We start from the raw sequence: 57,353 nt of genomic DNA on the forward strand, positions 1-57,353 counted from the left end.
AGATCAGGAAGGCGTGTGATGAAGCCGAGCAGTGTTCCGCCGTTCAGTGAACTGATCCGCGACTGCCACCACTCCGCCGTGCACCTGGAGTTGCGCGACTCCTACGGCGTGGCCGCCGAGGCTGACGACTTCGCGGAGTGGAAGGCAGCCGGGCGGATCACGCCTGAGTCCGTGAAACGTCGCCGCCCCCGGCTCGACCTCGTACGGGAAGCCGTCGGCCGTGGCGTCGTCATGCGCCGCGCTCGTGTCGTCTCCGTGCCGGTCAGTGAGTACATCCGGTACGAGCACGCGGGTACGTATCTCAACGTGGAGGCTGGCGAGCTGGTGCGCTGGCTTCCCCGTCGAGAGGCCGCCACGCTGGCTCTGCCCGGCGCTGACTTCTGGCTCCTCGACGGTCGGCTGATCCGCTTCGGCCACTTCGCCGGGGACGGCGCGTCGGCAGGGCACGAACTCAACTCCGACCCGGACATGATCAAGCTCTGTGCCTCGGCGTTTGAGGCCGTATGGGAACGTGCCACACCTCACGAGGAGTTCACGGTCTGACCCGCGCCAACACGTAGCCAGCTCATGCCTCAGTACCAGTCATCCAGCGTCGAGAACGCCCGCAACGCCGTAGCCGCGCGGTTGCGCGAAACCCGCCTGGACGCCGTGCTGAAAGGGCATGAGCTGGCCGCGCGTTGTGGCTGGCACAAGTCCAAGGTCTCCCGCATCGAGAACGCGCGCACGCCGCCCACCGACGCGGACATCCGCGAGTGGTGCACCGCGTGCGACGCCAACGACCAGGCCGCCGACATCATCGCCGCGAGTCGTACGGCCGCCTCGACGTATATGGAGTGGAAGCGACTCCAGCGCACCGGCCTGCGTCGTCTCCAGGAGTCCCGTATACCGCTGTACGAGCGGACCAAACTGCACAGGGGCTACGCCTCGCACGTCGTGCCCGGCCTCTTCCAGACGCCCACCTACGCCGCCGCTCCGCTCTCCACGATCCGCCACTTTCACCGTGCGCCCGACGACATCACCGAGGCGGTAGACGCGCGCATGGCTCGTGCCCGCGTGCTGCACGAGACCGGCCACCGCTTCACGCTCCTGGTTGAGGAGTCGGTGTTGCGTTACCAGGTGGGCGACGCCGAAGCGATGGCAGGGCAGTCGGGACACTTGCTGTCGGTCATGTCGCTACCCGCCGTCTCGCTCGGCGTGATCCCCTTCTCCGCCCGCGAACGTGGCATGTGGACCCTGGAGGGCTTCAACATCTTCGATGACCAACGGGTCCATGTGGAACTCCTGACGGCCCGTCCCGTGTGCCGTAGGGCCCACCATCGAGACGTTCCACACCCGCCCTCTGCTGTGAGCGCTGACCGGCTCGTGGCGTGCACGCCGGCGTGCGCTTAGCCGCTGGTCAGCGCTGGGTCAGTAGCGGACGCCCAGGGCGTGCACCGCGTCTACTGCCCGGCGGCTGGCCATGTCCGCGCCGTAGGGTCGGAGCATCGCGGGAGACTTCCAGCCGCGCACGGCCATGATGTGCTCGCCCGAGACTCCCGCCGCTTTGAGGTCGTCGGCCCAGGTGTGACAGAAGGAGTGGGGCGAGACGTGCGCCGGGTCGTATCCCGCTGCCGTGGCGATCTTCTTCACGAGCCGGTGAAGACCCTGGTAGCCCAGCTCTCCACGGTTGCGTGTCCCGAGCCACAGCCGCTCGACATGATCCGGAGAGTTCGGGTTGGCCATGCGGTGCGTCGCTCGTACGCGGAGGTACCTGGAGAGAGCCTTGACCGTCTTGGGCTGGAGCGGGATCACGCGGCCGTCCAGAGAGTTCCTGTCCATCTTGATCGGGACGACGACCAGGGTGCCGTTCGGAAGATCCAGGTCGTTGGTTCGAAGGTTCAGAAGCTCGTCCGAGCGCAGGCCCTCCGTGAGCACGCGCAGGATCGCGTGGTTCCGTACGGTCTCGAAGTCTCGGACCTTGGGTGAGCCGTTGCCCGTGGCTGCCAGGCAGTCAGTGATGAAGTCCTCGGACAGGGTCTTTGGCTTGCCCATCGGAGGCGTGGCGTAGCGCTGGAGCTTGAGGTCTGTGAAGGGGTTCGGGTGGTCGTACTCCTCGGCCAGGTAGAGGAAGAGCGCGCGGAGGTTGCGTTGCGTCGTGGTCCCGCCTGTGTACCCGCCTTTCCCGTCCTGGGACTTCGGGATGTCATGGGTGGTGTAGTACCAGCGGAAGTAGCGGTTCAGCGTGGCGGTGTCCACGTCGGTGAACGAGGAGACTTCCACACCCACCGCGTTGATCTGCGGAGATCGGGTCAGCCAGCGGTGAAGCTGGGTTGCCGCGTACTTGTACGCGTTGATCGTGCGCCGCTGGAACGGTCGGCCGTGCTTGTTGGTCGTCGTGCTGAGGTGTAGCTCAAGCTCAGCGATCGTTGCGAGACGTACGTCCTCAGCGCTCCTGAGAGCACGTACGGGAGTGGAAGAGAGCGTGCGCGTGCTCTGTGTCGGCGTCGTGCTCTCACCGCTTCTGACGCGCTGCTGTGCGCGCAGTGGGTTACGTGCTGCCACGGTGTGGGACTCCCTCTCGTGAGGGAGCTAGACAAGCCCGAGTTACCGAAGCGTCTTGCCTAGCTCCGTCCGGATGCGGAGCCGCAGTGAGAAGCAAAGGACCCCTGAGCCGTGTTGTCACAGCTCAGGGGCACTATGGCGGAGGATACGAGATTCGAACTCGTGAGGGGTTGCCCCCAACACGCTTTCCAAATGTTCGTCTGGGGATTTGGAGAGGAACGGGGGCGTCCTGACCTGCGGCGGAGAGGGGCATCGGGAGGGCGGCGGACGGTGCTGGACGGGGATGAATGAGACCAGAACTGAGACCAGGGCCCGCCGGGTCATACCTTCTTGACGACGATGGTGTCCGGGAGGAGCTTCTCCAGGTCGTCTATGTCCGAGGTGAAGACTGTGACCTGCCCTTTCTGCTGGCGTGCGATGACAGCGAGCACGGCATCGATCGCGTACTTGTGACCGTGCAGCTTGGCGTCAGCCAGGAGACGCCGGGCCTGGCGGGCCTCGTCCTTTCCGATATCGGCGACCTTGAGCCGGGAGAGCACCCAGTCCCAGCGCTGCTCGGTGGTCCTGCCGTCGTATGCCTCGACCAGCGTCATGGGAGACGTCACCACTTCGGCCTCACCCCCGGCCGCGAGGTCGAGCCAGGCGATCATCCTGCGGTCGCCGCGCACGGCCAGGGACAGGGCCTCGCAGTCGAGTACGAAGACGCGCAGTGGCCGCTGCCTGTGCTCACCAGCGCGCTTCTTCACGCGGCCTCTCCGGCATCGTGTCCGCCGGCGGTGCGACGGCGCTCGTGCTCGGCGTCGAGATCGTCCAGTTCCGCGAGGGCTGCCGCGCGCTCGTCTTCGGTGACCGGCCCGTGTTCCTCCTGCAGCCAGTCGACCAGCTCCAGCAGCCGGTCCCGATCGCGCTTGAATCGCAGTGCTTCAGCTACATACGCCGAAAGTCCCCGCTCAGCCGCGTCGGCTCGGATCTCGTCGAGGAGATCTTCGGGGATCGTCACCGTGACTTTTTTCGTCGCCATACTAGAGACCATACTCCTGGTGTAAGCACCCATACCAGGGGTGCTGAACAGTCAGGCCCAGGATGCAGATGGATGACCCCGGAGTCTTCCCCGGTGTTGATCGCTGGGACACACCGGTTCACTCGGTCACTCCGTGTTGTTCACTCCCGCCAGCGCATGCATCGGCTGGTGCGGATAGTCGTCCTTCGACGCGGTGAGCCTCCTGCCGTTGGTGGAGCCACAAGAGGAGGGGCCGTGTCCCTGCTGCCTTCGGCAGACGTCTTCAGATCGATCGAGCTAAAGGTTTCGCAGTTGCTCGGTGGGCAGTTGGTGTGCCCACATGCGCCCGGGGAGAGGTGTTCGGTGGGTGAACACCTCACGCTCTCGGAGGCGAAGGATGCGGCGGCGCGAGATGCCATTGACGTTGCTCTTCGGGACGCGCTGTGGCGATGCGTAGGCCGCGACGCCCGTAGTGACCTGCCGAACTTGGCTCAGCGCAGCCAGTTGCTCGCGCTGTATTTCGTCATCCCCTACCTCCGGAAGTCGGCCGGGAGAGTGTCGCGGAGGCTCTGCGTCGACGTCGCCGAGGTGAGGTCGGCCATGGTGTTCGGTGCGTTGTACGGTCTGGCGCTGGCCACCGAAGGCGACGATGTCCGTGACGAGGTTGTCCGCTCCGCCAACGCGGCCGGCTGGGCGGTGGAACGGGCTGATCCGGCCGAGCGCACGACGGATCCGCACAGCCTTGTCGACCGCGCGAGCCGATGTGATGACGGCTACTCGCCCATCCGCAACGAGTCGGACATCCAGGTGGTCGACGAGATGGACCCTTTGTTGTGGGGGCGCATCAGCGGCGAACGCACGGGCGCTACCTTGCACCGCCTCGGGCTCTTGGGCGACTTCCTCGCCTTGGGCTCGGAGCAGGCGCCCGAGGGGGAGTCCGGCGAACTCGACGGACCGCAGAAGGAGGCTGAGTGAGCCCAAGCGCAAGGCGACTGTCGCAGTGGCTGACCGAGCCAATGCCCCTGCGCAAGGTGGCAGATCTCCTCGGGGTCGACCCATCGAAGGCAGCCGGGCTGGTGAGAGCGAACCGCTTTCCCTGCCATGTCACGAAGTTGAAGGGAAAATACGTGGCCCTTCCCGCCGATGTGATGGTGGCCCTGGGGATCGATGATCCGATCGTACGGACGGGCGACCTGCTGGCCGGTGCTGAGTTCGCGAGGCGATGGGACTGAGGGGCGGTCGCCGGAGGCTGAGTGCAAGGTCAGAGGGTCGGGCCGCGCAAACGGCTCGACCCTCTGAGGCGGCCTACGACATGGAAGGCGCTGGTAGGGCGGACGTGGATGGTCAGTGCACTACCTGGCTGCGGGTTGCTTCTGGAGGCCACGTCCTACGGTGTGGGGCGAGCCTCACCTGAGGCTGATCTTGGCCGTCGGCCTTCGGCGTGCAAGTCGGCGAACGAACGCTTGGACGGCGCCCCACCATCGTCGGCGGAGGCGCGTCGTCATGCCGTACAGAATGACGTATATGTCGGAAATAAATGAGACCGCAACTGAGACCAAGGCATGCCGAGAAACCCCGGTCGCCGAAGCGGTCCGGGGTTCTCGTTTCGCCTGGTCAGGCGACTGCGGAGGATACGAGATTCGAATTCGTGAGGGGTTGCCCCCAACACGCTTTCCAACTGTGGTGGTGGGGTGTTGGGCGTCGTTCGGGGGCGTTCACCTGGATTCATGGGCCGCTGACAGCTGCGCCAGGCTTGGCCTTGAGTCTCCCCTGAACGGCCGTGAACGCAGATGAATGAGACGGAAACTGAGACGGCCCGCCTACGGCCGTTGTCAGTAGCCGTGCTTAAGACCACAACAACGCTCCGAAACCGAGGACGTAGGCTGAGCCGAAGATCAGCGGAACCCACATTTCGATCAGGCTCAGGGGCACGTAAAGCCGCCAGTCCGCGCCCTCGCCGAGCGACCGCCACTCCGCCCGGGAGAGGGCCATGGCCGGCAGCCGCTCCTCCAGCGATGCGATGACCCGGTACTTAGCGCTGTTTAACTGGCGGTACGACCGCACAGTGATCCACCAGGCGGCGCACTGGGCCAGCACCACGAGCAACCCCGCCGTCACGGCCCACCGGGGCGCTGCGGACAGGCCGCTACCTCCAGACACGGCGAACGCGGCGATCAGGCCGCTGTTCACCGTCAGGAAGAAGGTGTTCGCCGCGTTACGCCGGGCACTGATCCGGTCCGACATTTCGGCACACAGCTTGTACTGCTCCAACACGGCAGCGCGGTAGTGCTGGCCCTCGGCGTCATACGAGGAGGGGGTGATGGCGGCGTTCCACAGGTTGTCTCCGGTACCCGTCACCGGTCCATTGTGGTCCCGCGGGCGCATCCGGCGAGGCGGAGGAGAAGGAATACGCCAAGCTACGGATCACATGTGGACGGCTGTGCACGGGTATGGACCATTGCCCCTTCCAGCGCTTCACCCCGCAAGCCGGTGCATGTCAGGATGCGCCATGATCCGAGTCATGTTGTGTGGCGCCGCGGACACACGTCGAGTGCAGGACGAGTTCGTCCGGACCGTCACAGCTTTCGGCGGCGTTTCCTGGCACTTCCTCGACGGAACCGTGAATTACATCAACTCCGCCTCGTCCGATTGGGAGGAGAACTCTCGAGCCACGGTTCAAGAGGCGGACGTCTGTGTGTTCGTCATCGTCGAGGAGATCGGACGCATCACCTGGGAGACCGAGGTGACCGCGGCACTGCTGGGCGGCAAGCCGTTCCTGGTGCTCTGTCTGAACTCGACCTACCAGCAGTACCTCGTCCTGGACGCCGAGTTCCGCCCTCCCGCCGATCTCGATTCTCTCTCGGAGAAAAACAGACAACTGGTCAGGACCCTGCGTGAGATCGAGCAGGAGAGGCGACTGACGGCCGTCCCCTTCGATTACGGGAGGTTCGGAGAGGTCCTGCGGCGAGAACTGTCCAAACTCTTCGACATCGCTTTGGGACAGATGGAAGAACGCAATCGGAGGAAATCGATCCGCCCCTTGCTGACCGATCCCGCGCGACTCACCACGGCCGATCTGAGGGCGGCCCAGACCATCGCCGTCGACGAGTGGGAGGACAAGCAGGCTAGGAAGGAAGCACTGCGTGCCCTGGCCGCCCGTCGGGCGCTGGACGAGGAGGCATTGCACTCCCTTCTGGGTGCCGAGCAGGGTGTGCAGCGGATGACGGTGGAGTTGCTGGCCGACCTGTACCCCGTTCGGCCACCCAGCCAGGAGTTTCTGGAGCATGTCGTGGCCGTGGCCAATGCCTCTGACGACGTGGGCATCGCCCGACGCCTCATTCCCGTTCTGCCGGCCATGGATCTGCCGAGAGGGATCGAAGCCCTGGCTCTGCTTGACATGGATGACACGGGCACCAAGCGCAGGCTGGCCACGACTCTGGAGACGTACGAAGACGCCATTGCCCGCGAGAGACTCCAGAGTGCGGTCGCGGCACTGCTGGAGCGGTGTCTGTCGCAGGTGTCCGAGTCGGACTGGAAGACCCGCTGCCGCGCATACCTCGCCCGCTTGGGCTTCGAGCTCGCACCCGTCGATCACGACGAGCGAGCACCAAGGCGTTGACACCGCTTATAGCCGTCTAGGCCGTGTTTTAGCACAGCAGTGGCACGAACGTCAGCCGACGACAGCCAGCCAAGATGGCGGGTGCGCCAGGCCGACTGCGCGCGCGTGTGCCTCGCTGCACCCTCACCGGCCTCAGCCACGCTATTGGCTTGCGCCGTCGACCAGGGCAACCCGAGACGGCCGACCCCGTGACGACCGGAGCGCGAGCCATCAGCTTGGGAATCACCGCGCTTCTGGGCATAGGTGGCGGCCTGACCAGCAGCAACGGCTGGTGGGATGGGCGTTGGGCGCTTACTGGCACCCGCTGTTGACCGTGGCTTACCGACCTGTCGGGCACGCATCGGGCACGACCACCACCGCAGGGACTCCGCAGGCTGCCGGGCCCGCCCTGCGGCTCAGGGTGCGACGAAGGGGCACGCGACTTGCGTCCCGTCCTAGTCGACCGGCAGGACAAGAAGAGCAATTCAGTGTGCAGCCGGATGACGATCAAGTTGAGTACGTAAGGAAATCGTGGCGCCGGTACGCCGGGGCCGTCGATGCGATGGTGATCGCCGAAGAGGCAGAGGACTTTCAGGCGGTAGGTATCCGCTGCCGTGAGACACTGCTGGCTCTCGTCCCCGAGAACATGGATGAACCCTGGGTGCTCGTGAGTGGCGAACGGCCGCAGGCGGCGAACGCCAAGGCTTGGTTCGGGATCTTCGCGACCAGCCTTACGGCAAACAGTAAACCTCGCGCCTACCTCAAGGTCCTTGGAGAGAAGACGTGGGATCTCTCCGTCTGGCTCCAGCACTACGTGGATGCGTCGGAAGTAGACGCCGAGATCACCCTCGGTGCCACACGTGAATTCCTCAGGCTTTTCACCTTGCTGCGTGTCCGGCATGGCCACGTCGATGGGAAGCGTTGCCCTAGGTGCGATTCTTATCAGGTCGTAAAAGAGAGTGGTGAGCTCGTAGAGCAGGCAGGTCGATTCGGCACATTCCTGCATGATGAATGCGTGGCGTGCGGATGGAAATCTGCGGAGGAGTTCGACGAGTGGCCGCTTGAACGACTGCAGCGACTGATCGACTATAAAAGCGGCAAGTCGAGCCCGCCCAGAAAGTCGATGGAAGACCTTGAGGTGAGCGACTCGGGGGATTCGCCGCAAGAGTGAGGTTGGCGGGAGCGGCTTTGGGCGGGAGCTGCCATGGGGCGAGAGATCATGGCCCCGTAAGCTTCCGGCGAGTCGGGCAGTCTGTGGACCTGCCCGGTAAAGCACGACGTTGGGGCCATGATCTTCGAGGCTCGCCCCATGGTGGCTGCCTAAAGCCGTGGAGCCGACCGGCCCCAGCCACAGCGGGCTACCGTCCACTGCGTTAGGTGTGCTCGCTCCAGCCGCGCGGCCGGCGGAGCCGGGGCCCGGAGCGGGGCGGAGACAGGAGCGTTGGGGCCCGGCGCTGGAGCCGGGGCCGCACGCGGGGAGCGGAGCGGGCCTCCTCGATCTACTTTGGCAAGGACGGCAAGTGGCACGGACGAGTGACGGTCGGCGTCCGTGATGACGGCAAGCCGGACCGCCGCCATATCGAGCGCAAGACCAAGGCCGAGGTGACCAGGGCCGTCCGCGAGATGGAGCGCGCACGGGACGAGAAGAAGCTCAGGAAGCCGGGCCAGAGCTGGACCGTCCAGGCCTGGCTTGAGCACTGGGTCGAGAACATTGCCAAGCCGTACGTCTCCGAGAACACATACGACGGCTATGAGGTCGACGTACGCGTGCACCTCGTGCCCGGCCTGGGCGCTCACAAGCTCGACAAGCTGGAGCCCGAGCACTTGGAGCGCTTCTACCGGAAGATGCAGGACTCCGGGAGCTCCGCCGGCACCGCCCACCACGCTCACCGGACGATCCGGGTCGCCCTCGGTGAGGCCAAGCGGCGTGGTCACGTCGCCACCAACGTGGCCGAGATCGCCAAGGCTCCGCGCCTCGAAGAAGAGGACATTGAGCCGTTCACGATCGAGGAGGTTCAGAGCCTCCTCGTCGAGGCCGCCAAGCTCCGCAACAGCGCTCGCTGGGTCGTCGCCCTGGCGCTCGGCCTCCGCCAGGGGGAGGCGCTCGGACTCCACTGGGAAGACGTCGACCTGGACGCGGGGTACGTCCGGATCCGCAAGAACCGCCTCCGTCCCAAGTACGCACACGGCTGCGGAGACAACCCGTGCGGCCGGAAGGCCGGCTACTGCCCCCAGAAACAGCAGACCCGCCGAGAGCACAAGTCCACCAAGTCACGGGCCGGGCGGCGCACGATCGGCCTGCCCGACCCTTTGATCAAGCTCCTGCGTCAGCACCAGGAGGAGCAGGAGAAAGAGCGCGCTGAGGCCGGTACCGACTGGGAGGACAAGGGATACGTCTTCGCCTCGCCGACCGGCGGCCCTCTCAGCCCGAACACCGACTTTCCACATCTGGAAGCGTCTGCTTCGGGACGCGGGCGTACGAGACGGCCGTCTTCATGACGCTCGCCACACCGCCGCGACCGTCCTTCTTATCCTCGGCGTCCCGGACGTCGTGGTCGACGCGATCATGGGATGGGAGCCCGGGGGAGCGGCACGCATGCGGGCCCGGTACATGCACGTGACAGGGACGCTGCTGCGGAAGGTGGCGCAGCAAGTCGGAGACGCCCTCTGGGAGCCGCCCGGAGACGACGGAAAAGCCGACTGAGACGGAAACTGAGACGGACGAACGCCAGAGGCCCGGACCATGATCGTGGTCCGGGCCTCTGAGCTGGCGGAGGATACGAGATTCGAACTCGTGAGGGGTTGCCCCCAACACGCTTTCCAAGCGTGCGCCCTAGGCCTCTAGGCGAATCCTCCGCCGGAAACATTACATGACGGCGGGGAGTGCTCGCGAACTCGTTCCGACCCCCTCGGATCAGGTACTCTGTGCGGAGCCCCTCACGCGGCGCTATCTGACTGAACTCCCCCAGGGCCGGAAGGCAGCAAGGGTAGGTCGGCTCTGGCGGGTGCGTGGGGGGCGTCTGTGTTCGCGGGCTCCGAGGGGCGGGCCTGTTGTCAGTGGGCGCCTATAACCTCGTAGACGTGTCGTCTCTTGCGCTGTACCGCCGCTACCGCCCGGAGTCCTTCGCCGAGGTCATCGGGCAGGAGCATGTCACCGACCCGCTGCAGCAGGCGCTGCGGAACAACCGGGTCAATCACGCGTACCTGTTCAGCGGTCCGCGCGGATGCGGCAAGACGACCAGCGCGCGGATCCTGGCGCGCTGTCTGAACTGTGAGCAAGGTCCCACCCCGACGCCCTGCGGCGAGTGCCGGTCGTGCCAGGACCTGTCGCGGAACGGGCCCGGGTCCATCGACGTCATCGAGATCGATGCCGCTTCGCACGGTGGTGTGGACGACGCCCGTGAGCTGCGCGAGAAGGCCTTCTTCGGGCCAGCCTCCAGCCGGTACAAGATCTACATCATCGACGAGGCCCACATGGTCACGCCGGCCGGCTTCAACGCCCTGCTCAAGGTCGTCGAGGAGCCGCCCGAGCATCTGAAGTTCGTCTTCGCCACCACGGAGCCCGAAAAGGTCATCGGGACCATCCGGTCGCGGACCCACCACTATCCCTTCCGCCTCGTCCCGCCGGGCACCCTGCGCGACTACCTCGCCGAGGTGTGCCAGAAGGAGCAGATCCCCGTCGAGGACGGCGTACTGCCGCTGGTGGTGCGGGCCGGTGCGGGCTCCGTGCGTGACTCCATGTCCGTCATGGACCAGCTGCTGGCCGGCGCCGGGGACGACGGTGTGACCTATGCCATGGCCACCGCGCTGCTCGGCTACACGGACGGGTCGCTGCTCGACTCCGTGGTGGAGGCGTTCGCCTCCGGCGACGGTGCCGCGGCCTTCGAGGTCGTGGACCGGGTGATCGAGGGGGGTAACGACCCGCGCCGCTTCGTCGCCGACCTGCTGGAGCGACTGCGCGATCTGGTCATCCTCGCCGCCGTCCCGGACGCCGCCGAGAAGGGGCTCCTCGACGCCCCGGCGGATGTCGTGGAGCGGATGCAGGCCCAGGCGCGGACCTTCGGCGCCGCCGAGCTGAGCCGCGCCGCCGATCTCGTCAACGAGGGGCTGACGGAGATGCGGGGTGCCAACTCGCCCCGCCTCCAGCTGGAGCTGATCTGCGCCCGCGTCCTGCTCCCCGCCGCCTACGGCGACGAGCGGTCCGTCATGGCCCGGCTGGACCGGATCGAGCGCGGTGTGAGTTTCTCCTCGGGGGCGGGGCAGCCCTCAATGGGGTACGTCCCCGGGGCGGGGGCGGATGTCCATGCGGGGCAGGCGGGGCAGCCCGGGCATCATGCGGCTCCCGTCGGCCAGGGCGGTACCGCCGCTCCGGTGCCGCCCGGCGGCGGGCCCGCCGCGGCCCGTGCGGCGGTACGGGTCTCGGGGGGTGCGGCTCAGGAAGGGGGTTCCGGAAGGGCTTCTGAAGGGGCTGGTCAGGAGGAAGGTGCGTCCGGGGTGCCGCAGCCGTCCGGTGGCCTGGGTTCCACCGGTTCCGGCGGCCCGTCAGGCCAGTCCGGTCCGTCAGGCCAGTCCGGTCCTTCCGGTCCTTCCGGTCCTTCCGGTCCTTCCGGTCCCTCTGGTTCATCTGCTTCGCCCGGTTCTGCCGGTGGAGGGGCTGCCGCCGGGTCCGCGCCGGGTGCCTGGCCCACCGCCGCCTCCGCGGGCGGTGGGCGGCGGCCCGGCGGATGGCCCACGGCGGCAGCCGCCGGCGGTGGACCAGCGCCCTCGGCCCCGGCGTCCGCCTCGACACCCGCCCCGGTCTCCGGCGGACCGGTCTCCGGCGGACCGGCCACCGCCGCGCCCGCGTCCGGCGCCGCTCCCGCGCCGGCCCCCAGCGGCGGTCTCGACCCCCGTACGCTCTGGCCGAACATCCTGGAGGCCGTCAAGAACCGCCGCCGGTTCACCTGGATCCTGCTCAGCCAGAACGCCCAGGTGGCCGGCTTCGACGGCACATCCCTCCAGCTCGGATTCGTCAACGCCGGTGCCCGGGACAACTTCCTGAGCAGCGGCAGCGAGGACGTGCTGCGGCAGGCCCTGGCCGAGCAGTTCAACGTCCAGTGGAAGATCGAGGCGGTCGTCGACCCCTCCGGCGGCTCGGCACCCCCACCGCCGCCCGGTCCCTCCGGCGGGTTCGGCGGCGGTGGGCCCGCTCCGCGTCCGTCGGCGCCGCCCCCTGCCTCCCCCGCGCCCACGCCGTCCGCACCACCGCCGGTGGCGCAGGCACCCGCCCCGTCGTCCGCACCCGAGCCCGCCCCGGCACCGGCACGGGGCCCGCGGTCCTCGGCGCCCGAGCCACCGCCTCCGGTCTCCATCGAGGACGACATCCCCGAGGACGACGACCCCGACCTCGACGAGTCGGCCCTCTCGGGACAGGAGCTCCTCGTCCGTGAGCTGGGAGCCACAGTGGTGGAGGAGATCGCCAACGAGTAGGGCCGTACACCGGGGGACAGGGCGTGTGCGAGCGTGCGCCTTGGGTGAAAGCACAAGTGCGCCGCTCTCGCTCCTTCGGCGGCCCGCACAAAGGACACCCGTCCGTTCCCGTTAGGCTGACCCCGTGAAGGTCCTCGTCATCGGCAGCGGCGCCCGCGAACACGCCCTGTGCCGCTCCCTGTCCCTCGACCCCGACGTCACCGCGCTGCACTGCGCCCCCGGCAACGCCGGCATCGCCGAGGTCGCCGAGCTGCACCAGGTCGACGCGCTCGACGGCGCAGCCGTCACCGCGCTGGCCACGGAGCTCGGCGTCGGTCTGGTGGTCGTCGGCCCGGAGGCGCCCCTCGTCGCCGGGGTGGCCGACGCCGTGCGCGAGGCGGGCATCCCGGTCTTCGGCCCGTCCGGGGAGGCCGCCCGGCTCGAGGGGTCCAAGGCCTTCGCCAAGGACGTCATGGCCGCGGCCGGCGTACCCACCGCACGCTCGTACGTCTGTACGACGCCGGAGGAGGCCGACGCGGCCCTCGGCGCCTTCGGCCCCCCGTACGTCGTCAAGGACGACGGTCTCGCCGCCGGCAAGGGTGTCGTCGTGACTTCCGACCTCGATGCCGCCAAGGCACATGCTGCGGCGTGCGAGCAGGTCGTCATCGAGGAGTACCTCGACGGCCCCGAGGTCTCCCTCTTCGCCGTCACCGACGGCGACACCGTCCGCCCGCTCCAGCCCGCCCAGGACTTCAAGCGGGCGCTCGACGGCGACGAGGGCCCCAACACCGGTGGCATGGGCGCGTACTCCCCGCTGCCGTGGGCCGACCCGAAACTCGTCGACGAGGTCGTCGAGACCGTCCTGCAGCCGACCGTCGACGAGATGCGCCGCCGCGGCACCCCCTTCTCCGGGCTGCTCTACGCCGGTCTGGCGATCACCTCCCGCGGCGTCCGCGTGATCGAGTTCAACGCCCGGTTCGGCGACCCCGAGACCCAGGTGGTGCTGGCCCGGCTGCAGACCCCGTTGGCGGGTCTGCTGATGGCCGCCGCCACCGGCAACCTCGCCGACCTGGAGCCGCTGCGCTGGAGCGACGACGCGGCGGTCACCGTGGTCGTCGCCTCGCACAACTACCCCGGCACCCCGCGCACCGGCGACCCCGTCACCGGTCTCGACGAGGTGGCCGCCCAGGACGCGCCGCACGCCTACGTCCTGCATGCCGGCACCCGGCACGAGGGCGACGCGGTGGTCAGCGCGGGCGGTCGCGTCCTGTCGGTCACTGCCACCGGCGCGAACCTCACCGAGGCCCGCGACCGCGCCTACCGGGCCGTCGCCCGCATCGGCCTCGACGGCTCCCAGCACCGTACGGACATCGCGGCGAAGGCAGCGGCCGGCGCCTAGGGGCGCAGGCGCCTCCCCGCCGGCCCCGCCGCTCCTTCCGGCCGAATCCCGCCCAACGTTTCAGGCCCCGGCTCCGTCTCAGGACCGGGGCCTGATCATCGCTGTCCGTCATCCACCTTTCCCCAAAGCCATTCCATCGGGTGACCGATGCCCTATACGGCTGACGGGCACGTGGGCCCCAACTAGGGTGCGGCGCAAGCGTTCCGGCACTTGGCCCACCGGCATTGCGATGTCAGTGGCGGGTGCCACAGTGGGGGAGTGACCACCACCAAGCAGCGTCAGCCCAGGCAGGGAGGGGGTGTGGCCCGGTCATGACCGGTACGGGTGTCGAGGAGCGGGGTGCGCAGGCCGCGCGCTCCCGGGCGCTGGCCGTGCTGCGCATCCGCAGCCGGGCCCTGGCCGTCGCCCTGCTGCCCGCTGCGGGCGCGGTGATCCTGCTCGCGGGCGGCGCCACCGGCCGGCTGACGGGCGCGGGCTGGGACGCCGCCCGCTGGACCGTCTCGGTGCTTGCGCTTCTCGTACTGCTGGCCGCCGGCGCCTTCGCCCTCGTCGTGGCCCGTGCCCGTCCCGCCGTCAGCCCGACGGTCCCGATCGCCGAGGAGTCGGCCCCGGATCTCTACCGGATGGTGCGCGACCTCGCCGACCGCCTCGACGTCCCCGCGCCCTCCGCCATAGCGCTCACCCCGGACTGCGACAGCTGGCTGGAGGACCGCACCCATCCGGCCCACGGCCCTCCGCCGCCGGAGGACCACGACGACATCGCGGGCCTGGGCCGTCAGCCGCGGCGCGGTTCCCCCGCCGCACCCGTCCTCGTCATCGGCTCGCCCTTCCTGTGGTGGATGCGCGTCGGCGAGCTGCGCGCCGTCCTCGCCCCGGTCGTCGCCGGTACGGGACCGTCGGCGCACCCCGACATAGCCGCGGCCCGGCGCTTCGTGCGCGGTCTGGACGCGGCCGTGGCCGTGGCAGGCGACCACCCCAGGCGCCTGCCGGCCCGGCTCGTCTACGCGGGCGTCGGCCGGGTGGCCAGGCTGCTGCTGCACAGCTGCCGGGTGCACGCCGCCGAGCTGGAGCGCGGCGTCGCGGCAGCGGCCGCGGAGCGTGCACAGGCTGTGGACTACGGGCTGCGGATCGTCGCCCAGGAGCAGGTGGGTCTTGCGTACGCGGGCTGGGACCGCCTGCTGACCCGGGTGGCACTGCCCGCCTGGCGGATCGGCCGCTGGCCCTCCCGGTTGGACGCGGGCGTCGTCGCGGCGCTCACCGAACTGTCCCGGCGCGACCGGCTGGCCGAGGGCTTCGCCTCACGGCTCGGCGAGCGTCCCGCATGCGACCTGCTGGAGGAGCCCGGCGCGGTGGACGAGGCCGCCTCCCTCCTCGCCGCCCGCCTCTTCCACGGCGGACCCGCCGAACACGGGCCTGACTGGGCGCCGGTCGGGTGGCACGAGTACCCCGAGGAGGTCGTCGACCGCACCTGGCGCACCGACGCCGCCCGGCTGCACCGCGTCCTGGACACCCTGGGTGTCCGCCGCACCACCGCGACCGCGATGGCCCCGGGGCCGGACACCGCCCCCGTGGCCGACGGTCCCGGGACCGAGGGCCCCACCCTGGCTCGCGTCCTCGACCACCTCACCGACCCCGATCCGTCCCACGATCGCCACGACCTCGATCCACCCCACGACCTCGATCCACCCCACGATCGCCACGACCCCGGCTCCTCCCACGAGAGCCGCGACCGCCGGCACCCCCGGGCCCACGACTCCTGCACCGACCAGCGCGTCCAAGACTCCCGTCGCGACTGCGGAGACCGCGGCGACCGGGACTCCAGCGGCGATCGCGACGCCCGTGACGAGGGTGTCGCCGGTGGCGACCTTCATCCTCGTGACGACCGTCACCCCCGCAATGCCCGCGACCCCCACCACCTGCCCGACGAGGGCCACCCGGGCGTCGCGGGCCCGCCGAACGCCGCAGGCGACAAGGGCCCCCCGGACGACGAGGACGACCTCTCCGCAGCCACCACCCCCCGCGGTGCCGCCCTCGCCGCCGGCCTCAGCGCCGAGCTCGCGCGCGAGGAGGCCGGCGGCCAGGCCTCCTTCGTACCCGGTGCTGCGGTCCCCGGCCCCTCCGGACCGGGAGCCGGCCACGCCGGTTCGCCCGCGCCGCCCTCTCCCGACACCGTCCTCTGGGACGACCGCGCGCTCCCCCTCTTCCCGCCGCAGCCCCCGCGCAGCGGCCGCGAGCTGCTCGCCGACCACATCACCGCGATGGTGTGCTGCGCCGCGATGGACACCGCCGGCGCTGCCCCCGGCCTGGACTGGCTCGACGGCCCGTCGCTCCTGATCGGAGGCGAGCGTGCGGCCGACCTGACCCCCCGGGTGCTCAGCCTGGTCGAGACCGGCGACCCGGCGCCGCTCCGCGCCTGGCTGACCGACCAGGGCATACGCCCGGAGAAACCGGTACGCCTCGTCTGACCGGACAGTCCCGATCCCGGTCGATCCGACCCACTGATCCGGATTATTCAGTTCCACTTTCGGCCAGTTCGCGACGAACAGTGACCGCGCGCGTGCGAAATGTGATGTGCTGGGACCGATCGCGCACGGGGCATGCGCGCACGTCATACGCAGGACCCGGCGCAGGACCACGGGGCACGCGGGACGCGACCACGGGGGTACGAGGGAGGGGAATGACCCATGGGGTCGGAGCAGGTCCGCCGCTGGGAGTCGGGCGCACTGGCGCACGCCGTGACCGACCCCTTCGGTCAGGGCCCCGTGCCGTGGCTGCGCGGAGGAGAGACGTACTTCGAGGACGGCCAGGTCATCCCCTGGTACGTGGACCGGGATGCGGATAGGGGCACGGGCGCGGGCGCGGAGAGGGCCGAGGCCGCGGACAGGGCCGAGGCCGCCAGAGCCCCGGGCCGCCGCCGCTCCGGCGGCGGCCCCCGCGCCGCGGACGACGTCCACCGCCAGATCAAGGGCTTCACCTCCCAGGGGGCCGTCGCCCCGGGCGAGGCGATCGACTTCCACGTCACGGTGGACCCGCCGCAGGAGTTCGCCGTCGACGTCTATCGCATCGGCCACTACGGCGGCGACGGAGCCGCCAAGATCACCACCAGTCCCCGGCTCTCCGGCATCGTCCAGCCGCCGCCGCTCACCGCCGACCGCACGGTCTCGTGTCATCACTGGTGGCTGTCCTGGCGGTTACCGATCCCGTCGTACTGGCGGATCGGCGCCTACGTCGCCGTGCTCACCACCGCCGACGGCTACCGCTCCCACGTGCCCTTCACGGTCCGCTCCAGGGACCCGGCCGATCTGCTGCTGGTGCTGCCCGACATCACCTGGCAGGCGTACAACCTCTACCCGGAGGACGGCCGCACCGGTGCCAGCCTCTACCACGCCTGGGACGAGAACGGCCGGCTGCTGGGCGAGGCCGACGCCGCCACCACGGTCTGCTTCGACCGCCCGTTCGCCGGTGCCGGGCTGCCGCTGCACGTCGGCCACGCCTACGACGTCATCCGCTTCGCCGAGCGCTACGGCTACGACCTCGCCTACGCCGACGCCCGCGATCTGCACGCCGGGCGCATCGACCCCACCCGCTACCGGGGCATGCTCTTCCCCGGCCATGACGAGTACTGGTCCGCCGCCATGTGCCGCACCACCGAACTCGCCCGCGAGCAGGGCACGTCCCTGGTCTTCCTCTCCGCCAACACCATGTACTGGCAGGTGGAGCTGTCCTCCTCCCCGTCCGGGGCCTCCGACCGCCTGCTGACCTGCCGTAAGCGCCGGGGCCCGGGCCGGCCGGTGCTGTGGCGGGAGGTGGACCGCGCCGAGCAGCAACTGCTCGGCATCCAGTACGCGGGCCGCGTCCCCGAACCGCACCCGCTGATCGTCCGCAACGCCGGGCACTGGCTGTGGGAGGCCACGGGCGCTCACGAGGGCGACGAGATCGAGGGGCTGGTCGCCGGCGAGGCGGACCGCTACTTCCCGCGCACCCCGCTCCCCGAGCACGAGGAGCGGACACTGCTCGCCCACTCCCCGTACACCGACGCGGACGGGGCCCGGCGGCACCAGGAGACGTCGCTGTACCGTGCGCCGTCCGGCGCCTGGGTCTTCGCGTCCGGGACGTTCGCCTGGTCACCGGCCCTGGACCGCCCGGGCCACGTGGACCCGCGTATCCAGCGGGCCACGGCAAACCTCCTGGACCACATCTGCAAACGCGACTGACCGAGCCCGCCAGACCCCTTCGCCCCCACCCCGCCCCCCAGATCGGTCCCCGCATACGGGAGAATCGACCCACTCGTACAGAACCACGGGGAGGAACCGTGTCCGGATTCGTCGAAAAGCCCGAGCCGACCCAGGTTCCGGGCCTGGTACATCTGCACACCGGCAAGGTGCGCGAGCTGTACCGGAACGAGGCGGGCGACCTCGTGATGGTCGCCAGCGACCGCATCTCCGCCTACGACTGGGTGCTTCCGACCGAGATCCCGGACAAGGGCCGGGTGCTCACCCAGCTCTCCCTGTGGTGGTTCGAGCAGCTCGCCGACCTGGTTCCGAACCACGTCCTGAGCAGCGAACTGCCGGCCGGCGCCCCCGCCGACTGGGCCGGCCGCGCCCTGGTCTGCAAGGCCCTCGACATGGTCCCGGTCGAGTGCGTGGCCCGCGGCTACCTCACCGGCTCCGGCCTCGCCGAGTACACCGAGACCCGCACGGTCTGCGGTCTCGCCCTGCCCGAGGGCCTCGTCGACGGCAGCGGGCTCCCCGCCCCGATCTTCACCCCGGCCACCAAGGCCGAGGTCGGCGAGCACGACGAGAACGTCTCCTACGAGGAGGTCGCCCGCCAGGTCGGCGCCGAGACCGCCGCCCAGCTGCGCCAGACCACCCTCGCCGTCTACGGCCGCGCCCGCGACATCGCCCGCGACCGCGGCATCATCCTCGCGGACACCAAGTTCGAGTTCGGTTTCGAGGGCGACACCCTGATCCTCGCCGACGAGGTCCTCACCCCCGACTCCTCCCGCTTCTGGCCGGCCGACCAGTGGCAGCCGGGCCGCGCGCAGCCGTCGTACGACAAGCAGTACGTCCGCGACTGGCTCACCTCGCCGGAGTCCGGCTGGGACCGGACGGGCGAGCAGCCCCCGCCGCCGCTGCCGGAGCACGTCGTCGACGCCACCCGTGCCAAGTACCTGGAGGCCTACGAGCGCCTGACGGGCACCACCTGGGCATGAGGCGCCCACGCAAAAGGCCCCCGGAAGCCGGGGGCCTTGCTGGAGCGGACGACGAGGCTCGAACTCGCGACCTCAACCTTGGCAAGGTTGCGCTCTACCAACTGAGCTACGTCCGCGTTGCGCCGTGGCGCGACAGCCACTATACCCAACCGCGCTCGCGCGCGAGACGCACCGCGGTATGACGGTTCTCCGCCCCGAGCTTGGTCACGGCCGACGACAGATAGTTCCGTACCGTCCCCTCGGCGAGCGCGGCCCGCTCCGCGATCTCCGCGACGGGGGCGCCGTCGGCGGCCAGCTCCAGGACCTCGGCCTCCCGCGCGGTGAGCGGAGAGTCCCCGGCGGAGATCGCGTCGGCGGCCAACTCCGGATCGATGTAACGGTTTCCGGCGTGCACGGTCCGGATGAGCTCGGCGAGCCGCTGGGCGCTGACCGTCTTCGGGACGAATCCGCGAACCCCCGCCGCGAGTGCCCGCTTCAGATGTCCGGGCCGCCCGTGACCGGTCACGATCAGCACCCGGCAGCCGGGCAGTTCGGTCCGCAGGGATGTGGCGACCTTCACACCGTCGGCACCGGGCATCTGCAGATCCAGCACCGCCACGTCGGGGGCGTGCGCCCGCGCCATCGCCAGCGCCTCGGGGCCGCTCGCCGCCTCCGCGACGACCACGAGATCGTCCTCCAGGGACAGCAGCGCCGCCAGCGCCCCGCGGATCAGATGCTCGTCGTCGGCGAGCAGCACCCGTACCCTCTCGCTCACCAGAGCACCTCCTGCACCGTCACAGGCAGTCTGCTCACGACACAACCTCCACCACACTCGCCTGCGAAGAGGCCAACGGCACCTCCGCGACCAGCCGGAACGCGTCGGCACCGGCCCGGCCCGCCCGGAGGGTCCCGTCCACCGCCGACAGCCGTTCGCGCAGACCGGCCAGTCCCGTGCCGCCGTGTCCGGCGCCCTCCGCGGCCGAGCCCGCCCCGTCGTTCTCCACCGTCAGTACCACCCGTCCGTCCGCCGCCCCCACCGCCACGGCACACCTCCTCGCGTCCCCGTGCCGCAGCACGTTGGTGGTGGCCTCCCGCACCACCCAGCCGAGCGCCGACTGCACCTCGGCGGGCAGCCCGGCCGCCGCGCCGGTCACCTCGCAGTCGATGCCCGCCGCCGTCAGAACCCCGTGGGCTCCGGCCAGTTCGGCCTCCAGATCGGCCTCCCGGTAGCCCCGTACGACATCGCGCACCTCGCGCTGCGACTCGTGCGCGATGCGCTGCACCTCGATCATCTGCTCCACCGCCTCGGGCCGCCCGCGCCGGGCCAGCTGGACGGCCAGCTCGCTCTTGAGCGCGACCACCGCCAGATTCCGCCCCAGCACGTCGTGCAGATCCCGGCCGAACCGCAGCCGCTCCTCGGCGACGGCGAGCCGGGCCCGGGTCTCACGGGCCTCGTCGAGCTCGTAGACCGCGTTGAGCAGCCAGACGGAGAAGACCGAGGTGAAGGCGAGGAACCCGGCACCGGCCAGTACGGCGCACAGGGCGGCCAGGGCAGCGGGCCACGGCAGCCCCACCGCGAGGACCATGCCCCCGGCGCCCACCGCGAACCCGCCGACCAGCTCGATCACCCGCCGCCGGCTGCCGAGCCCGAGCGTCATGATGCCGGCGCCGAAGCAGAGCACGCCGCCGTAGACCCCGCCTACCGCGGCATGGACGCTCTCCTCGTCCGGTCCGAGCGCTCCGACGCCGAGGGCGCCGACGGCCAGCACCGCGGTGGCGGCACCGAGCACCCACAGCATCCGCACCGGTTGCGGCCGGCGTCCGCGGGTCCAGTCCAGGGCCCGCGAGGCGGTCGTCATGCACAGCGCGGCGTGCGCGACGACCAGCAGCGACAGCATGCCCGCCGGCCTCGTCCCCACCTGGTCGAAGCTGGACAGCCCGATGCTGAGGATCTCGATCACGCCGAAGAAGTGGAACGACCACCGCGTGTACGTCTCGACCTTCTCCGGCGTGTTCTTCCGCCGCCACCAGCCGCCCGGCCTGTGCATCTCCCTGCTCGCCCCGTTCGTTCCGCCGGATCAGTGCCGTGGTTCCCAGCGGAACCACCGCTGCACAGCAAACACGGCGAGCACCGTCCAGGCCAGCCCGGTGGCGAGGGCCCCCAGTGCCTCGTAGGCCGAGAGGCCGCCGGTCCAGCCGCCGCGTACCAGCGTGACGACGGGCGTCAGCGGCAGCAGCTCACAGACGGAGGCCACCCGGTCCGGCAGCAGTTCCAGCGGGACGAACATGCCCGAGCCCAGCATCGAGACGATCATCAGCGGCATCGGGGTGACCTGCGCGCTCTCCGCGGTCCGGGTGAAGCTCGCGGTGACCGCGGCCAGCCCGGCACACAGCAACAGGCCCAACAGCATGCCGAGGACGGCCAGATGGGGTGCGGACGGCGCCGCCATGTCCAGCAGTACGGCGCAGCCCACCGCCAGCAGCACACACTGCGCCAGCCCGACGACCGCGGCGGGCAGCGCCGATCCGGCGAGGATCTCGGCGTCCCTCAGCTCGCCGGTGCGCAGCCGTTTCAGGACGAGCTCCTCGCGCCGGGCGACATAGACGCCGACCAGTGCCGAGTACACGGCGAACAGCAGGGAGAAGCCGACCGCGGCGGGCAGCACCACCGCGCCGACCGACAGTCCGGCCTCGTCGAGGTCCATCTCGGTGGCCGCCGAACGCGCGCTCAGCGGCAGCACCAGCGGCACGAACAGGGCGCCGACCAGGGTGCCCTTGCTGCGCCCGAGCAGGGTCAGTTCGGCGCGGGCCAGTGCCGTCATCCGGCTCACCGGCGTGCCGGCGCCGGTCCTCGCCCCCGCCTGCGCGGTCCTCGCCCCCGCCTTCGTCGCGGTCGGGTCCGTCGCGCTCATGCCACGTACTCCTTCGTCCCCGTCGTGCCGGTGGCCGCCCCCGTGCCGGTGGCCGCCCCGGTATCCGCAGCCGCCCCGGCCGTCCCCGGAGCCGACCCCGCGGCAGCCTGCCGTGCGATCCCCAGGAACGCCTCCTCCAGGGACGCCGACCGCACGTCCAGCCCGCGCAGCTCCACTCCGGCGCTCTCGGCCCACACCAGCAGCCGGGTGGCCGCCCGCTGCAGCTCGCGCGTCTGCAGCCGTACGATCCGCCCTTCGGTCTCGTGGCCGCACACGCCCAGTTCGCCGAGTGGCGGCAGATCGCCGACGAACCAGCCGTCGGGCAGTTCGAAGGTGATCCGGGACGGCTGCGCGGCGGTCACCTCGGCCGGTGTTCCGGCGGCGGCGATACGGCCCTCGTGCAGGATCGCGAGCCGGTCGGCGAGGCTCTCGGCCTCTTCCAGATAGTGGGTGGTCAGCAGCACGGTGGTGCCGCCGTCGCGCAGAGTGCGCACCAACTCCCAGGTGTCCCGGCGGCCTTCGGCGTCCAGCCCGGTGGTCGGCTCGTCCAGAAACAGCACCTCGGGCCGGCCGAGCAGCGCGAGCGCCAGGTCCAGCCGGCGCCGCTCGCCCCCGGACAGCTGCTTGACGCGTACGCCGGTCCTGGCGTCCAGCCCGACCAGGGCCAGCGCCTCACCGGTGGGCCGCGCCCCGCTGACGCAGCCCGCCCACATCCGGGCGGTCTCGGCGACGGTCAGCTCGGAGGGGAAGCCGCCCTCCTGCAGCATCACGCCGGTGCGGGGGCGTACGGCGGCCCGCTCGGTGTACGGGTCGTGGCCGAGGACCCGGATCCGCCCGCCGGCCGGTGCGGCGAGCCCTTCCAGCAGTTCGACGGTGGATGTCTTGCCGGCGCCGTTGGTGCCCAGCAGCGCGAAGATCTCCCCGCGGCGCACGGAGAAGGTGACCCCGCGCACCGCCTCGAACCCGCCCCCGTAGACACGCCGCAGGTCGGTGACCTCGATCACGTGCTCGTGTTCGTTCGCTTCCATGGCTCCAGCATCCCGGCAGCGCGGAGCCGTACGTCGTGCACCCCGTCATCAGCCGGCATGACAAATGTCAGACCGCCGCCCCGGCGGCAGCACGAAAAGACCCCGGCCCATCAGGACCGGGGTCTCATCCCGAGCGGACGACGAGGCTCGAACTCGCGACCTCAACCTTGGCAAGGTTGCGCTCTACCAACTGAGCTACGTCCGCACTGCTGCCGACCGACCGCCTGAGAGATACGGCCATCGATCGGTGCGAGCACCAGCCTACCTGATCCACAAGCGTGGTCGGACCGGTGGTGCAGAGCGGGTGACAGGAATTGCACACTGCGCCTTCCCCCTGGAAGGGGGATGTTCTACTACTGAACTACACCCGCATGCCCTTGCGGACCGGGCCTTCCCGGCCCCGCCCCGCGGCGTGCTCCAGACTCTAGCTGATCACCAGGGGTGCCGCGCAAGTCGGTTGCCGTGAGGGGCGGGTGAGCCGTCGCGGGCGGTCGCGGCCGTTCACTGCGCAGGGGCTGGTTCACCGCGCGGGGCTGTGCAGGGCGGAGGGCTGTTCACTGTGCGGCGGCGAACGCCTCGTACACCTTCTTGGGGATCCGGCCCCGCGCCGGCACGTCCATCCGGTTCGCCTGTGCCCAGGCGCGGACCGCGGCCGGGTCGGGGGCGACCTCGGTCTGCCGGTAGGCCTTGCCTGACCTGGAGCGCTTGCGGCCGGCCTCCACATAGGGCTTCAGGGCCTTGCGGAGGTGCTTGGCATGGGTTTCGTTCAGGTCGATCTCGTACATCCTGCCGTCGAGTCCGAAGGCGATCGTCTCCGCCGCTTCCGAGCCGTCGATGTCGTCGGAGAGAGTGACCACGACACGCTGCGCCACGAATATCGGTCCCTTCGTGCGGCAACTCCGTGATGACGTGCCAGGACGCCCCGGAGATGCCGACTGTTCGCCTGCTATTGGGCAAAGTATCGGCTAATGACATTTCATTTGTACAGCGCCCGGCATTGCAACGGGAAGACCGACTAAATCTCTGCGCGTGTCCACCGTGCAATAGGGTTCCGGGGTTCGATGCGCGATCTTTCCCGATGTTTTTCGTCCGCGTCCCCCGTCGATGCCGAATCGTGACAGGGGTCACGTACTTTCCTCCAACGCTACACGCGTAGATTTTTTGTACGGGTAGTCTGAAGGAACCTGCTCAGCACCACACACCGGGAGTGCCAGTGGCACGCGTCGTAGTCGACGTCATGCTCAAGCCGGAGATCCTCGACCCCCAGGGCCAGGCGGTGCAGCGCGCACTGCCGCGGCTCGGTTTCGAGGGGATCTCGGACGTCCGCCAGGGAAAGCGTTTCGAACTGGAAGTTGACGGGCCGGTCGACGAGGCCGCCCTCGCCCGCATCCACGATCTTGCGGAATCCTTCCTCGCCAACACCGTGATCGAGGACTTCACCGTCCGGGTCGAGGAAGCGGCGGAAGTCACGGAGGCCGTGAAGTGACCGCTCGTATTGGCGTCGTCACTTTCCCCGGCAGTCTCGACGACCGGGACACGCAGCGCGCCGTCCGCGTGGCCGGTGCCGAGCCGGTGGCGCTCTGGCACAAGGACAAGGACCTCAAGCAGGTCGACGCCGTGATCCTTCCCGGCGGCTTCTCCTACGGCGACTACCTGCGGGCCGGTGCCATCTCCCGCTTCTCGCCGGTGATGGACACCGTCATCGAGCAGGCGAGGGCCGGGCTGCCGGTCCTCGGCATCTGCAACGGCTTCCAGATCCTCACCGAGGCCCATCTGCTCCCCGGCGGCATGCTCGGCAACGACCACCTGCACTTCATCTGCCGCGACCAGAAGCTGCGGGTGGAGAACGCGGACACGGCCTGGACCAGCGACTACGAGAGCGGGCAGGAGATCCGTATCCCGCTCAAGAACATGGACGGCCGTTACGTCGCCGACCGGTACACGCTGGACAAGCTGGAGGCCGAGGGCCGGGTCGCCTTCCGCTACCTGGTCCGCGGCGACGCCGCTGACGGATACGGCAACCCGAACGGCTCGCTCAACGACATCGCCGGCATCACCAACGAGGCGGGCAACGTCGTCGGTCTGATGCCGCACCCGGAGCACGCCGTGGAGCCGCTGATCGGCACCGGCCGCACCGACGGCCTCCCCTTCTTCACCTCGATCCTCAAGAAGCTGGTCAACGCATGAGCCGGACCCCTCTGGACACGGTCGAGCACGCGACCGCGACCCCTGACGCCGAGCTGCCCTGGGCCGAGCTCGGCCTGAAGAAGGACGAGTACGAGCGGATCGTCGAGATCCTCGGCCGCCGCCCCACCGGCGCGGAGCTGGCCATGTACTCGGTCATGTGGTCCGAGCACTGCTCGTACAAGTCCTCCAAGGTCCACCTCCGCCAGTTCGGCGAGAAGGCCCCCGAGAACGACGCCCTGCTCGTCGGCATCGGCGAGAACGCCGGAGTCGTCGACGTCGGCCAGGGCTACGCGGTCACCTTCAAGGTCGAGTCGCACAACCACCCCTCCTACGTCGAGCCCTACCAGGGCGCGGCCACCGGCGTCGGCGGCATCGTCCGCGACATCATCGCGATGGGCGCTCGGCCGGTCGCCGTGGTCGACCCGCTGAGGTTCGGCGCCGCGGACCACCCCGACACCAAGCGCGTCCTCCCGGGCGTCGTCGCGGGCATCGGCGGCTACGGCAACTGCCTGGGCCTGCCCAACATCGGCGGCGAGGTCGTCTTCGACGCCTGCTACCAGGGCAACCCGCTGGTGAACGCCGGCTGCATCGGTGTGATGCGGCACGAGGACATCCACCTCGCCAAGGCCTCCGGCGCGGGCAACAAGGTCATCCTGTACGGCGCCCGGACCGGCGGCGACGGCATCGGCGGCGCCTCGATCCTGGCGTCCGAGACCTTCGACGACGCGAAGCCCTCCAAGCGCCCCGCCGTCCAGGTCGGCGACCCCTTCCAGGAGAAGCTGCTCATCGAGTGCACCCTGGAGGCGTTCCGGGAGAAGCTGGTCGTCGGCATCCAGGACCTGGGCGCGGCGGGCCTGTCCTGCGCGACCAGCGAGCTGGCGTCCAACGGCTCCGGCGGCATGCGCGTGACCCTGGACGACGTCCCGCTGCGCGACTCGACGCTCTCCCCCGAGGAGATCCTGATGAGCGAGTCGCAGGAGAGGATGTGCGCGGTCGTCGAGCCCGACAAGGTCGACCGCTTCCTGGAGATCTGCGAGAAGTGGGACGTCATCGCCACCGTCATCGGCGAGGTGACGGACGGCGACCGCCTGGAGATCTACTGGCACGGCGGCAAGATCGTCGACGTGGACCCGCGCACGGTCGCCCACGAGGGCCCCACGTACGAGCGCCCGTACGCCCGCCCGTCCTGGCAGGACGGGCTGCAGGCCGACGACGCGGGCAAGCTGCCCCGGCCGGCCTCCGGCGCGGAGCTGAAGGACCAGGTCCTGAAGCTGGTCGGCTCCCCGAACCAGGCGTCGAAGTCGTGGATCACCTCCCAGTACGACCACTTCGTGCAGGGCAACACCGTCCTCGCCCAGCCCGAGGACTCCGGCATGATCCGCATCGACGAGGAGTCCGGCCTCGGCGTCGCCATCGCGACGGACGGCAACGGCCGGTACGCCAAGCTCGACCCGTACAAGGGCGCGCAGCTCGCCCTCGCCGAGGCCTACCGCAATGTGGCCACCACCGGCGCCCGGCCGCTCGCGGTCTCCGACTGCCTGAACTTCGGTTCGCCGGAGGACCCGGCGGTGATGTGGCAGTTCGCGGAGGCGGTACGAGGCCTGGCCGACGCCTGTCAGCAGCTCGGCACCCCGGTGACGGGCGGCAACGTCTCGCTCTACAACCAGACCGGCGAGGCGGCCATCCACCCCACCCCGGTCGTGGCGGTCCTCGGTGTCATCGACGACGTGGCCCGGCGCACGCCGGTCGCCTTCCAGGAGGAGGGCCAGCTGCTGTACCTCCTCGGCGACACCCGTGAGGAGTTCGGCGGCTCGGCGTGGTCCCAGGTGGTCCACGACCACCTCGGCGGGCTGCCTCCGGAGGTCGACCTGGAGCGCGAGCGGCTGCTGGCCGAGATCCTGGTCTCCGCCTCCCGCGACGGCATGATCGACTCCGCGCACGACCTGTCCGACGGCGGTCTGGTCCAGGCGGTCGTGGAGTCGGCGCTGCTCGGCGGCAAGGGCGCGCGGCTGGTCGTCCCCGACGGGCTGGACGCGTTCACCTTCCTGTTCTCCGAGTCGGCGGGCCGCGCGGTCGTCGCGGTGCCGCGCTCGGAGGAGGTCCGCTTCAACGACATGTGCGGCGCGAGGGGTCTGCCGGTCACCCGCATCGGTGTGGTGGACGGGGACGCGGTGGAGCTCCAGGGCGAGTTCACGCTGCCCCTGGCCGAGCTGCGCGAGGCCCACGAGCGGACGATCCCGGCGCTGCTCGGGTGACAGCCGCAGGACGTCGAGGACCCCGCCCGGTTCCGGGCGGGGCCCCGGCGGCTCGGCGCACGTAGTTCCCGAGGACCTCCGTGTCGAGCCCGATGCCGACCGGACCGGGGACGGTCACTTGGTCGCCGAACTTCGCGACGTGCACCTCGCGGTAGCCACCGACCTGCCGGTCGGGGGAACTGTGCACCGTGATCGTGCAGGAGTCCCGGTCGACCAGCAGGTGGACGGGGATCCCCGACTGGCCGTAGGCGGCGGGCTTCTCGAAACGGTCCCGTCGGTCCGTGTCCGAGTCGTACGAGGTGACCTCGACGACCATGAGCGCCCCGTCCGGGTCGGCCCATTCCCCGTGTCCCGCGAAGTGCGCCTCCGGCGCGAGCACCGCGTCCGGCTTCGGGTCACCCTCTTGACCCCGATCCGTCCGTTGACGAACTCCAACGCGACGGTCTCGGGAGCGGCGGAGGCGATCGTTTCGAACTCCTCCACCGACATCTGAGACGTACTCTCGGCCATAACCGTCATGCTGCACCTCCTTCCAGGCGCGGACCAGTGTTGTCCGCACCGCCGGGTCGCGGACCGGTTTCCGCAGCCGGCCGCCCGGACAGGTGACCAGTTGCGAGGGTGTACACCACAAGGGGGAGGACCGTCATGGGACCGGGGACCGCCAAGAGGCGCGCGCGCAAGCTCGGCATGCTGGGATTCCGGTTTCTGCTGGTGGCCTTCTTCGCCCTGGTCGCCGCCGCCGTCATCTTCGACCTCTCCCACCCCTGGTGGTGGAACCTGGCGCCGCTGCTCCTCGCCTTCGTCCTGGTCACGGTGCTGAACCGCACCGGCGGCGCCCCCGACAGCACCCGGGCCGCCCGCGAACCCGTCGAGGTCGCCCCGCCGGTCACCGGCCGCTGGTCCGCCCTGAACAGCCCCGCCGACCGCACCCCGAGCCACGGCACCCACGCCTACGGGCAGACCTTCGCCATCGACATCGTCGCCGAGCCGGAGCCCGGCGCCCGTCCCGGCTTCCGCGTCCTGTGGCCCCTGGTCCGCCGCAGCAGCGACTTCCCGGCCTTCGGCGCCCCGCTGCTCGCGGTCGCCGACGGCACCGTCGTGCGCGTCGAGGACGGCCGGCGCGACCATCTCAGCCGCACCTCGCTGCCGGCCCTGCTGTACCTGATGCTGGTCGAGGGGGACCTGCGGCAGCTGGGCGGCGTCCGGCGGATCGTCGGCAACCACGTCGTCCTCGACCTCGGTGACGGCGTCCACGCGCTGTACGCCCATGTGCAGCGCGGCTCGTTCACCGTGCGCGAGGGTGACCGGGTGCGTGCCGGGCAGCCGATCGCCCGCTGCGGCAACTCCGGCAACTCCTCGGAGCCGCATGTGCACTTCCAGCTCATGGACGGCCCCGACCCGGACACCGCCCGCGGCCTGCCCTTCACCTGGCGCGGCCTCGGCGTCCCCCGCAACGGCGAGGTGTTCCGGGCCGACGATCCGGCCTCCGCCCCCGCCTGAGCGCTCCGCCGGAAGCCGCGATGTGCCGTCGCTCGTCTGCGGCGCCGTCAGGGCTGGTCGCGCAGTCCCCCGTGCCCCTTCAGGGCGCTGCCGAACCGCAGGGGACTTCGCCCGACCTGTTTAGGCTGCTCTCCATGCCCCCGGCCAGGAAGCGCACCCGCGCCTACGACCCCGCCCGTACCCGCGCCGCCGTGCTGGCCCAGTTCGGGCAGGTACGGGCCGCCGTACGCACCCTCACCCCCGAGCAGCTCGCGCTGCCCACCCGGCTCGGCGACTGGACCGTGCGCGAGCTGGTCGCCCACATCGGCATGGCGCTCACGGCGGTCGACCGGCTGCTGGAGGAGCCCGAGCCGGCCCGGCCGACCGCACGGCTGACGGACTGGCCGGCCGCCATCGCCGCGGATGCCCCGGACATCGCCGCCACCGCCCGCTCACTCGCCGCGCAGCACCCCGACCCCGACCCCGACGCCCGCCTCGCCGCCGCCGAGGAGCGCTTCACCACCCGGCTCGACGCGCACCCCGGCAGCCGGCTGCTGCCCACCAGCGCGGGCGCGCTGCCGCTGGCCGACTACGTGGTCACCCGCACCGTCGAGCTCGTCGTGCACACCGACGACCTGAACGCCGCCGTGCCCGGCCTGGACGTGCCGCAGGACCGGCAGGCGCTGGCCGCCGCCACCCGGCTGCTGGCCGACGCGCTCGCGTTGCAGGCGCCCGGCGGCTCGACCGAGGTGCGCATCCCGCCGTACGCGGTGGTGCAGTGCGTCGAGGGTCCCCGGCACACCCGCGGCACCCCGCCCAACGTCGTCGAGACCGACCCGCTGACCTGGATCAGGCTCGCCACCGGGCGGCTGGCCTGGAAGGACGCGGTCGACGGGGCGAAGGTGAGCGCGAGCGGGGAGCGCGCCGACCTCGGCGGCCTGCTGCCGATCCTGCGCTGAGGGGAACCGGCGGCTCCGCACGCCCGTCGAACGGGCATGAACCGGCAGAAGCAGCGCATCACCCTGACGGCGGCCGTCGCGGCGCTGGTCCCGCTCGTGGCGGCCTGCGGCGCCGAACAGGCCGGCGGCGGCAGTGGCGGCGGCAGCGGCACGATCGGTGCCGCCGGCCCCGCCGTGACCGGCGTCCACTGGAGCGTCGACAGCGTCACCGTCGACGGCAGGACCCATCAGGCACCCGAACGCGCCCATATGACCATCGGCGACGACGGCCGGGCGGAGGGCAGCTTCGGCTGCAACACCTTCAGCGCCCGGGCCGCCGTCGAAGGCGACCGGATCCGGCTCAGCGACGCCGCGTCCACCGAGATGGCCTGCGAGGACATGTCCATGGCGGTCGAGGAGGCGCTGGCCCGCGCCCTCACCACCGGACCGCTCAGCGCCGGGACCGACGGCGACCGGCTCACCCTCACCACCGCCGACGGCGACACCGTCCGGCTGAGCGAGCAGCGGGACACCGCCCTGCACGGCACCCGGTGGACCATCACCACCCCCGCGGTGTCCGGCGACGCGGCGCATCTGACCTTCGACGAACAGCAGGGCACCGTCTCCGGCAGCCTCGGCTGCAACCGCGTCAACGCCGAGGCCACGGTCGGCGACGGCAGTATCACTCTCGGCGCCGCGTCCACCACCCGAATGGTGTGCGAAGACTCACTCATGGCCGCCGAGAAGCAGCTGCTGGGCCTCTTCGACAACAAGATCGACTACCGGGTCGAGCCGGATACCCTGACGCTGACCAGCCCGAACGGCAGCACGGTCCGGGCCGTCGCGGACCAGTGATCCACTGAGTCCGGCGTATCCCCAATTCGGACCAGTGGTCGATCTCGCCTACACTCGGTGGCGTGCCACGTGGTGACGGTCGACTCAATCACGATCTGCTTCCCGGTGAGAAGGGCCCCCAGGACGCCTGCGGCGTCTTCGGTGTCTGGGCTCCGGGCGAAGAGGTCGCAAAGCTCACGTACTTCGGGCTCTACGCCCTCCAGCATCGGGGCCAGGAATCCGCGGGAATCGCGGTCAGCAACGGCTCCCAGATCCTCGTCTTCAAGGACATGGGCCTGGTCTCGCAGGTCTTCGACGAGACCTCTCTCGGTTCGCTCCAGGGTCATATCGCGGTCGGACACGCCCGCTACTCGACCACCGGCGCCTCCGTGTGGGAGAACGCCCAGCCGACGTTCCGCGCCACCGCGCACGGCTCGATCGCGCTCGGTCACAACGGCAATCTGGTCAACACCGCCGAGCTCGCCGAGCTGGTCGCCGACCTGCCCAAGCAGGACGGCCGCTCCACCCGGGTCGCGGCCACCAACGACACCGACCTGGTCACCGCGCTGCTGGCCGGCCAGGTCGACGCCGACGGCAAGCCGCTGACCATCGAGGAGGCCGCGCCCGCGGTGCTGCAGAAGGTGCGCGGCGCCTTCTCCCTCGTCTTCATGAACGAGCACACCCTGTACGCCGCCCGCGACCCGCAGGGCATCCGCCCGCTGGTGCTGGGCCGGCTGGAGCGCGGCTGGGTGGTCGCCTCCGAGTCCGCCGCGCTCGACATCTGCGGCGCCAGCTTCGTCCGGGAGATAGAGCCCGGCGAGTTCGTCGCCATCGACGAGAACGGCCTGCGAACGTCCCGATTCGCAGAAGCGAAGCCCAAGGGCTGTGTCTTCGAGTACGTCTACCTGGCCCGCCCCGACACCGACATCGCCGGGCGCAACGTCTACCTCTCCCGGGTCGAGATGGGCCGCCGCCTGGCCAAGGAGTCCCCGGTCGACGCCGACCTGGTGATAGCGACCCCGGAATCCGGCACCCCGGCCGCGATCGGCTACGCCGAGGCCTCCGGCATCCCCTTCGGCAGCGGGCTGGTGAAGAACGCCTACGTCGGCCGCACCTTCATCCAGCCCTCCCAGACCATCCGCCAGCTCGGCATCCGGCTGAAGCTGAACCCGCTGAAGGACGTCATCAAGGGCAAGCGGCTGGTCGTCGTCGACGACTCCATCGTCCGCGGCAACACCCAGCGGGCCCTCGTCCGCATGCTCCGCGAGGCGGGCGCCGCCGAGGTCCACATCCGGATCTCCTCGCCGCCGGTGAAGTGGCCCTGCTTCTTCGGCATCGACTTCGCCACCCGCGCCGAGCTCATCGCCAACGGCATGAGCATCGAGGAGATCGGCGCCTCGCTCGGCGCGGACTCCCTCGCCTACATCTCCATCGACGGCATGATCGAGGCGACCACCATCGCCAAGCCGAACCTGTGCCGCGCCTGCTTCGACGGCGAGTACCCGATGGAGCTCCCCGACCCCGAGCTGCTCGGAAAGCAGCTGCTGGAGACCGAGCTGGCCGCCGGGCCCGCCGCCACGGCCGCCGCCGACGCGATCCGCCGCCCGTAGCCGCCGCAGATCCCTGCCGTTACGACACGAAAGCTCTCACCGTCATGTCTGAGACCACTGGGACCCCTGGGACCGCCGGGATCACTGGGACCTCCGGTGCCTCCTACGCGGCTGCCGGCGTCGACATCGAAGCGGGCGACCGCGCCGTCGAGCTGATGAAGGAGTGGGTGAAGAAGGCCCGGCGCCCCGAGGTCCTCGGCGGCCTCGGCGGCTTCGCCGGCCTCTTCGACGCCTCCGCGCTGAAGCGCTACGAGCGCCCGCTGCTCGCCTCCGCCACGGACGGCGTCGGCACCAAGGTCGACATCGCCCGCCGGATGGGCGTCTACGACACCATCGGCCACGACCTGGTCGCCATGGTCATGGACGACATCGTGGTGTGCGGCGCCGAGCCGCTGTTCATGACCGACTACATCTGCGTCGGCAAGGTCCACCCCGAGCGGGTCGCCGCGATCGTCAAGGGCATCGCCGAGGGCTGTGTGCTGGCCGGCTGTGCCCTGGTCGGCGGCGAGACGGCCGAGCACCCGGGGCTGCTCGGCGCGGACGACTTCGATGTCGCCGGCGCCGGCACCGGCGTCGTGGAGGCCGACCGGCTGCTCGGCGCGGATCGCATCCGCAAGGGTGACGCGGTGATCGCCATGGCCGCGTCCGGGCTTCACTCGAACGGGTACTCGCTCGTCCGGCACGTGCTGCTGGACCAGGCAGGCCTGGCCCTCGACACCCATGTGGACGAGCTCGGCCGGACCCTCGGCGAGGAGCTGCTGGAGCCCACCAAGATCTACTCGCTGGACTGCCTGGCGCTCACCCGGACCACCGAGGTGCACGCCTTCAGCCATGTCACCGGCGGCGGCCTCGCCGCGAACCTCGCCCGGGTGATCCCGGACGGTCTGCACGCCACCCTGGACCGCTCCACCTGGACCCCGGCGCCGGTCTTCGACCTCGTCGGCCGCACCGGCCGGGTCGAGCGGCTGGAGCTGGAGAAGACCCTCAACATGGGCGTCGGCATGATCGCGATCGCGCCGCAGGAGTCCGTGGACGTGGCGCTGACGACGCTGGCGGACCGCGGGGTGGAGGCGTGGGTGGCCGGAGAGATCACCGACCGCGGCGAGCACACCACCGGCGCGGCCCTGACCGGCGACCACGCCGCCTGAGCCAGGGGCTTCGGGCGGTGGCCGCGCTGGACAGGGCGACGCGGACAGCACAGAAGCCGGCCGGTGACGTCAGTCACCGACCGGGCGGATGGTCAGCGCAAGGTCAAGCGCCGCGACGTTGCTGCGGGGACTGGCCGTCCTCGTCCTCGTCGTCGTCCTCGTCGTAGAGGTCGGCGTACCGTGCGTACAGGTCGTCGTCGTGCTCATCGTCCTCGAAGCGGTCGCCGTTCGGCGACTGGTTCGACGTCGATGCGCCCAGCTCCTCGGCCAGGCGTGAGAGGTCCGTCCCACCGCTGTTGTACTTCAGCTGGCGGGCGACCTTCGTCTGCTTGGCCTTGGCCCGGCCGCGCCCCATGGCTCGACCCCCTCAACGACGGGGCTCGACGGCCCCAGAGTCTTGACACGCGTTCATGATCTGGAACGGGCTCTCCGTGGAGAGACCGGTCCGTAGGGCTTCCACGGTACCTGAGCCCGCGCCCATACGGTACGTCGCCCGCAGGACGTGCCCGCTCCCAGGACCGCCAGGACGCCTCGTCCTCGCTGGTCAGCAGCGATTTTAACCACTTATGGACGGTCGACCCGCCGGAAGAAGTGAGAGTTCTCTCGAACACCCCTCCGGCGGGTACCGGCCGTTCCCGGCGAACCTGCCCGGACCCCTTCCCCGATCAGGCCCGCTCACACACCGGTCACCGGTGCTCAGGTCCGCCGACGCGCCTCCGCCATCCGGTGCTCGGCGATCCGGTCGGCCGCGGCGGCCGGCGGGATCCCATCCTCCTTCGCACGTGCGAATATGGCCAGCGTGGTGTCGTAGATCTTCGCGGCCTTCGCCTTGCACCGCTCGAAGTCGAAGCCGTGCAGCTCGTCCGCCACCTGGATCACCCCGCCCGCGTTCACCACGTAGTCCGGCGCGTAGAGGATGCCGCGGTCGGCGAGGTCCTTCTCCACGCCCGGGTGGGCGAGCTGGTTGTTGGCCGCGCCGCAGACCACCCTGGCGGTCAGCGCCGGCACGGTGTCGTCGTCCAGCGCCCCGCCGAGCGCGCACGGCGCGTAGATGTCCAGTCCGGCGGTGCGGATCAGGGTGCCGGTGTCGGCGACCGCCAGCACCCCCGGGTGCCGCTCGGTGATCCGCCGCACGGCGTCCTCGCGCACGTCCGTGACCACCACCCGGGCGCCCTCCTTCAGCAGGTGCTCCACCAGGTGGTGGCCGACCTTGCCGACGCCGGCGATGCCGACGGTGCGGTCGCGCAGGGAGGGGTCGCCCCACAGGTGCTGGGCGGAGGCGCGCATGCCCTGGTAGACGCCGAAGGCGGTGAGCACGGAGGAGTCGCCCGCGCCGCCGTTCTCCGGCGAGCGGCCGGTGGTCCAGCGGCACTCGCGGGCCACGACGTCCATGTCCGCGACATAGGTGCCGACGTCGCAGGCGGTGACGTAGCGGCCGCCGAGCGAGGCGACGAACCGGCCGTAGGCGAGCAGCAGCCCCTCGGACTTGACCGTCTCCGGGTCACCGATGATCACGGCCTTGCCGCCGCCGTGGTCGAGACCGGCCATGGCGTTCTTGTAGGACATCCCGCGCGCGAGGTTCAGCGCGTCGGCGACGGCCTCCTCCTCGGTCGCGTACGGGTAGAAGCGCGTACCGCCGAGCGCGGGGCCCAGGGCGGTGGAGTGGATGGCGATGACGGCCTTGAGGCCGCTGGCCCGGTCCTGACAGAGCACGACTTGCTCATGGCCGCCCTGGTCCGAGCGGAACAGGGTGTGCAGAACATCAGCAGGTGCGCCGGTTACGTCGGTCACTGTGGTGACTCCTGAGTAAGTAGCGGCGGGTGGACGCGCGGCCCCGTGCGGGTGGCGGGTGCCGTGGCAAGAGATTAGAGCCTGGGGGCGCCCGCTCGCCGCACAGTGCCCGGGATCACCTCCGCACGGAGTACGGGCGTGCGACGATTTGCAGAGATTCCCGCGCGTTTGTCGGTGGGTTCGACAGGTTTTCGGGGCGGTGCGCGGGGGAGGGAGCAGGCGTGCCCAAGGTGTCCTCGGTGATCGTGCCCTACGCCGCGTACTTGCGCGTGTACGAGCCGCTGGACGCCTTCCCGGAGCCCGAGCGCGGCCACTGGGAGCGCTACGCCCGCCGCACCGAGCTGCCCGGCTACCAGGACGAGCTGCGCCGCTCCCTGGCCGATCTGCTGCCCACCCCGCCCGTCGCCGTGCCGGTCCACGAGAGCGCCGACGCCTTCGTGGTGGAGGTGGACGGCGTGGTTCTCGTCTGCCCCTGGCGCACTCGGCTGCGCGGCTGGCGGGCGCTGTCCGAACTCGGCGAGGACTTCCCCGAGCCGGTGCTGGACGCCCTCCTGCCCCCGGTCGTGCGCCACCAGGCGGCCCAGGACTACGAGCGCTGGCTGCTGCGCAACCCCGACGCCCGGCCCTGGATCCGCACTGCCACCTGGCAGGTCCCGATCAACTGGTTCGTGCTGGTCTCCGACGAGGAGCGGCAGTACGGCAAGGGCGGCGGGGAGCCCGGCGGAGCCGCCCCGGTGCTCCGCTACCGCACCCCGATGGTGCAGGCCCGGCGGCGGGTGGCGCGGGGCCTGAGGGCGCTGAAGCAGGCCGTGGACGAGGGGCCGCTGATCGACGGCCTGGTGGACGTCGGGCGCTGGCTGGAGGAGTTCCACCCCCGCTCGCTGGTCGAGCTGGACTACGGGGGGCTGGTGCACGCCCTGCCCGCCGGCGAGCTGGAGGGCGATCACTCCGCGGCGGACGTCGCCGAGGGCATCCAGGCGCTGCGCCACGGCGACGGGGAGACCGCGGGGGCGGCCTACGGGCGGCTCGTGGAGCGGTGGCGGGCGGTCCGGGACCGGAGATCGGCCAACTGAGGCCTCCGCGGCGGCGAACTGATGTTTGACGCGACGCCCGTTCTGGGGTTTCGTCTCTTGCTCCGAGATGTGCGTCATGTGACCTGAGCCTCCGTCACCAGGGGACGTAGGTCCCGATCCGGGCGTATGGCTCAAGCGTGATGGACCGCACGTACAGCACCCTTGCGCCGCTTGACCCTCCTCATGCCAAAATAGGACAAGGAGTCCGGGGAGGGCTCCTTCCGTCCTGCTGTGGTGCACTGTGGGCGGAATCTCTGCATTGCACGCGCTTTGGGGGGTCTTGTGACTCCTGAACGCCACTGTGACTGATCGTCACAGTGGCGTGACTGTCCGCTATGGCATGGTCCATCGGCTTCCGTCGCTGATGAACACCTGGGAGGGCAATTCCATCGGTTTGGCCGACGCGGCTGGACAGATGGTGTAGTTGTAGTGCCGAGGACAAGCCGTTCGTCCTATAACCGACTCGACTCGCGTCCGCCATTTCGGGCAACGCGGGTCAAGGTGCAGAATTTAGAAGAAAGAACCGAGAACGTCGGTTCTCCCGAGGAGGCCGCTCATGACCGCTCGCACCCCTGATGCCGAGCCGCTGCTGACCCCGGCTGAGGTCGCCACCATGTTCCGCGTCGACCCCAAGACGGTCACGCGCTGGGCGAAGGCCGGCAAGCTCACGTCGATCCGCACGCTCGGCGGGCACCGCCGCTACCGCGAGGCCGAGGTCCGCGCTCTGCTCGCGGGCATCCCGCAGCAGCGCAGCGAGGCCTGACAACTGCATATCCGGGCAAAACGGCAAGCCCCCCAACTTGCCTGAAGGCCCGACCCACAGCTCCACACGGCGCGGGTTCTGCCCCAACAGACCCCGAAGCGTCGTCGATCGCGTCGGACTCCGCCGGGTCCGACGCGATTTTTTTGTGCCCGGTGGCGGCCGTCAGCCGCCCCCGGGAGGTGCCCCTGGAGGCGTTCCGCAGGGCCCCCGGGGGCCTTCCGCGGGCCTGCGGGGCTCTTCCGGCGGTTGCTGTGCGTGACCTTGTCGAAGTCTGGGGAGGGCTGTCGGATCAGCGACGGGACCGGCTGCGGGCGCACTCTGCGGTGGTGCAATTGCACATATTAAATTGATCGGTTGTAGGAGAGGTGTAAGCGCCGCAGTTTCAAAAACTCGTCCGGTGACACCCGTCACACGATCCACCGCTTGTTGCCGCCGTCCCGCGTGCGCTAATGGAGGTTCGGATTCCACCGTCCCACCGTGGCACGCCTGTTGGGGCGGTCGAAGGTCACGCTCGAGAGGGGCTTTCGTCCTCCAGGGCGTCTTGACGGCCCTTCGGTGACTGTGCCGCGGGAGCGTCCAGCGCCAGCCGCAGCAGGCGGTGGCAGATCGGGCAGTGACGCGTCACGTGGCGGTAGGACGACGCGGCCGACAGATGCGCGCGGAGCAGCGCCCGCGTCTCGTGCCTCGCCGATGCCGCCATACGCCACCTCCACCGGCCCGCAGGGGAAGCGGGATCCTGCTTCCGGAGTACCGAGCGAATGTGACGCCGTCAAGGCCGGGCGGAGGGGAGCGGTGGAGGACGCGCCAGGAGCGCGCACGTGCGGGAGCCCGGATTCCGCGACCCGGGCCAGGGGAAAGCGCCCGCTCCCTGGAGCGGGCCCTTCGATGCGGTCCCGACCACATGACTGAGGCCCGCTGCCTGGGCAACGGGCCTCGTGATCATCTGCGGTCCTGACGGGATTTGAACCCGCGGCCTCCACCTTGACAGGGTGGCGAGCACTCCAAACTGCTCCACAGGACCAGGTTTTGCGGCGCTTTGCTGCTCTGCGCTGCGAGAAGAGACTCTACAGGAGGGTGAGCCCCCTGGCGAACTCACCCTCCGGGCACGGGCCGTCACGGAATCGCCGCGTCGATCGCCTTCACGATCCGCTTGTCGGAGACGGGGTACGCGGTGCCCAGCGCATGGGCGAAGTAGCTGACCCGGAGCTCCTCGAGCATCCAGCGGATGTCCAGGACCTGCTGCGGCACCGGCCGGCCCTGCGGCATCTGCTCCAGCAGCCACGCGTACTCGTCCTGCATCTCGTGGACCTTCTCCATGCGCGTGGTGTCCCGCTGCACGTTGGCCGGCATCTGCTGCAGCCGCCGGTCCGCGGCGATCAGATAGCGCATCAGGTCCGGCAGCCGCCGCACCCCCGCCGACGTCACGAAACCGGGCTTCACCAGCCCGTCCAGCTGCTTGCGGACGTCCTGCAGGTTCGGCAGCAGCGCGGGGCTGCGAACGCCCTTCAGACGCCGCTCACAGGCCTGCCAGGCGGCCAGCACCTGCTGCACCTGGCCCACCGTGCGGACGGTGGTGTCCACGATCTCCGCGCGCACCTTGTCGTACAGCTTGCGGTACGACTCCTCGTCCCACGCCGGGCCGCCGAAGTCCGCGATCAGCCGGTCCGCCGCCGCCATCGCGCAGTCGTCGAACAGGGCCTGGACCGAACCGTGCGGGTTCGCCGACAGGCCGAGCTTCTGCTGGTTGCTCAGATGGTCGCTCGCGTACTTCGCCGGGCTGACCGGGACGGTGCGCAGGATCAGCCGGCGTGTGCCCCGCCACATCGCCTGCGCCTGCTCGGCCTCGGTGTCGAAGAGACGTACGGAGACGGTGTCGCCGTCGTCGACCAGGGCCGGGTACGCCTTGACCGGCTGACCGGCGCGGCGGGTCTCGAACACGCGGGTGAGCGTGCCGATCGTCCAGTCGGTCAGACCCGTACGCTCCAGCGACTCCCCGCCCTGCCGGGACGCGGTGGCCGCCGCGGCCTGGGACAGCGCCTTGCGCGCTTTCGGCCTCAGCCGGAGCTTCAGCGCCTCCAGGTCCTTGTCCTCGGCCAGCTTCCGGCGCCGCTCGTCAACGATCCGGAACGTGATCTTCAGATGGTCGGGGACCTTGGCCCAGTCGAAGTCCTCCGCCTCGAAGGGCACCCCGACCATCCGCTTCAGCTCGCGCGCCATCGTCACCGTCAGCGGCTCCTGGAGCGGGACCGCCCGGTCCAGGAACGCCTGCGCATAGTTCGGCGCCGGCACGTAGTTGCGGCGGATCGGCTTGGGCAGCGACCGGATCAGCTCGGTGACGACCTCTTCCCGAAGGCCCGGGATCTGCCAGTCGAAGCCCTCGTCCACGGCCTGGTTGAGCACCTGCAGCGGGATGTGCACGGTCACCCCGTCCGCATCCGCGCCCGGCTCGAACTGGTAGGTCACCCGGAACTTCAGATCACCCTGCCGCCAGGAGTCCGGATAGTCGTCCTTGGTGACCGCGCCCGCCTTCTCGTTGATGAGCATCTCGCGCTCGAAGTCGAGGAACCCGGGCTGCTCGTGCCGCTTGCGCTTCCACCAGGAGTCGAAGTGGGCCCCGGAGACGACATGTTCGGGTACCCGCTGGTCGTAGAAGTCGAACAGGGTCTCGTCGTCGACCAGGATGTCCCGGCGCCGCGCCCGGTGCTCCAGCTCCTCCACCTCGGTCAGCAGCCTGCGGTTGTCGGCGAAGAACTTGTGGTGCGTGCGCCAGTCGCCCTCGACCAGTGCGTTGCGGATGAACAGCTCGCGGCTGACCTCCGGGTCGATCCGCCCGTAGTTGACCTTGCGCTGGGCGACGACCGGCACCCCGTACAGCGTGACCTTCTCGTACGCCATCACGGCCGCCTGGTCCTTCTCCCAGTGCGGCTCGCTGTAGGTGCGCTTGATCAGATGCCCGGCCAGCGGCTCGACCCACTCGGGCTCGATCTTCGCGTTGACCCGCGCCCACAGCCGGGACGTCTCCACCAGCTCCGCCGACATCACGAACCGCGGCGGCTTCTTGAACAGCGCCGACCCGGGGAAGATCGCGAACTTGGCGTTCCGGGCCCCGAGGTAGTCGTTCTTGTTGCCGTCCTTGACGTCCTTCATCCCGACGTGGGAGAGCAGCCCGGCCAGGAGCGAGACGTGGATGCGGTCGGCGGGGGCGTCCTGGTCGTTGAGATGGATGCCCATCTGCTTGGCCACGGTGCGCAGCTGGGTGTAGATGTCCTGCCACTCGCGGATCCGCAGGAAGTTCAGGTACTCCTGCTTGCACATCCGCCGGAAGGACGAGGAGCCGCGCTCGCGCTGCTGGTCGCGGACATACCGCCACAGATTGAGGAAGGCCAGGAAGTCGCTGGTCTCGTCCTTGAAGCGGGCGTGCTGCTGGTCGGCCTGGGTCTGTTTGTCGGCGGGGCGCTCGCGCGGGTCCTGGATCGACAGCGCGGCGGCTATGACCATCACCTCGCGCACACAGCCGTTCCGGTCGGCCTCCAGCACCATCCGGGCCAGCCGGGGGTCGACGGGCAGCTGGGCCAGCTTGCGACCGGTCTGGGTGAGCCGCTTGCGGACGTCCTTCTGCGCCGGGTCGAGGGCGCCGAGCTCCTGCAGCAGCTGGACGCCGTCCCGGATGTTGCGGTGGTCCGGCGGGTCGATGAACGGGAACTTCTCGATGTCGCCCAGGCCGGCGGCGGTCATCTGCAGGATGACCGAGGCCAGGTTGGTCCGCAGGATCTCGGCGTCGGTGAACTCCGGACGGGCCTCGAAGTCGTCCTCGCTGTACAGCCGGATGCAGACACCGTCCGACGTACGGCCGCAGCGGCCCTTGCGCTGGTTGGCGCTGGCCTGCGAGATCGGCTCGATCGGCAGCCGCTGCACCTTCGTGCGATGGCTGTAGCGGGAGATCCGGGCGAAGCCGGGGTCGATGACGTACTTGATGCCGGGGACGGTCAGCGAGGTCTCGGCGACGTTGGTCGCCAGAACGATCCTGCGCCCGGTGTGCGGCTGGAACACCCGGTGCTGCTCGGCGTGCGAGAGCCGGGCATAGAGCGGCAGCACCTCCGTGCGCTGCCAGTCGGCGCCTCCGGCGCGGGTGTACTTCTTCTCCAGCGCGTCCGCGGTGTCCCGGATCTCCCGCTCCCCGGAGAGGAAGACGAGGATGTCGCCCCTGCCCTCGCCCATCAGCTCCTCGACCGCATCGGTGATCGCGGTGATCTGGTCCCGGTCGGCGTCGTCCCCGTCCTCCTCGAGGAGGGGCCGATAGCGCACCTCCACCGGATACGTCCGGCCGCTGACCTCGACGATCGGGGCGTCACCGAAGTGCCGGGAGAACCGCTCGGGGTCGATGGTCGCGGAGGTGATCACGACCTTGAGGTCGGGCCGCTTCGGCAGCAGCTGCGCCAGGTACCCGAGCAGGAAGTCGATGTTGAGGGAACGCTCGTGGGCCTCGTCGATGATGATCGTGTCGTAGGCGCGGAGCTCACGGTCGGTCTGGATCTCGGCGAGCAGGATGCCGTCCGTCATCAGCTTGACGAAGGTGCCCTCCGGGTCGACCTGGTCGGTGAACCGCACCTTCCAGCCCACGGCCTCCCCCAGCGGGGTGTCCAGCTCGTCGGCGACCCGCTCGGCGACGGTACGGGCGGCGATCCGCCGCGGCTGGGTGTGCCCGATCATGCCGCGCACACCGCGCCCGAGGTCGAGACAGATCTTGGGGATCTGCGTCGTCTTCCCGGAGCCGGTCTCACCGGCGACGATCACGACCTGGTGATCGCGGATGGCGTCCGCGATCTCGTCCCGCTTCTGGCTGACCGGCAGCATCTCGGGGTACGTGACGGCGGGCACACGGGCACGACGCTCGGTGACGCGCTGCTCGGCCCGGTCGACCTCCGCCTCGATCTCGGCGAGAACGGCGGCCCGGGCCTCGGGCTTGCGGATCTTCCGCGCACCCTCCAGCCTGCGCCCGAGCCGGTGCGCATCACGCAGCGACAGCTCGGTCAGCCGGGGGGCGAGGGCGCTCAGGGCGGGGGCGGGGTGCGTAGACATACGGAGTCCAGGATCTCATCCCGTTCAATTTCCTGGCGAACACTTTTGCACCCGCCGGTAGCGACGCCCGGCAGCCCGGACCTGCGCCGCGCCGCGCCGTACCGCACTCGGGCTTCCCGTGACCCCGGCCGAGCAGTCGCCAGGGCAGCCGCCGCGGGCGCAGCATGGAAGGAGAGACCCGAGTGATCGCGAGGAAAGGGGTGCGGTCATGACCCGCTACATGGATGTTCACCACGATGCGCAGGGCGTCACCGCAGATCAACTGCGCCAGATGCACGACGCCGCGGTCGCCATGGCACAGGAGGAAGGGGTGCAGTTCGAGCACACCTGGGCGGACCCGGAGTCCGGCACGGTCTACTGCCTCTCCGAGGCGCCGTCGTCCCAGGCGGTCACCCGTATCCACGAGCGGATCGGTGGCGGGGCGCCCGACGAGATCCACCCGGTGCCGATCGCGGTCTGACCGGGCTGCTCGGGCATGCCTGACGACAGAAACAGGACAGCCTCACCGAAGAGCTTCGGTGAGGCTGTCCACCCTGACGGGCTGTGGTGGCTGGGGCCGGGGTCGAACCGGCGACCTTCCGCTTTTCAGGCGGACGCTCGTACCAACTGAGCTACCCAGCCACGAGGTTTCATGTGAAACCTCAGCGGTCCTGACGGGATTTGAACCCGCGGCCTCCACCTTGACAGGGTGGCGAGCACTCCAAACTGCTCCACAGGACCATGTGGGAATGTGCGAACCAGCGAACTCAGTGTCGCACACCGTACTGCGTGCCCCCAACGGGATTCGAACCCGTGCTACCGCCTTGAAAGGGCGGCGTCCTAGGCCGCTAGACGATGAGGGCTATCGGCCCGCCTGGGCGCTTCTCAGCGCGTCGGGGACGTGAGAAGCATATGGGATGGCGGGAGGTATCGCCAAAACGGTTTACGGAGCGGTCGGCGAGGGGGTGTTCCGGGGCGGGACGGGCGACGCGGGAGGGGTGGTGGCCGCCGTGGGGGACGGGGTGGGGGAGAGTGCGGGCGTCGGGGGTGGTGACGGGGAGGCCCCGGGCTGGTTCTCCTTCGGGAGATGGCGGCTGACCTCGGCCGTGGTCAGGCCCAGGCCGCCGAGTTCGATCTCGTCCCAGGCCTGGAGCCGGCGGCTGTCCCGGTCGAAGTAGAGGATCGAGGCCTGGATCGGGTCGGGGTACTCGCCCTCGACCGCGCGCAGCCCGCTGCCCCCGGTCGAGCCCTCGATGCGCAGCCGGGTGCCGTACTCCATGACCTCCATGTCGCTGCGGTGGAGATGCCCGGCCAGCACCAGCGGCACCTCGCCGTCCACCTCGCGGGCGGCCGAGGGTTCGTGGGCCATGGCGACGTCCACCGGTGTGCCCGCGGCGCGCTGGTCGCGCAGGGCCGAGGCGAGGCGGGCGCCGGCCAGCTCCTGGGAGGCCTCGGCTCCCGCCAGGCGCGTGCGGTCCGGGGTGAACTGGGGGTCGCCGATGCCGGCGAAGCGCAGGCCCCCGACGGTGACCGCGCGGCCGTCGTCCAGGACGTGGGTGTTCCGCAGATCCTCGATGTACTGCTGGGTGATCATGGAGTCGTGGTTGCCGCGGACCCAGACGTAGGGGGCGCCGAGGTCCTCGATCGGGTCCAGGAAGCCGTTCTCGGCGGTGGAGCCGTGGTCCATGGTGTCGCCGGTGTCGACGATCACGTTCACCTCGTACTGCTCCACCAGCGAGGCGATGATCTTCCAGCTGGCCGGGTTGAGGTGGATGTCGGACACATGCAGTACCCGGATGGTGGTGGGGTCGGGCCGGTAGACGGGCAGCGTGGAGGTGGCGTCGTAGAGCTTGGTCACATTGGTCACCAGCCGGGCCAGCTCCTGCTGGTAGACGTCGAACTCGGTGACGATGCTGCGGGCGTCGCCCACCAGGGAGGGCGCGGAGGTCAGCAGGCCGGAGAACCTCGGTTCCAGCACCGAGTCCGGGTTCCAGGTCGCGTACGCGGTGCTGCCGGAGGCAGCCAGGAGGGTGAGGGCGAGGCCGCCGGCCGCGAGGGCGGGGCGGGCGCGGCGGTACACGATCAGGCCGAGGGCGGTGGCGCCGGTGATGACGGCGACGCCGGAGCGGACGGCGAGGTCCCGGGTGCCGCGGCTGACGTCCTGGGTGACCTCGTCCTGCAGGCCCGAGAGGCGCTCGGGGCGGTCGACGAGGGCCTGGGCGCGTTCGGGGTCGAGCTGGTCGACGTTCACGTCCAGACGTACCGGTGCCACGTGGCTGTCGAGGTGGAGGGCGCCGAGCGGCGACACATTGATCTTGGTGCCGCCGGCCAGGGAGGGCCGCAGGGTCATCGTCGTGTCCATCGGACCGACGGGGACGCGTACGTTGCCCACGATCAGCAGGCCCAGCCAGGCGCCCAGCACCACGACGAGCACGAGGCCCAGGGCGCCGGCGAGCGGGTGCGGTCGGGCGGCGAGTTCGGCGGCGGTGGTGGCGGGCGGCGCGGCGGACCGGGTGCGGCGGCGGGCGAGGGTGCTGGGTGCCCTCAGGGCGCGGCCGAGGGCCTGCAGGGCTGCGGCGAAGACGCGGGCCATTGGTCCCGTATGCCCATGTGTGCGGCTGGATATGCGCTCGGCGCGCGGCGCTCCCGCTGTCGGCGGTGTGCCGGACAATGGCGGTGTGCTGGAAATGACACGCGAGGAGTTCGAGGAACTGGTCGCCGAGGCGCTGGACCGGATCCCGCCGGAGCTGACGCGGCTGATGGACAACGTCGCGGTGTTCGTCGAGGACGAGCCCCCGGCGGACGATCCCGAGCTGCTCGGGATCTACGAGGGGACGCCGCTGACGGAGCGCGGGGAGTGGTACGCGGGTGTGCTGCCGGACCGGATCACCATCTACCGGGGGCCGACGCTGCGGATGTGCGGGTCCCGGGACGAGGTCGTCGCCGAGACCGAGGTGACCGTGGTGCACGAGATCGCCCACCATTTCGGGATCGACGACGCCCGGCTGCACGCGCTCGGGTACGGGTGAGGGACCTCGGTCCCGGCTGCCGGACCGGCGGAACGGGGCGCGTGTCCTCTTGTGGGGGACGGGAGTTGGTCACGGCGACCCCGTCAACCCCGGAGGTGGCTGCCCGTGCGCCCCTTGTACGTACCCGTCCGTCTGGCCGTCACGGCCCTGGCCCTCGCCGCAGCCGCCGGCTGTGTGAGCGTGGGCGACGACGCCTCCGGCGGGGGTGCGAAGCCGTCGCGGTCCGCCGGTGAACGGGGCGGCGAGGAGCCGGACGGCGGTTCCCAGATCCCGGGCATCGGGCGCGGGCACGGCGCGGCGGCGGCCGACGGCCGGTCCGGCGGGGACGGCAGGGACGGAAAGGGCGAGGAGAAGGATGGCGACGGGGAGAAGGAGAAGGGGGAGGGCGAGGACGCGGGTGAGGGGGCGGACGGGAACGACGGTCCCTCGGGGCCGGCCTCGCCGCCGGCCGACCCGGACGGGCCCGCCCCGCCGAAGGACGGTCCGCCCCGGCCGACACCCCCGCGCACGGGCCCGCCGGACCCCACGGACACGGAACCGCCCGAGCCGACCCCTAGCGGCGAACCGCCGGCCTCCCCGACGCCGGAGCCGACGGAGGCCGAGCCGTCGTCCTCGGCGCACCAGCCGCCGGGACCGCAGCTGGCCCAGCGCGAACCGGCGCCGGAGGCCGGGGCGCCGGTCTAGTGGCCCGGCAGGGCCCCGCCCGGGCCTCGGGCGGGCGGCGGACGGGGTCGGTGGGGCGGGTGGCCCCGGGGTGAGCAGGCTCGGTTTGCATTGGGGGGCAGGGAGTGCGTATGGTGGCAGATCGTTTGATCCCATTTGCCCGGCGCCAATGCAGAGCGCGCCGTGTGGCGCGTACTCTCCCTTGCCGTGGCGGACCGCATCGAGGCGGTCGTATTTGCGAACTGCGAATCACGGAGTTGACGGGCGCGTGCCGACGAGACTCCGGAAGGTTTCGCATTCGCATGTCCATTGCCAGTACTGATCACGTCGTCGTGCCCGAGAACGCCGAGCGCGACGAGAACGCCGAGCGCGACGAGAACGCCGGGCACGTCGAGAGCACCGAGCGCGCCGAGAGCGCGGAGCGCACGGAGAGCGCCGCGGCCTCCGAGGCCCCCGCGGCCGGTGCCGAGGACGGTGCCGAGGCTCCCGAGGTCACCTTCGCCGACCTGGGCCTGCCCGAGGGCGTCGTCCGCAAGCTCGCGCAGAACGGCGTGACCACCCCCTTCCCGATCCAGGCCGCGACCATCCCGGACGCCCTGGCCGGCAGGGACATCCTCGGCCGCGGCCGCACCGGCTCCGGCAAGACCCTCTCCTTCGGCCTGCCGACCCTGGCCACGCTGGCCGGCGGCCGTACCGAGAGGAAGCGGCCCCGCGCCGTCATCCTCACCCCCACCCGCGAGCTCGCCATGCAGGTCGCGGACGCCCTCCAGCCGTACGGCGACGTGCTCGGCCTGCGGATGAAGGTGGTCTGCGGCGGCACCTCGATGGGCAACCAGATCTACGCCCTGGAGAAGGGCGTCGACATCCTCGTCGCCACCCCGGGCCGACTGCGCGACATCATCAACCGCGGCGCCTGCTCGCTGGACGACGTGCAGATCGCGGTCCTCGACGAGGCCGACCAGATGTCCGACCTGGGCTTCCTGCCCGAGGTCACCGAGCTGCTGGACCAGGTGCCGGCGGGCGGCCAGCGGATGCTGTTCTCCGCGACCATGGAGAACGAGATCAAGACCCTCGTCGACCGGTACCTGAACGACCCGGTCAGCCACGAGGTCGACGCCGCCCAGGGCGCGGTGACCACCATGTCGCACCACATCCTGGTCGTGAAGCCCAAGGACAAGGCGCCGGTCACCGCGGCCATCGCCTCCCGCAAGGGCCGCACCATCGTCTTCGTCCGAACCCAGCTCGGCGCCGACCGCGTCGCCGACCAGCTGCGCGAGGCCGGGGCCAAGGCCGACGCCCTGCACGGCGGCATGACCCAGGGTGCCCGCACCCGGACCCTGGCCGACTTCAAGGACGGGTACGTCAATGTCCTGGTCGCCACCGACGTCGCCGCGCGCGGTATCCACGTCGACGGCATCGACCTGGTGCTGAACGTGGACCCGGCCGGTGACCACAAGGACTACCTGCACCGCGCCGGCCGCACCGCCCGCGCCGGCCGCACCGGCACGGTCGTCTCCCTGTCCCTGCCGCACCAGCGGCGCCAGATCTTCCGGCTGATGGAGGACGCGGGCGTCGATGCCTCGCGCCACATCATCCAGGGCGGCGCGGCCTTCGACCCGGAGGTCGCCGAGATCACCGGCGCCCGTTCGATGACCGAGGTCCAGGCCGAGTCCGCGGGCAACGCGGCCCAGCAGGCCGAGCGGGAGGTCGCCCAGCTCACCAAGGAGCTGGAGCGGGCCCAGCGCCGTGCGGCCGAGCTGCGCGAGGACGCGGACCGGCTGCTGGCCAAGGTGGCGCGGGAGCGCGGTGAGGACCCCGCGGCGGTGCTCGCCGAGGCGGTCGCGGCCGAGGCCGTGGTCGCCGAGGCGGAGATCTCGGTGCCGGAGCAGCCGGGCCCGCGGGACGTGGAGAAGACCGAGCGGGCCGGGCGTTCCTTCGACCGCGACCGCAACTTCGACCGTGACCGCGGCGGCCGTTCCTACGACCGCCGCGACGACCGCGGGAACTTCACCCGCGATCGGGACCGCGACCGCGATCGGGACCGCGATCGGGACCGCGACCGGAACCGTGGCTTCGAGCGCCGTGACGACCGTGGCGGTTTCCGCCGTGACGACCGGGGCGACCGTGGTGACCGTGGTGGCCGTTCCTTCGACCGCCGTGACGACCGGCGTGACGACCGTGGCGGTTTCCGCCGTGACGACCGAGGCGACCGCGGTGACCGCGGTGGCTTCCGCCGTGACGACCGGGGCGACCGTGGTGGCCGTTCCTTCGACCGCCGTGACGACCGGCGTGACGACCGTGGCGGTTTCCGCCGTGACGACCGGCGCGACCGCGGTGACCGCGGTGGCTTCCGCCGTGACGACCGCGGCGGGCACCGTGGCAGCGACCGCCCGTTCAACCGCGACCGCCAGGGCGACCGCCCCGGCTTCCGCTCCGGCGGCCACGACCGCCCGTACGGTCGCCGCGACGACCACCGCGGCTCCTCCTTCGGCCGGCGCGACGACAAGCCGCGCTGGAAGCGCAACGGCTGACCCCGCCCCGGCGGGCACCCGCTGACCCGTGCCGACGTGGCCGTGTCCCCGATACCCGATCGGAGACGCGGCCACGTCCGGCTATGCTCGGGGGAGCAACATCGCGCAACACCGCCTGGGCCCTTAGCTCAATTGGCAGAGCAGTGGACTTTTAATCCATTGGGTGCACCGGGCGACCGGACCGCCGAGCTACCGCCGAGTCGCGCTGAAACCCCATCTGACCTGCTGCTAAGCGGGAACGCCTAGGCTCTGTCTGATCACCGCGCCGAGCGCTCGAAGATCAGGGGAGCGCGAGGGGAGCGCATTCGGACAGAGGTTGCGCAGAGGGGGCGCGCGGCCGGATGGGACGAGCGCAGTCGACTCGGTCGCCGCTCAAGTTGGCTGGTTCCGTTCCCGTTGTGGAGCTCCGACAACAGCTGATCTGGGCGAGGAGCAGGGCGCGGCTCGCGGCATCGTAGATAAGGCAGTGAGGGCGGCCCGACCGTACGGCTATGCTGGGGCGCGCGGGCCGCTAGCTCAATTGGTCAGAGCAGCAGACTTTTAATCTGTTGGTTGTGGGTTCGAGTCCCACGCGGCCTACGGTTAAGCCCCCTTCCTTGGTGACGTCACCTTGAGGAAGGGGGCATTGTGTTGAGCGGGCGCGATGTTGGGTGGCCCTCCCCTATCGCTTCGTCACGCACCAGGCCCGGGGGCTCCGTGGGACAGGGACCGACGGGTTCGTACGCTGACCGCTCAGGCTTGGCGTTGCGCGCGGGCCTGGCGGGGTACGAGGGTCCCGCCCATGACGGCCGCGGTGATCACGGCGGCGAGCACAGTGACGGCCAGCCACCCGGCGGGGACGGCGATGTCGGTGTCCATGCCGGTCAGGAAGGCCACCGAGGCGGCGATGCCCCACAGGGTGCCGGCGACGCAGCTGATGACGATCAGAAGTCCGGACATGGAGGACGCCAGGCGCCGACGCCACCAGGTGGTGGCGCCTACGGCGCCGAGCATCTGGTATTCGCCCTTGAGGTCGGAGGTCCAGAGGCTGACCATGGCGGCGACGATCAGCATCGTGGTGAGTACGGAGATGGCGGCCACGGCCGGCTGGAGTCGTGCCACCGCGCCGACGACCGAAGGCCCGGATTCGATGGTGACGGTCGAGTCCGCCTGGGCGTCGACGGGCAGGGCGCGCAGGACGTCCTGCTGGGCGGGCTTGCTGTCGGCGTTGAGCAGGTACGTCGGGGAGCCGACGGGGATGATGCCCGACTTCCGGGCCCCAGCCTGGCTGACGAGGACGGCGGGCAGTTGCTGGTACTCGGTCTCACGGGCGGCGCTTGGGCGGATGAGGGGGAGGGTCGCGGTGTTCTCCAGGACGAAGCCGTCCGGCTTTCGTCCCATGGCCACGAGCGAGACCTCGCTCGTCAGTCCCACGGGCGTGACGGCCACGGCGGCCTGGCCGCTCTCGTAGCGCTGTCGCTGTTCGTCCGTCATCGCGCCGGCCAGGGCCTCGGCGCCCTGGGTGTCGGCGATGCCGACCGCGGGGAAGGGGATGTGGGACTTCGACGCCAGGTAGCAGGGCTGCCAGTCGTTGTTGCCGTACTTCAGCAGGCCCCGGTCGTCGATGCAGTCGAGAAAGTCAGTGCGAGGCGAGACGGGGAGTTGCTTGCCGTCGCGCGCGATCGCGGCCCGCTGGTAGCCCGTGGACACCTCGGAGGCTCCGGTGGAACTGCGCAGGGTGCCCCGCTCGGTGGTGGTCAGCGGCCGGGAGGAGACGATCAGCGCCGAGGTGTCGGGCAGCTCCGGCAGATAGTCCTCGCGCTGTTTGTGGGCCACCGAGGCGGAGGCGATGAGAACCGTGGTGGACACGGCGGCGACCACCCCGAGTGCGATCACCGTCGTGATGGCGCGGACCGGGAAGGCGAGCAGGGAGCGCAGGGCCGACCGGAGCACGGTCGGCAGCGGCAGGTAGGCGGTGTTCGTCTTCCGGGCGGCGAGGGAGGACAGCACCAGGGCGGTCGCCGTGATCCCGGCGGCGAACACGATGACTCCCAGGACTGCCGTGAGTGCCCCTGCGTTGATCACGACGGCGGCGAGGCCGGCGACGGTCGCGGCCACCAGAGTCCCGGCGGCGGCGGTCCGCAGGCGGAGTTGCCGGGTGCTGTGGACCGGAGGGACCGCCTTGAGCAGGGCGGTGGGGTCCTCGCGCAGGGCCGCGCGCGACGGCAGTACGGAGGCGAGGACGGTGACGGCCACGGCGACGGCGGCGAGCACCAGCGAGGTGGTCCAGGCGCCGTCCACCGGCCCCCAGTCCGCGCCCGCGCGTTCAGCCAGAACCGGCGCGGCCACCCGCGCCACGACCTGACCCGCGACGATGCCCGCCCCGGAGCCGATCACTGCCACGCACAGTGCGTGCGTACGGAGGAAGGAAGCCGTCACCTGCGTGGGGGCGCCGAGGGCGGCGAGCAGCCCCATGTGCCGGCGCTGGCTGCGTACGACCACGGCGAAGGCGGCGGTCACCAGCAGGACGGTCTCGGCCAGCAGACCGAGCCCGACCAGCAGGGCGGTGGAGTCCATGGCTTCGCCCTGCTCGGAGATCGCGGCGGCCTGGCTGCTCGGCACGTACGCGTATCCGGCGCTCTTCAGCTTCCCGGACGCGGCGGGCAGGTCCGCTCCCGGCGGCCACGTGACGAACCACCGGGGGCTGCCCAAGTCCTTCGCCGAGGCCAGTGCCGTGGTCGCCTTCGGCCCGCCCGGAGGGAGGGCGAACAGCCGGTGTCCGAGGTCGAACCGGTCGGAGACCAGGGCTGACACGGTGAACTGCCCGCTGCCGATGGAGACGCTCTGGCCGGTCTTGGTGATCCCGACCGCGTCCGCCAGAGCGGATGACAGCACGATCGTGCCGTCCTCAGAGGACGGGGCACCGTGATCGACGCGGTAGAGGCCGTCGGTCAGGGGATCAGCCAGGTTGACCGCCCTTCCGTCGACGGTGCTCTGCAGTCCCTCCGGGCCCCGGATGGTGAGCCCGAGGACGTCGATGTCATAGGAGAGACGCGTGTTGTCGGGGAGTGAAGGCTTGAGCTGTTCGGCGAGCCGTGCAGGAGCGGTCGTGTCCGGGTTCCGCTCGCCGGACAGGGTGGTGAGGCGTCCGTCCGCGGAGCCGAACGCGGCTGCCTCGGCCTCCGGCGTCGAGACGCGGGCGGTGGCGGTCACGGCGGCGACGCCTGTGCCGGCGGCGACGGGCAGTGCGATGGCGAGGCATACCAGCAGCGTGCGCAGTCGGCTGCGGCTCGCGAGACGCCAGCCGAGGGTCCAGGCGAGGCGGCGGTTGCGGTTCACGCGCCACCTTCCACGACGCGGCCGTCCTGGATACGGACGATGTGGTCGGCCGCCGCGGTGACCTCGGGATTGTGCGTCGCGATCACGCAGGCCACCCCGCCCGCCGCGACCTCGCGCAGCAGCTCGACGACGCGCTCGCCGTTGGCGGAGTCCAGTGCCCCGGTGGGCTCGTCGGCCAGGATGAGTGGGCGCTGGTCGGCGATCGCGCGGGCGATGGCGACGCGCTGCTGTTCGCCGCCGGAGAGCTGGTCGGGGAACTTGCGGGTGTGCCGGGGGACTCCGGTTCTCTCCAGCGCCGTCGCCGCGCGGCGACGGGCCTCCGCCCGCGCCCTTCCGGACAGCTCCAGGGGTAAGCACACGTTCTCCAGCACCGTCATGGTGCGGATCAGGTTGTACTCCTGGAAGACGTAGGACACCAGGCTCGCCCGCGTCCGGGTCAGCTCGGCGGGCCCCATCTTCGTCAGCACGTGCCCGGCCAGGGTGATCGTCCCGGAGGTGGCCTGCTCCAGACCGCCGGACACGTTCAGCAGCGTCGACTTGCCCGAGCCGCTGTGGCCGACCAGAGCGGTAAGTCTCGCCGGATGGAAGTCGACCGTGACCCCGTCCAGAGCCACATGCCGTGTCTCGCCGGTGCCGTAGATCTTGTGGACGCCTTCGAGCCGGAGGACCGGTTCATCCGGTCCTCCGGCTCCAGGTGTGGTGGAAACCGCGGTGCGCATCTTCCGGGAACAACCTCTCTCACGATCTCGTCGTCGCCCCGCGGATCACTCCGCGGTGTCCACCGATGTCACCGCCGGTCAGAACGCGCGGGTCTCCATGATGGCGCCGCGCATGCTGAACCAGCAGAAGCCGTTCTGCGCGTACTTCCAGCCGGTGACCCAGGCGGTGTAGATGTCCGGGGCGCCGGCGCAGTCGGCGCGGCCACGGGCCTCGCCGCCCACGACGTCGCCGCAGGAGATCCACACGCCGTCGCTGTTCTTGCCGTAACTGCCCACGGCGCAGTCCGCGTACACCGCGTTCGCACCGGTGGCCGCGGCCTGGGCCGGCGCGGCGGCCACGAGGCTGGTGAGTGCGGCGGCGCCGATACCGAGCGCCGCCACCTTGCGGCCGAAGTTGCCACGTAACACGAGATGTTCCCCCCTCTGGGATGTGGGTCAGAACTGATCGTCAGTGGTGCAGGAAGAACACAACCGCTCACGTGGCACAGGTAGAACCGCAATTCGCGCCAGCCGCAGGCGCGACGTACCGATTGGTGTGAAAGTGACGATAGTTGAGACAGGTCTCGACCAGTCCCCGGAACGGCCGGAAACCGGCGCCCCTTTCGCACGTCACCAGTCGTGAGGTTGCGAACGCGATGTGGGCCTTTGGGCAGGGTGGCTGATCTCTGTTGCGATGGGGCAGCGACATTCCCCCATCCGCAGGTTTGTGGGGTCGTAGGCGCACTGGTGCCATCGCGGTAGCCGCACGCCGGTGCTGACTGCCTAGTTTGTCGGAGGAAGCCTCCGTTCCAAGGCTGAAACGTGACCTCTGTGGGGTCGGTGGTGACCGGAAACAAGAGCAGGGTGCTCCTCGCGCCCAACGCCGCAGTAGCGCGGGACTACTCGTGTGCGTACGCGACGAGACGGGGAAGCTTCGACCCGGTCTACGTGCATGCCCCGCTCGTTGGCGAAGATCACTGAGGAGGCGGGGCATGACGGCGCCCACCGGTGCGACGTCAGGCAGTGCGCGCCTTCGCTTCGTGCGGCTGTTCGCCCTTCCGCGATGTGCGAGTGCGTCGTTGGCGGGGGACGAGTTTCACGACCGCCTCGGCGGCCTCGCGGGCGAGGTCGTCCAGGACGGACTGGTAGATGTCCCGGGTGATGTGGGTGTCAGAGTGGCCGAGCATCTCCGACACGATCTTGATGTCCACTCCAGCGGCGAGCGCGAGCGTCGCGGCACCATGCCGTAGGTCGTGAAGGCGGACCGGGGGCAGGCCGGCGGCTTCGAGCTCGCGCGTGAACATGAGCGAGACCTTGGCGGGGTGGAGGAGGGCGCCGTCGTCCTCGGTGAAGACACGGCCGGTCGTCTTCCAAGCCGAGCCCCAGCGGGCCTGCTCTTTGCGCTGGCGCTTCTGGTGCTCGCGGAGCGAGTCGACCGACTCGGCGTCCAGAGCGACCAGGCGTTCGCCACTGTCGGTCTTTGGGGCCGCCTCGTGCACCTGCCAGCCGGACTGGACGAGCTGGGTGGCGACGGTCATGGAGTGGTGGGTCAGATCGACGTCCATCCACCGAAGTCCGCAGGCCTCACCACGTCGCAGCCCTCGGAAGGCGATCAGGTGCCAGAGGGTGTAGAGGCGGTGGGTGGCGACCTGGTCGAGGAAGGCGCCGGTCTGCTCCGGCGTCCAGACCATGACGGGGCTGGGCTTCTCCCCGGTCCGCTCCCAGTGGCGCACCCGCTCGGCGGTCCAGACCATGGCCTTCGCACGCGAGGCCGGGTTCAGCTCCACATGCTCGGCGGGGTTGAAGGGCGGGATGACCTGCTGGGCGATCGCGGTGTTGAGGGCAGCCCGCAGGGTGCGCTTGATGGTGTGCTGGCTGTTGGTGCGGGTGGGTTTGCGGAAGGGCGGCATCTCGCCGATGGACGCCTTGAGCCACTTGCGGCGGGCTCGGTTCTCCGCGCCCTTCCAAGGAATGGTCTTCAACTCGTTCAGGGCCGCTCGCCGCAGGGCGTTCTGTTCGATGATCTCGACGTTCGCGTCGTTGATGGCCTCGAACATCTTGTCCAGGTCGGCGACACGGAGTCGGTCGAGCCGCAGGTGTCCCAGGTGGGGCTTGAGGTGTACGCGTACGTCGCTCTCGTACCGCTTGAGGGATGTGGAGCGCAGCCGTTTCTTGCCTGCCAGCCACTCGTCGAGCCAGTCCGTGACGGTGATCTTGGAGTGGAGGCTCTGTCCGGTGGCGTAGCGCCGACGCGTCTCGGCGTAGTCCGGCAGCGGCTCCTTGTTCTTGGCGCAGGCCTCCAGCAGGTCGCTGATCGAGAGGTGACCGGCGGGGTCGTCCTCGTCGGGGACGGGGAGCAGGGCCCGGACCTTGTTCAGTTCCTTGGTGGCCTCGGTGGACGACTCGAAGCCACTCCGGCGGAACTCCCGGCGGGTGCCGTCGGCCCGGTTCGCCAACTCGTGGCGCCGGTTGGTGAGCTTGGGGCACGACTTGCCGTAGTTCTTGCCGGTCTCGGGGTTGCGGCAGGAGCAGCGGCGCGTGACGTTGCCGCAAAGTGCGGTCCCGTTACGTGGTGCGAGAGGGGCGATGGGCTGGGGCCGGCGGGTTCTACTGGTGATCACGAGGGGCTCCTAACGGCTGCGGTGGGCGGAGGTGGAGGAAGCCGCGGGCGCGGCCGAGGCCGTGGCGTCCAGGCGCGCCGGTGGCGCGACCGGGCCGGCGGTCGGCGAGGACGACGAGGCCGCGCCGCTGATCCGGTGCCGCCGGACCTCGTCGCGTACGGTGGCGATGGCTTCCTCGGAGACCAGGTCCTCGGCGACGTTCGCGTCGAAGCCCCGTGCGCGCAGGAGGCACGCGGCGCGCGTGGCCCGCCGCGCTTGTTCTTCCTGGGACAGTCCGTCGGGGAGCTGGTGCCAGACGTAGTGCGGCGGGACGGTCTGCTTCACGAAGCCGCACGCGGCAAGCACCTTGTGAGCGTGCGGGTCGCCGCAGTCGGCGATCACCTCGTTGCTGAACGGCTTGCGGTAGATCTCGGCGTCGGTTCCGTACTCTTCGTGCAGGAAGGACACGCAACGGCCTCTCTGATGAAGGGGTTTGGTCAGCGCGTCCGGTTCGGCCTGGACGCGGGCGGTGGAGCGGGAGCAGGCGTCTCGGGCGGGACGGCGGCCGTCGCGGTGCGCTGGGCGGCTGGGGCGGTCGCGTAGTAGCTGGCGACCCGCGCCTGCCAGCTCGGCTTCGCCGGCCGATCGAGTGCCCGCAGCTGGTCGGCGGCGCCGTGCAGGTCTTCGCCGAGAGAGGTGAGCGTTGCCGCGGCTTCCGCGAAGTCGTAGGACAGGTCCCAGCTGGCGTCGGTCTCGGACGCCTTGGCCTGCTCAGCGGCGGCCTCGAAGAACTCGCTGAGCCGGACGAGGACCCCGTCGTTGGGGTCGAGGACGTGGTCGGTCAGGCTGGCCGCGGTCGCGCATGTCTCGGCGCTGTTGAGCTCGTCGGTCAGCCGCAGGATCTGGTGGCCGTGGACACGTGTGCCCCGGGGATCGGAGGGCGTGGTGAGGGGGCCCGCGTGCAGATCGGGGCCGAGTTCGACGCGGTAGCCGACGGCGGTGAGCATGCGGGCTGCGTGGCTGGCCATCTGGTTCTCACGGGCTTCGCCCATGTCCCAGGGCAGGCGGTACCAGAAGGACCGGGGCCTGGTCTCGATGACGAAGCCCGCGCGCTTGAGGAGAGTGGTGGCGAGTTCGTCTCCGCCTTCGACGATGACGTTGCCGGTCGGATGGCGTGTGATGACGACGTCGGGCGGGGTGGGCATCGTGGGGGTGGTCCGTTCAGAAGTGGGGGTTCTCGGTCGGCCGGTTGCTCGCGGAGGCGGCGTCCAGCAGCTCGGGCAGGTCCGCAGGGTCGGCGTCACGCTGGTCGAGCCACCAGCCGGCGCGGGTCAGCAGTCGTACGGCGTCCTCGATGGCCTCCCACTCCGCCTCGCTCGTGGTTCCTTCGACGACGAGCGCGGTGTACGCGGCGGCGACGAGCTGGTGGCGACAGCGGGCGGCCCATGCGACCGCGCGGTCGGTGCCGTCCAGCGGGGGCATGCTGTACTGCGCAGACCATGTCTCGGCCTCGGCCTGCTCGGTCGCCCTCCGCTTCGCGAGCCACTCGGTGGTGGCCTCGGTGGCATCCGTGCGGGAGGCCCGCCAGCAGCCGGCGCAGTCCCGGCCGGCGAGCCAGCGGGCGTATCCGGCACGCCGGTCGGCCGGACGGTCGGACAGATCAGCCTCCACCGTGTGACCGCAAGCGTGGTCGATGGTCCAGAACTTCTTCACGGACATGAGCCGGACTCCTTGAACGTCGGGAAAGGGGATCAGCGCGTACGACTCGGGGCGGACGGCGCGGCCTGGAGCCGCGGCCCTGGCTCGTCCTGCGGTTTCAGGGTGTTGCCGGGGCGGTTGGGGGACGACGCCATGGCGGCGCGCGCTCGCGCGGTGTGCGTGACCCGGAGCCATTCCTGCCGCTCGGGCAGCGGTACCTCGGCCAGGGGTGGAGCGTTCTCGGGGGTTACGTCGGGCATGACGGCCAGTTCGAGCTGGGCGCCGACGAACTGGTCACCGAGGAAGGCGACGTGATGGGCGATGCTGCGCAGATGAAGGCCCAGCTCGTGACCATTGGGGGTGTCGAGCCGCTCGCACCAGGCGGCGGCCGTGTCGATGAACTCCTCCAGGTCGAGCACGACGCCGTGGTGCTCGTCGAGGATCTCGCCCAGGACCTCGGAGACATCCGCCGCGCGCCGCAGCTCGTGCAGTTCGCCGGTCAGCGCGGTCAGGGACTGGCCGGGCCGTGTCGCCCGCGCAGGCACTCCGTCCGGAGTCGGGAC

Annotated in this window: 47 protein-coding genes, 9 tRNA genes, 1 other RNA gene and 2 pseudogenes (1 of these 59 running past the window's edge); 28 read left to right on the forward strand and 31 right to left on the reverse strand. The window is 70.5% G+C overall.

Translation table 11 applies throughout. The features are described 5' to 3' along the window. Positions 1-18: 18 nt before the first annotated feature. Entirely contained in the window at positions 19-543 is a 525-nt protein-coding gene (locus V5O46_RS23680) for a DUF6879 family protein (protein WP_332886698.1), read from the forward strand. Between the two features lie 24 nt (positions 544-567). After that, the gene (locus V5O46_RS23685) at positions 568-1,389 is read left to right on the forward strand and encodes a helix-turn-helix domain-containing protein (protein WP_332886699.1); all 822 of its coding nucleotides are present in this window, start codon (positions 568-570) and stop codon (positions 1,387-1,389) included. An 18-nt stretch (positions 1,390-1,407) separates the two neighbouring features. Here the strand turns inward: V5O46_RS23685 and V5O46_RS23690 are convergent, their stop codons facing one another. The 3 genes from V5O46_RS23690 to V5O46_RS23700 form a co-directional block, all read right to left on the reverse strand. Further along, positions 1,408-2,541, reverse strand: coding sequence for a tyrosine-type recombinase/integrase (locus V5O46_RS23690; RefSeq protein WP_332886700.1), 1,134 nt, complete (start codon positions 2,539-2,541; stop codon positions 1,408-1,410). 320 nt (positions 2,542-2,861) lie between these two features. Next, a complete protein-coding gene (locus tag V5O46_RS23695) occupies positions 2,862-3,287 on the reverse strand; it encodes a PIN domain-containing protein (protein ID WP_332886701.1) in 426 nt (141 codons plus the stop codon). Continuing rightward, positions 3,284-3,562, reverse strand: a complete 279-nt coding sequence (locus V5O46_RS23700; RefSeq protein ID WP_039634366.1) for a ribbon-helix-helix domain-containing protein — start codon at positions 3,560-3,562, stop codon at positions 3,284-3,286. The genes V5O46_RS23695 and V5O46_RS23700 overlap by 4 nt, the downstream gene beginning before the upstream one ends. 234 nt (positions 3,563-3,796) lie before the next feature. On the opposite strand from V5O46_RS23700, the gene V5O46_RS23705 reads away from it, so the two are divergent. After that, complete coding sequence (locus tag V5O46_RS23705) at positions 3,797-4,516, forward strand: hypothetical protein (RefSeq protein WP_332886702.1); 720 nt, start codon at positions 3,797-3,799, stop codon at positions 4,514-4,516. Next, the gene (locus V5O46_RS23710; RefSeq protein WP_332886703.1) at positions 4,513-4,773 is read left to right on the forward strand and encodes a DNA-binding protein; all 261 of its coding nucleotides are present in this window, start codon (positions 4,513-4,515) and stop codon (positions 4,771-4,773) included. Before V5O46_RS23705 ends, V5O46_RS23710 begins: the two co-directional genes overlap by 4 nt. A gap of 613 nt (positions 4,774-5,386) precedes the next feature. On the opposite strand, the gene V5O46_RS23715 is transcribed toward V5O46_RS23710, so the two are convergent. Further along, positions 5,387-5,899 carry a RipA family octameric membrane protein gene (locus V5O46_RS23715; protein ID WP_332886704.1) on the reverse strand — a complete coding sequence of 171 codons (513 nt, stop codon included), beginning with the start codon at positions 5,897-5,899 and terminating at the stop codon, positions 5,387-5,389. 193 nt (positions 5,900-6,092) lie between these two features. On the opposite strand from V5O46_RS23715, the gene V5O46_RS23720 reads away from it, so the two are divergent. From V5O46_RS23720 to V5O46_RS23730, 3 genes and pseudogenes are all read left to right on the forward strand, one after another. Next, the gene (locus V5O46_RS23720) at positions 6,093-7,160 is read left to right on the forward strand and encodes a hypothetical protein (RefSeq protein ID WP_332886705.1); all 1,068 of its coding nucleotides are present in this window, start codon (positions 6,093-6,095) and stop codon (positions 7,158-7,160) included. Between the two features lie 469 nt (positions 7,161-7,629). Continuing rightward, complete coding sequence (locus tag V5O46_RS23725; RefSeq protein WP_332886706.1) at positions 7,630-8,310, forward strand: hypothetical protein; 681 nt, start codon at positions 7,630-7,632, stop codon at positions 8,308-8,310. Positions 8,311-8,636: 326 nt separating this feature from the next. Then, a pseudogene (locus tag V5O46_RS23730) lies at positions 8,637-9,843 on the forward strand (tyrosine-type recombinase/integrase). A gap of 64 nt (positions 9,844-9,907) precedes the next feature. Here the strand turns inward: V5O46_RS23730 and V5O46_RS23735 are convergent. Next, positions 9,908-9,995: transfer RNA gene (locus V5O46_RS23735), tRNA-Ser, on the reverse strand. Positions 9,996-10,068: 73 nt separating this feature from the next. Here V5O46_RS23735 and ffs point away from each other — a divergent pair. From ffs to V5O46_RS23765, 6 genes are all read left to right on the forward strand, one after another. Then, an RNA gene (gene ffs / locus V5O46_RS23740) (signal recognition particle sRNA small type) lies at positions 10,069-10,163 on the forward strand. A gap of 57 nt (positions 10,164-10,220) precedes the next feature. Further along, positions 10,221-12,608, forward strand: coding sequence for a DNA polymerase III subunit gamma and tau (locus tag V5O46_RS23745; RefSeq protein ID WP_332886707.1), 2,388 nt, complete (start codon positions 10,221-10,223; stop codon positions 12,606-12,608). 124 nt (positions 12,609-12,732) lie between these two features. Further along, on the forward strand, positions 12,733-13,986 hold the full coding sequence (gene purD, locus V5O46_RS23750; protein ID WP_332886708.1) for a phosphoribosylamine--glycine ligase: 1,254 nt from the start codon (positions 12,733-12,735) through the stop codon (positions 13,984-13,986). A gap of 311 nt (positions 13,987-14,297) precedes the next feature. After that, complete coding sequence (locus V5O46_RS23755) at positions 14,298-16,451, forward strand: hypothetical protein (RefSeq protein ID WP_332886709.1); 2,154 nt, start codon at positions 14,298-14,300, stop codon at positions 16,449-16,451. Between the two features lie 219 nt (positions 16,452-16,670). Beyond that, on the forward strand, positions 16,671-18,200 hold the full coding sequence (locus V5O46_RS23760; RefSeq protein ID WP_332886710.1) for a N,N-dimethylformamidase beta subunit family domain-containing protein: 1,530 nt from the start codon (positions 16,671-16,673) through the stop codon (positions 18,198-18,200). Between the two features lie 98 nt (positions 18,201-18,298). Then, complete coding sequence (locus tag V5O46_RS23765) at positions 18,299-19,198, forward strand: phosphoribosylaminoimidazolesuccinocarboxamide synthase (RefSeq protein ID WP_332886711.1); 900 nt, start codon at positions 18,299-18,301, stop codon at positions 19,196-19,198. Positions 19,199-19,238: 40 nt separating this feature from the next. On the opposite strand, the gene V5O46_RS23770 is transcribed toward V5O46_RS23765, so the two are convergent. The 8 genes from V5O46_RS23770 to V5O46_RS23805 all read right to left on the reverse strand — a co-directional run bounded on the left by V5O46_RS23770 (position 19,239) and on the right by V5O46_RS23805 (position 23,989). After that, positions 19,239-19,314, reverse strand: a tRNA-Gly gene (locus V5O46_RS23770). Positions 19,315-19,337: 23 nt separating this feature from the next. Continuing rightward, complete coding sequence (locus tag V5O46_RS23775; RefSeq protein WP_332886712.1) at positions 19,338-19,952, reverse strand: response regulator transcription factor; 615 nt, start codon at positions 19,950-19,952, stop codon at positions 19,338-19,340. A gap of 34 nt (positions 19,953-19,986) precedes the next feature. Next, on the reverse strand, positions 19,987-21,225 hold the full coding sequence (locus tag V5O46_RS23780; protein ID WP_332886713.1) for a sensor histidine kinase: 1,239 nt from the start codon (positions 21,223-21,225) through the stop codon (positions 19,987-19,989). Between the two features lie 30 nt (positions 21,226-21,255). Continuing rightward, positions 21,256-22,089: an ABC transporter permease gene (locus V5O46_RS23785; protein WP_408649040.1), complete on the reverse strand. Its 834-nt coding sequence runs from the start codon at positions 22,087-22,089 to the stop codon at positions 21,256-21,258. Next, positions 22,086-23,117 (reverse strand): ABC transporter ATP-binding protein, encoded by a 1,032-nt coding sequence (locus V5O46_RS23790; RefSeq protein ID WP_332886714.1) that lies wholly within the window; start codon positions 23,115-23,117, stop codon positions 22,086-22,088. Before V5O46_RS23790 ends, V5O46_RS23785 begins: the two co-directional genes overlap by 4 nt. A gap of 132 nt (positions 23,118-23,249) precedes the next feature. Continuing rightward, positions 23,250-23,322 (reverse strand) — tRNA-Gly (locus tag V5O46_RS23795). Between the two features lie 94 nt (positions 23,323-23,416). Then, positions 23,417-23,488: transfer RNA gene (locus V5O46_RS23800), tRNA-Gly, on the reverse strand. A 183-nt stretch (positions 23,489-23,671) separates the two neighbouring features. Continuing rightward, a complete protein-coding gene (locus tag V5O46_RS23805) occupies positions 23,672-23,989 on the reverse strand; it encodes a histone-like nucleoid-structuring protein Lsr2 (RefSeq protein WP_332886715.1) in 318 nt (105 codons plus the stop codon). Between the two features lie 341 nt (positions 23,990-24,330). Between V5O46_RS23805 and purS the strand changes: the two genes are divergently transcribed. Genes purS through purL form a run of 3 tightly spaced genes read left to right on the forward strand, consistent with a single transcriptional unit; the run spans position 24,331 to position 27,559 of the window. Further along, entirely contained in the window at positions 24,331-24,603 is a 273-nt protein-coding gene (purS, locus tag V5O46_RS23810; protein WP_184818923.1) for a phosphoribosylformylglycinamidine synthase subunit PurS, read from the forward strand. Further along, positions 24,600-25,304 carry a phosphoribosylformylglycinamidine synthase subunit PurQ gene (gene purQ, locus V5O46_RS23815; RefSeq protein WP_332886716.1) on the forward strand — a complete coding sequence of 235 codons (705 nt, stop codon included), beginning with the start codon at positions 24,600-24,602 and terminating at the stop codon, positions 25,302-25,304. Before purS ends, purQ begins: the two co-directional genes overlap by 4 nt. Then, positions 25,301-27,559, forward strand: a complete 2,259-nt coding sequence (gene purL, locus V5O46_RS23820; protein WP_332886717.1) for a phosphoribosylformylglycinamidine synthase subunit PurL — start codon at positions 25,301-25,303, stop codon at positions 27,557-27,559. The genes purQ and purL overlap by 4 nt, the downstream gene beginning before the upstream one ends. 55 nt (positions 27,560-27,614) lie before the next feature. On the opposite strand, the pseudogene V5O46_RS23825 reads toward purL, so the two are convergent. Continuing rightward, positions 27,615-28,078, reverse strand: a pseudogene (locus V5O46_RS23825) (Uma2 family endonuclease); the annotation flags it as partial. A gap of 126 nt (positions 28,079-28,204) precedes the next feature. Between V5O46_RS23825 and V5O46_RS23830 the strand changes: the two are divergent. The 5 genes from V5O46_RS23830 to purM all read left to right on the forward strand — a co-directional run bounded on the left by V5O46_RS23830 (position 28,205) and on the right by purM (position 33,568). Further along, the gene (locus tag V5O46_RS23830; protein WP_332886718.1) at positions 28,205-29,059 is read left to right on the forward strand and encodes a M23 family metallopeptidase; all 855 of its coding nucleotides are present in this window, start codon (positions 28,205-28,207) and stop codon (positions 29,057-29,059) included. A gap of 134 nt (positions 29,060-29,193) precedes the next feature. Further along, entirely contained in the window at positions 29,194-29,997 is an 804-nt protein-coding gene (locus V5O46_RS23835) for a maleylpyruvate isomerase family mycothiol-dependent enzyme (protein ID WP_332886719.1), read from the forward strand. 36 nt (positions 29,998-30,033) lie between these two features. Then, a complete protein-coding gene (locus V5O46_RS23840) occupies positions 30,034-30,831 on the forward strand; it encodes an META domain-containing protein (protein ID WP_332886720.1) in 798 nt (265 codons plus the stop codon). Between the two features lie 62 nt (positions 30,832-30,893). After that, positions 30,894-32,420: an amidophosphoribosyltransferase gene (gene purF, locus V5O46_RS23845; protein ID WP_332886721.1), complete on the forward strand. Its 1,527-nt coding sequence runs from the start codon at positions 30,894-30,896 to the stop codon at positions 32,418-32,420. A 44-nt stretch (positions 32,421-32,464) separates the two neighbouring features. Next, positions 32,465-33,568: a phosphoribosylformylglycinamidine cyclo-ligase gene (purM, locus tag V5O46_RS23850; protein ID WP_332886722.1), complete on the forward strand. Its 1,104-nt coding sequence runs from the start codon at positions 32,465-32,467 to the stop codon at positions 33,566-33,568. A gap of 103 nt (positions 33,569-33,671) precedes the next feature. Here purM and V5O46_RS23855 read toward each other — a convergent pair whose 3' ends face one another. Continuing rightward, positions 33,672-33,923 carry a DUF3073 domain-containing protein gene (locus tag V5O46_RS23855; protein WP_332886723.1) on the reverse strand — a complete coding sequence of 84 codons (252 nt, stop codon included), beginning with the start codon at positions 33,921-33,923 and terminating at the stop codon, positions 33,672-33,674. A 341-nt stretch (positions 33,924-34,264) separates the two neighbouring features. Beyond that, on the reverse strand, positions 34,265-35,359 hold the full coding sequence (locus V5O46_RS23860) for a Leu/Phe/Val dehydrogenase (protein WP_332886724.1): 1,095 nt from the start codon (positions 35,357-35,359) through the stop codon (positions 34,265-34,267). Positions 35,360-35,580: 221 nt separating this feature from the next. Here V5O46_RS23860 and V5O46_RS23865 point away from each other — a divergent pair, with 221 nt between their 5' ends. Together V5O46_RS23865 and bldC are read left to right on the forward strand one after the other, a co-directional pair. Further along, positions 35,581-36,432 carry a hypothetical protein gene (locus V5O46_RS23865; protein ID WP_332886725.1) on the forward strand — a complete coding sequence of 284 codons (852 nt, stop codon included), beginning with the start codon at positions 35,581-35,583 and terminating at the stop codon, positions 36,430-36,432. Between the two features lie 556 nt (positions 36,433-36,988). Continuing rightward, positions 36,989-37,195, forward strand: coding sequence for a developmental transcriptional regulator BldC (bldC, locus tag V5O46_RS23870; RefSeq protein ID WP_003949541.1), 207 nt, complete (start codon positions 36,989-36,991; stop codon positions 37,193-37,195). Between the two features lie 505 nt (positions 37,196-37,700). Here the strand turns inward: bldC and V5O46_RS23875 are convergent. From V5O46_RS23875 to hrpA, 3 genes are all read right to left on the reverse strand, one after another. Then, positions 37,701-37,895 (reverse strand): DUF6274 family protein, encoded by a 195-nt coding sequence (locus V5O46_RS23875; RefSeq protein WP_332886726.1) that lies wholly within the window; start codon positions 37,893-37,895, stop codon positions 37,701-37,703. A gap of 246 nt (positions 37,896-38,141) precedes the next feature. Next, positions 38,142-38,216, reverse strand: a tRNA-Asp gene (locus V5O46_RS23880). Between the two features lie 92 nt (positions 38,217-38,308). Further along, entirely contained in the window at positions 38,309-42,274 is a 3,966-nt protein-coding gene (gene hrpA, locus V5O46_RS23885; protein ID WP_332886727.1) for an ATP-dependent RNA helicase HrpA, read from the reverse strand. Between the two features lie 208 nt (positions 42,275-42,482). Between hrpA and V5O46_RS23890 the strand changes: the two genes are divergently transcribed. Continuing rightward, positions 42,483-42,734 (forward strand): SCO4226 family nickel-binding protein, encoded by a 252-nt coding sequence (locus tag V5O46_RS23890; protein WP_332886728.1) that lies wholly within the window; start codon positions 42,483-42,485, stop codon positions 42,732-42,734. Positions 42,735-42,818: 84 nt separating this feature from the next. On the opposite strand, the gene V5O46_RS23895 is transcribed toward V5O46_RS23890, so the two are convergent. The 4 genes from V5O46_RS23895 to V5O46_RS23910 form a co-directional block, all read right to left on the reverse strand. Further along, a tRNA-Phe gene (locus tag V5O46_RS23895) sits at positions 42,819-42,895 on the reverse strand. A gap of 24 nt (positions 42,896-42,919) precedes the next feature. Continuing rightward, a tRNA-Asp gene (locus tag V5O46_RS23900) sits at positions 42,920-42,994 on the reverse strand. Positions 42,995-43,043: 49 nt separating this feature from the next. Continuing rightward, a tRNA-Glu gene (locus tag V5O46_RS23905) sits at positions 43,044-43,116 on the reverse strand. An 80-nt stretch (positions 43,117-43,196) separates the two neighbouring features. Next, the gene (locus V5O46_RS23910) at positions 43,197-44,846 is read right to left on the reverse strand and encodes a metallophosphoesterase family protein (protein WP_332886729.1); all 1,650 of its coding nucleotides are present in this window, start codon (positions 44,844-44,846) and stop codon (positions 43,197-43,199) included. 85 nt (positions 44,847-44,931) lie between these two features. On the opposite strand from V5O46_RS23910, the gene V5O46_RS23915 reads away from it, so the two are divergent. The 4 genes from V5O46_RS23915 to V5O46_RS23930 all read left to right on the forward strand — a co-directional run bounded on the left by V5O46_RS23915 (position 44,932) and on the right by V5O46_RS23930 (position 49,055). After that, positions 44,932-45,282 carry a metallopeptidase family protein gene (locus tag V5O46_RS23915; RefSeq protein WP_332886730.1) on the forward strand — a complete coding sequence of 117 codons (351 nt, stop codon included), beginning with the start codon at positions 44,932-44,934 and terminating at the stop codon, positions 45,280-45,282. Between the two features lie 105 nt (positions 45,283-45,387). Beyond that, positions 45,388-45,966 carry a hypothetical protein gene (locus tag V5O46_RS23920; protein WP_332886731.1) on the forward strand — a complete coding sequence of 193 codons (579 nt, stop codon included), beginning with the start codon at positions 45,388-45,390 and terminating at the stop codon, positions 45,964-45,966. A 281-nt stretch (positions 45,967-46,247) separates the two neighbouring features. After that, positions 46,248-48,476 (forward strand): DEAD/DEAH box helicase, encoded by a 2,229-nt coding sequence (locus tag V5O46_RS23925; RefSeq protein ID WP_332886732.1) that lies wholly within the window; start codon positions 46,248-46,250, stop codon positions 48,474-48,476. A gap of 505 nt (positions 48,477-48,981) precedes the next feature. Next, positions 48,982-49,055 (forward strand) — tRNA-Lys (locus V5O46_RS23930). A 153-nt stretch (positions 49,056-49,208) separates the two neighbouring features. Here the strand turns inward: V5O46_RS23930 and V5O46_RS23935 are convergent. From V5O46_RS23935 to V5O46_RS23970, 8 genes are all read right to left on the reverse strand, one after another. Next, a complete protein-coding gene (locus V5O46_RS23935) occupies positions 49,209-51,794 on the reverse strand; it encodes an FtsX-like permease family protein (protein WP_332886733.1) in 2,586 nt (861 codons plus the stop codon). Next, a complete protein-coding gene (locus V5O46_RS23940) occupies positions 51,791-52,513 on the reverse strand; it encodes an ABC transporter ATP-binding protein (protein ID WP_332886734.1) in 723 nt (240 codons plus the stop codon). The genes V5O46_RS23935 and V5O46_RS23940 overlap by 4 nt, the downstream gene beginning before the upstream one ends. 78 nt (positions 52,514-52,591) lie before the next feature. After that, positions 52,592-52,921, reverse strand: coding sequence for a hypothetical protein (locus tag V5O46_RS23945; protein ID WP_332886735.1), 330 nt, complete (start codon positions 52,919-52,921; stop codon positions 52,592-52,594). A gap of 587 nt (positions 52,922-53,508) precedes the next feature. Further along, positions 53,509-55,080, reverse strand: a complete 1,572-nt coding sequence (locus V5O46_RS23950; RefSeq protein ID WP_332886772.1) for a tyrosine-type recombinase/integrase — start codon at positions 55,078-55,080, stop codon at positions 53,509-53,511. Between the two features lie 42 nt (positions 55,081-55,122). Beyond that, positions 55,123-55,560, reverse strand: coding sequence for a hypothetical protein (locus V5O46_RS23955; protein WP_332886736.1), 438 nt, complete (start codon positions 55,558-55,560; stop codon positions 55,123-55,125). Between the two features lie 29 nt (positions 55,561-55,589). Then, positions 55,590-56,297: a hypothetical protein gene (locus V5O46_RS23960; protein WP_332886737.1), complete on the reverse strand. Its 708-nt coding sequence runs from the start codon at positions 56,295-56,297 to the stop codon at positions 55,590-55,592. A gap of 16 nt (positions 56,298-56,313) precedes the next feature. Continuing rightward, positions 56,314-56,811 carry a hypothetical protein gene (locus tag V5O46_RS23965; protein ID WP_332886738.1) on the reverse strand — a complete coding sequence of 166 codons (498 nt, stop codon included), beginning with the start codon at positions 56,809-56,811 and terminating at the stop codon, positions 56,314-56,316. Positions 56,812-56,843: 32 nt separating this feature from the next. Further along, positions 56,844-57,353, reverse strand: the 3' portion of a protein-coding gene (locus V5O46_RS23970; protein ID WP_332886739.1) for a hypothetical protein. 264 nt of this gene lie beyond the right edge of the window; the window shows 510 of its 774 coding nt (coding positions 265-774); its start codon lies beyond the right edge, outside the window — the gene reads right to left on this strand; its stop codon occupies positions 56,844-56,846.

The organism is Streptomyces poriticola (assembly GCF_036689765.1).
GTDB lineage: Bacteria > Actinomycetota > Actinomycetes > Streptomycetales > Streptomycetaceae > Streptomyces > Streptomyces poriticola.

Excerpts from the sequence above, each read along its gene's own strand:
- purM (WP_332886722.1), top strand. The coding sequence starts at position 32,465 with ATGTCTGAGACCACTGGGACCCCTGGGACCGCCGGGATCACTGGGACC.
- V5O46_RS23755 (WP_332886709.1), top strand. The coding sequence starts at position 14,298 with ATGACCGGTACGGGTGTCGAGGAGCGGGGTGCGCAGGCCGCGCGCTCC.
- V5O46_RS23685 (WP_332886699.1), top strand. The coding sequence starts at position 568 with ATGCCTCAGTACCAGTCATCCAGCGTCGAGAACGCCCGCAACGCCGTA.
- V5O46_RS23760 (WP_332886710.1), top strand. The coding sequence starts at position 16,671 with ATGGGGTCGGAGCAGGTCCGCCGCTGGGAGTCGGGCGCACTGGCGCAC.
- V5O46_RS23840 (WP_332886720.1), top strand. The coding sequence starts at position 30,034 with ATGAACCGGCAGAAGCAGCGCATCACCCTGACGGCGGCCGTCGCGGCG.
- V5O46_RS23835 (WP_332886719.1), top strand. The coding sequence starts at position 29,194 with ATGCCCCCGGCCAGGAAGCGCACCCGCGCCTACGACCCCGCCCGTACC.
- V5O46_RS23780 (WP_332886713.1), bottom strand. The coding sequence starts at position 21,225 with ATGCACAGGCCGGGCGGCTGGTGGCGGCGGAAGAACACGCCGGAGAAG.
- V5O46_RS23785 (WP_408649040.1), bottom strand. The coding sequence starts at position 22,089 with ATGAGCGCGACGGACCCGACCGCGACGAAGGCGGGGGCGAGGACCGCG.
- bldC (WP_003949541.1), top strand. The coding sequence starts at position 36,989 with ATGACCGCTCGCACCCCTGATGCCGAGCCGCTGCTGACCCCGGCTGAG.
- V5O46_RS23890 (WP_332886728.1), top strand. The coding sequence starts at position 42,483 with ATGACCCGCTACATGGATGTTCACCACGATGCGCAGGGCGTCACCGCA.
- V5O46_RS23790 (WP_332886714.1), bottom strand. The coding sequence starts at position 23,117 with ATGGAAGCGAACGAACACGAGCACGTGATCGAGGTCACCGACCTGCGG.
- V5O46_RS23855 (WP_332886723.1), bottom strand. The coding sequence starts at position 33,923 with ATGGGGCGCGGCCGGGCCAAGGCCAAGCAGACGAAGGTCGCCCGCCAG.
- V5O46_RS23965 (WP_332886738.1), bottom strand. The coding sequence starts at position 56,811 with ATGTCCGTGAAGAAGTTCTGGACCATCGACCACGCTTGCGGTCACACG.
- V5O46_RS23940 (WP_332886734.1), bottom strand. The coding sequence starts at position 52,513 with ATGCGCACCGCGGTTTCCACCACACCTGGAGCCGGAGGACCGGATGAA.
- purL (WP_332886717.1), top strand. The coding sequence starts at position 25,301 with ATGAGCCGGACCCCTCTGGACACGGTCGAGCACGCGACCGCGACCCCT.
- V5O46_RS23910 (WP_332886729.1), bottom strand. The coding sequence starts at position 44,846 with ATGGCCCGCGTCTTCGCCGCAGCCCTGCAGGCCCTCGGCCGCGCCCTG.
- V5O46_RS23700 (WP_039634366.1), bottom strand. The coding sequence starts at position 3,562 with ATGGCGACGAAAAAAGTCACGGTGACGATCCCCGAAGATCTCCTCGAC.
- V5O46_RS23960 (WP_332886737.1), bottom strand. The coding sequence starts at position 56,297 with ATGCCCACCCCGCCCGACGTCGTCATCACACGCCATCCGACCGGCAAC.
- V5O46_RS23830 (WP_332886718.1), top strand. The coding sequence starts at position 28,205 with ATGGGACCGGGGACCGCCAAGAGGCGCGCGCGCAAGCTCGGCATGCTG.
- hrpA (WP_332886727.1), bottom strand. The coding sequence starts at position 42,274 with ATGTCTACGCACCCCGCCCCCGCCCTGAGCGCCCTCGCCCCCCGGCTG.
- V5O46_RS23925 (WP_332886732.1), top strand. The coding sequence starts at position 46,248 with ATGTCCATTGCCAGTACTGATCACGTCGTCGTGCCCGAGAACGCCGAG.
- V5O46_RS23680 (WP_332886698.1), top strand. The coding sequence starts at position 19 with ATGAAGCCGAGCAGTGTTCCGCCGTTCAGTGAACTGATCCGCGACTGC.
- V5O46_RS23875 (WP_332886726.1), bottom strand. The coding sequence starts at position 37,895 with ATGGCGGCATCGGCGAGGCACGAGACGCGGGCGCTGCTCCGCGCGCAT.